Here is a 57,671-nt window from a genome sequence, read left to right as displayed (position 1 = left end):
GGCAGATGGCAATGCTTGGGCGCCTTGCATTGAAGAGAAAAAAGTGGACGGTAAGTATAAATACTTCTTCTATTACAGTGGAAACCCCAAGAATGGCGGCGGCAAGCAGATTGGAGTGGCTACGAGCGATTCTCCGGCCGGCCCTTTCACCGATTTGGGACGCCCTGTCGTTACTGCTTCACCCGTCGGTGGCGGGCAACAGATTGATGTGGATGTGTTTACAGACCCTGTTTCGGGCAAATCCTATCTTTACTGGGGCAACGGCTACATGGCAGGTGCCGAGCTGAACGACGATATGGTGTCCATCAAGGAAAATACCGTTACGGTGATGACGCCGGAGGGAGGCACCTTGCAGGACTATGCTTTCCGCGAAGCAGCCTATGTCTTTTATCGCAACGGGCTCTACTATTTCATGTGGTCGGTAGACGATACCGGTTCGCCCAATTACCATGTGGCATACGGTACGTCCAAGTCGCCGCTCGGTCCTATCGAAGTTGCCAAGCAACCCGTTGTACTGATTCAGAATCCGGAAAAGGAGATTTACGGTCCGGCACACAACGCTGTATTGCAGATTCCCGGTACAGATGAGTGGAGAATCGTTTACCACCGTATCAATAAATGGTACTTGAAAGATGGTCCCGGCGTTCATCGTGAAGTCTGCATAGACCGGATGGAGTTCAATGAAGACGGAACCATCAAGCCGGTGGTGCCTACCCTTTGATTTAATGATGTAACATAATAATTTAATACCATGAAGAATAGATTGAAATTACTGGTTTGGCTGTTTGCCCTCTCAGGTCCGCTGGCAGCACAGAGTGTATCTGTCAATGGTCCGGATGGAAAATTGCAGCTTACGGTATCCTGCCCGTCAGCCAACGGCGAAGTGTCTTACGCCGTCACCTACAATGGAAAGCAAATGCTGGAATCTTCTCCCTTGGGGATGGAGACAAATGTGGGTGATTTCTATAGAGGATTGCAGTTGAAGGAACATAAAGTCACAGCTCTCGATACGGTTTATGAACAATCCCGGATCAAAGCTTCGCGCATCCATTACTGGGCAAACGAATTGCTTTGTTCATTCGTCAACGGTGAGGGGAAGAATGTGCAGATAACTTTCCGCGTCAGCAACAATGACGTGGCTTTCCGTTACACCCTGCCGAGGGAGCAGGGAAAAGGAAGCGTCACGGTGAACAGCGAACGGACCGGCTTCCGCTTCCCGTCGCAGACCACCACTTTCCTTTGTCCGCAGAGCGACGCCATGATAGGGTGGAAGCGTACCAAACCCAGTTACGAAGAAGAATATAAGGCAGATGCCCCGATGAACGAACGTTCGGGTTATGGACATGGATATACATTTCCCTGCTTGTTCAAGGTGGGGGATGACGGCTGGGTACTGCTCAGTGAAACCGGAGTGGACAGCCGTTATTGTGGCTCGCGTTTGAGTGATTGGGATAACGGCGTGTATCGCATTGCTTTCCCCATGCCGGAAGAGAACAACGGCAATGGAACGGTGTCACCTGCCTTTTCCCTGCCGGGCTCCACGCCGTGGCGTACTGTGACGGTGGGGGAAACCTTGAAGCCGATTGTGGAAACCACCGTCCCCTGGGATGTAGTGGAACCACGCTATACCACCACCCATGATTACAAGCCGGGCCGTGGCACATGGAGCTGGATTCTCTGGCAGGACGGCAGCATCAACTACGACGACCAGGTGCGCTATGTTGACTTGGCAGCCGCCATGGGATACGAATATGTATTGATTGACAACTGGTGGGACAACAACATCGGTCGCGACCGCATGGAACAGTTTATCAAGTATGCCCGTAGCAAGGGTGTGGAGGTATTCTTGTGGTATAGCTCCAGTGGTTACTGGAACGATATAGAGCAGAGTCCCGTCAACCGGATGGATAACTCCATTGCCCGCAAGCAAGAGATGCGCTGGTTGCAAAGTCTGGGTGTGAAGGGTATCAAAGTAGACTTCTTCGGCGGTGACAAGCAGGAGACCCTGCGTTTGTACGAGGAGATTCTGAGCGATGCCGACGACCACGGTCTGATGGTTATCTTCCACGGCTGTACCTTGCCTCGCGGCTGGGAACGGATGTATCCCAATTACGTAGGCAGCGAGGCGGTGCTGGCTTCCGAGAATCTGGTATTTAGCCAGCATTTCTGTGATAACGAGGCCTTCAATGCCACGCTGCACCCTTTCATCCGCAATGCTGTGGGATGCATGGAGTTTGGCGGTGTGTTCCTGAACAAGCGTTTGAACCGCAGCAACGATGGCGGAACTATTCGCCGCACCACGGACATCTTTCAGCTGGCAACGGCAGTGCTGTTCCAAAATCCTATCCAGAACTTCGCCTTGGCACCTAATAACTTGACGGATGCTCCGCAAATCTGCCTCGACTTTATGAAACAAGTGCCCACTACTTGGGACGAGACCCGTTTCATTGACGGCTATCCGGGGAGATATATTGTTCTTGCCCGTCGTCATGGCAACACGTGGTACATAGCCGCTGTCAATGCAACGGCGGAACCATTGAAACTGAAGCTTGACCTTCCTGTGCTGGCAGGACAAGAGGTGTCTCTGTATAGTGATGACAAGAAGATGCAGCCTCAATTAAAGCTGCAGAGGATAAAGGCTGACGGCTCTCTGCAACTCACGGTTCAGCCGCAGGGAGGGGCGGTAATCGTGGAATAAAGAAGGTATGGAGCAATCTTTGTTTTGTAATGATATATCATAACGGATTACTCCTTTTGCAAATCTTTGATTATCAGAGGTCTATAATTGTCCTGATTCAGTCGTATACTGAATGGCATTCACTATACGACTGAACCCTATTCACTATACGACTGAATGGCATTCAGAATACGGCTGATTGTGACTATCGAACTAAATGTAAATGATTAATACCGACTTAATACCATGAATGGATTCTTGAAATTATTGTCCTTGTGTCTGTTCTTGACACTGACCGTTCCTTTGCAGGCTATAACGAATGGAGTGGCGAATGAACCCGATTCAGTCTATCTCTTTTCCTACTCCCATGCCGACGGCAGTGGCGGTCTGAAACTAGCCTGGAGTCCCAATGGCAACCGATGGTTCAGCGTGGCAGAGGGCAGCTCCTTTGTCAACTCGGACTTCGGCCCCTGGGGGCAAATGAAGCGGATGCTGAAACCGCACTTGATGCAGACCCGTGCCGACGACCGTTGGCACTGTATCTGGGAACTGACGGAAAGCGGAAACTCCCTTGCATACGTCGAGTCTCCCGACTTGCTGCAATGGAAAGCGCAGAAATACTTTGACCGTTCTCGCCTTGCCGAATACCGGCCGGCGGAGGTCTATCCTAACGTGCGGAAGGAGGTTCTGCTGAACGGTACCGTACAGCAGGGTTGGATGCAGCGTGTACCGTATGCCACGGTGCAGCGTGTCATCTCCTTTGCAGAGCATAAGAAGTACCGCCAGGCACTCCATGCCGAACGTACCGAGCAAGACCCCGTACGTTTTGCCGGACTGAAACCGGTGGAGGCGACTATCGAAGTGGAGACGGAATGTGCAAAACCCATCAGCAAGCATCTGATAGGTATTTTCTTCGAAGACATCAACTATGCTGCGGATGGAGGACTGTATGCCGAGCTGGTACAGAACCGCGACTTCGAGTATTCGTCTAAGGACGGTTCACACCAAGGTTGGGACGGCACATATGCCTGGGCGGTGAAAGAGGGGAATACTTCGGCTGCCGTTACCATTGCCGCTGCCGACCCCATTCATCCCAATAACCCTCATTATGCCGTATTGGAGGCGCGTCCCGGAGTGACATTGCAGAACGACGGTTTCGACGGCATCAGCTTGAAGAAAGGGGAGAAGTACGATTTCTCTCTCTTCGCCCGCGTGGCACCGGGCAGCAAGGGAGGTAAGGTGGTTGTTTGCCTGCTCGACCAGACGGGCCGTGAGATTGCCCGCTCTTCCGTCAATGTGTCCTCCAAAGAGTGGAAGAAACAGCAGACGGTGCTGACGGCGAATGCCGACGTGCGTGCCGCCGTCCTCTCGCTCCAGCCGCAGACGGTGGGGACACTGCATCTCGATATGATTTCCCTTTTTCCGCAAAATACATTCAAGGGCCATAAGAACGGCTTGCGTGCCGACCTGGCGCAGACGCTTGCCGACCTGCATCCACGCTTCGTCCGCTTCCCCGGCGGCTGCGTGGCTCATGGCGACGGCATTGATAATATCTATGACTGGAAAGGCTCTATCGGACCGCTCGAAGCGCGTAAGCCGTTGCGCAATCTGTGGGGGTATCATCAGACACGCGGACTGGGCTACTTCGAGTACTTCCGCTTCTGCGAAGATATAGGTGCCGAACCTCTGCCGGTATTGGCAGCGGGCGTGCCGTGCCAGAATTCGGGCACACACTCGCACTATGCCGACAACTGTCCGCAGGGGGCCAACAAGGAACTGATGCGCTACGGCCAGCAGGGTGGCATCCCGATGGAAGAGATGCCTGCCTATATCCAGGATGTGCTCGACCTGATAGAGTATGCCAACGGCGATGCACGCCGCACCGTGTGGGGCAGGAAGCGTGCTGAGGCAGGCCATCCCAAGCCTTTCAATCTGAAGTATATCGGCATCGGCAACGAGGATATGATTACCGAAGTGTTTGAGGAGCGCTTTGCCATGATATACAAGGCTGTCAGGGAGAAGCATCCCGAAATTACGGTTGTCGGCACTGTAGGTCCCTTCTACGAAGGCGCGGACTATGCGGAGGGCTGGCGCCTTGCCACGGAACTGGGCGTGCCCATGGTGGACGAACACTATTACGTGGATCCGGGCTGGATGATTCACAACCAGGACTACTACGACCGTTATGACCGCACCAAGTCCAAGGTCTATCTGGGCGAATATGCCGCCCACCTGCCCGGACGTCCCAACAACATAGAGACAGCGTTGGCAGAAGCTCTCTATCTGACTTCGGTGGAACGTAATGCCGATGTGGTGGAGATGACCTCGTACGCCCCGTTGCTGGCGAAGGAAGGCCATACGCAGTGGAATCCCGACTTGATTTATTTCAATAACACGGAAGTGAAGCCTACCGTGGGCTACTACACACAGCAGATGTACGGACAGAATGCGGGTACGCAGTACATCACCTCGCACATCACACTGAGTAATGGGCAAGAGGCTGTCCGCAAGCGCGTCGGCATTTCGGTGGTAAAGGATGAGGCCACGGGTGACCATATCGTAAAGCTGGTGAACCTGCTTCCGGTAGAGGTTTCCTCTACAGTGAAGCTGAAGGGCATCGACTTGCAGAATCCCTCGGCAGTGAAGACGCTCCTGACGGGTGACCCGAAAGACAAGCAGGCACGTTCCGTGACTTCCACCTTCGACATCGGCGGTACGGAGTTTCCTTATACCTTGCCTGCCTATTCGTTTACGGTGATACGTATCCATGAGAATAAGGGGAAATAAGGATAAATCCGTGTAATTCCGTGCGTGGGAACTTAAAAACTTAAAAGATATGAAACGATTATTGACTTTGGCACTTGTTGCAGCCATGACCGGCAGTGTGTCGGCACAAAAGCAACAGACTTTGCATTCCGGTTATCCCATCGACCCGGTTCCTTTCACTTCAGTGAAGGTGACGGACAGTTTCTGGGGACAACGCTTGAAGGCAAGCCGCGAGGTAACCATCCCGTTGGCTTTCAGTAAGTGTGAGGAAACGGGACGTTATGAAAACTTTGTGAAAGCTACTCATCCCAGTGATGAGTATAAGGTGGGAGGCTTCTCCTTTGACGATACGGATGTCTATAAGACGATTGAAGGTGCAAGTTACTCCTTGCAGACTTACCCGGACAAGAAACTGGAAGAATATATCGACAGCGTATTGGTCATAGTGGCCGCCGCCCAAGAACCGGACGGGTATCTTTACACCGCACGTACCATGAATCCCAAGCATCCGCACGATTGGTCGGGGCCGGACCGCTGGTCGGAGGTGGAGAATTTGAGCCACGAGTTCTATAATCTGGGTCACATGGTGGAAGGGGCTGTGGCTTATTATCAAGCTACAGGCAAGCGGAACTTCCTGGATATAGCTATCCGTTATGCCGACTGCGTATGCAAGAATATCGGTGAAGGCCCCGGACAGAAGCGTGTGATTCCCGGACATCAGATTGCCGAAATGGCATTGGTACGCCTCTATACCGTGACAGGAGATAAGAAATATCTCGACCAGGCCAAGTTCTTCCTCGACGCGCGCGGCACTACGGCACGCAAGGACATCTATTTGCAGTCGCACAAGCCTGTACTGGAGCAGGAAGAGGCAGTGGGACATGCCGTACGTGCCGGTTACATGTATTCCGGTATGGCTGATGTGGCTGCCATTACGGGTGACAGCTCCTACATCAAGGCTATCGACAAGATATGGGAGAATATCGTCGGCAAGAAGATATATATTACCGGCGGTATCGGTGCGCGTCATGCGGGCGAAGCTTTCGGTGATAACTATGAATTGCCGAATCTGACTGCCTACAATGAGACCTGTGCCGCCATCGGCAATGTTTACATGAATTACCGCCTCTTTCTGCTGCATGGCGATTCCAAGTATTTCGACGTGCTGGAACGTACGCTTTACAACGGATTAATCTCCGGCGTTTCATTGGACGGAGGCAAGTTCTTCTATCCCAATCCGTTGTCTTGCGATGGTAAGTATCACTTTAATGCCGACCATACGATTACACGCCAGCCGTGGTTTGGTTGTGCCTGCTGTCCTAGCAACATCAGCCGGTTCATTCCTTCTTTGCCGGGATATGTGTATGCCGTGAAAGACAATCAGGTGTACGTCAACCTTTTCTTGTCCAACCGTGCCGAGCTGAAGTTGAATGAAAAGAAAGTGGTGCTGGAGCAGGAAACCGGATACCCCTGGAACGGAGATATTCGTGTGAAGGTGGCTCAGGGCAACCTGCCGTTTACGATGAATATCCGTATTCCGGGTTGGGTGCGCGGCAGTGTACTTCCGAGTGACCTTTATTCGTATGCCGACGACCTGAAGTTGGGCTATCGTGTATTGGTGAATGGCGAGGAGGTAACCGGTGAACTTCGTAAAGGCTATCTCCGGATAGACCGGAAGTGGAAGAAAGGGGATGTGGTAGAGGTGCATTTCGACATGCAACCCCGTGTGGTGAAAGCCAATGAAAAAGTGGTTGCCGACCGTGGACGGGTGGCCGTTGAGCGTGGTCCTATCGTTTATTGTGCCGAGTGGGCCGATAATGATTTTAATATACAGAATATCATCCTGAACCGTCATCCGAAATTCCAGGTGACGGAGAAGCCCGAACTGCTGTATGGCATCAACGAAATTACCACAGAAGTGCAGGCTCTTGGTTTTGATGCTGCCGGAAAGTTGGCAACCAGAGATGTGACGCTGACCCTGATACCTTATTATGCATGGGCACACCGGGGTGAGGGCAAGATGGATGTATGGTTGCCGGTAAATAGGATTGATGTAGAATAGGTAAGTATGTCGTCATAATTTAGCTTATGCTATCGTTATAAACAGATTAAAACCATGAAAAGACTTTTATTTCTATTGACATTGTTCGTTGTTCTTGGCATGCAGGCGCAACAGCATGTGATGACTGTTGATGTATCAAAACCGACGGCTCGGATAAATCCTGCCATGTATGGAATCTTCTTCGAAGACATTAATTTCGGTGCGGACGGTGGTTTGTATGCCGAACTGGTAAAGAACCGCTCTTTTGAGTTCCCGCAGCCGCTGGTGGGGTGGATACCTTTTGGCGAGGTGACGGTACAGGACGAGCGGCCCTGCTTCGACCGCAATCCGCATTATGTGCGCATTACCAATGACGGCTGTCTTTTGCGTGCCGGACTGGATAATGAAGGTTATCGTGGCATCGGCCTGAAAAAAGGAGAAGATTACCGTTTCTCCGCCTATGTCCGTACGCCGGATACCAAACCAATGAAGCTTTCCGTCGAACTGGTGAATTCCAACGGAGAGAATCTCCTGAAGAAGGAACTGGAAGTGAAAGGCAGTGAATGGCAGAAGCTGACGGCTGTGCTGAAAGCTCCTTTTACCGATGTTCGCTCGCGTCTGCGTGTTGTGTTGCAGACGGAGGGTACGGTAGATATGGACCACATCTCTCTCTTCCCGGTGAACACTTGGAAGAAGCGTGAGAATGGATTGCGTGCCGACTTGGTACAAGCCCTCTATGACCTCAATCCCGGAGTATTCCGTTTTCCCGGCGGTTGTATCATCGAAGGCAACAGCCTTGCCACCCGTTATCAATGGAAGAATTCCGTGGGTCCGGTAGAGAACCGTCCTTTGAACGAAAATCGCTGGAACTATACATTCAAGCATAAAGCTTTCCCGGATTATTTCCAGAGTTACGGACTTGGCTTTTACGAATATTTCCTGCTGAGTGAAGACCTCGGTGCAGAGCCTCTGCCGGTACTGAGCTGCGGGCTGTCCTGCCAATACGAAAGCAACGAAGTGGTTCCCCTTGGAGAACTCGGCCCGTACGTGCAGGATGCCCTCGACCTCATCGAGTTTGCCAACGGTGCTGCAACCTCCAAGTGGGGAAAGGTGCGTGCCGATATGGGACATCCCGAACCGTTCGGTCTGAAAATGATTGCCATCGGCAATGAACAGTGGGGGGAAGTCTATCCCGAGCGTCTGGAAGTGTTCACGAAAGCCATCCGTGCGGAATATCCCGATATGCAGATTGTAGGTTCTTCCGGTCCGAGTGCAGATGGGGACAAGTTCGATTACCTCTGGCCCGAAATGAAACGCATCGGGGTGGATTTGGTGGACGAGCATTATTATATGGCTCCCGACTGGTTCTTTGCCAATGCTGCCCGCTATGATGACTATGACCGTAAAGGACCGAAAGTCTTTGCCGGTGAATATGCATCGCATGACCACCCCACCGGGAAAGCCAATAATTTCTTGGCGGCACTGTCCGAAGCAGCTTTTATGACGGGACTGGAACGTAATGCTGATGTGGTGCGCCTGGCTACCTATGCTCCGTTGTTTGCCCATGTGGATGCCTGGCAGTGGAATCCCGATTTGATTTGGTTCGACAATCTCCGTATGATGCGGACTCCCAACTATTACGTACAGCAGATGTACGGTATGAATGCCGGAACAGATGTGCTGAACCTGCAAATGGACGGAAAACCCGTGACGGGGCAGGACAGCCTTTATGCATCGGCAGTGCTGGATGCTCCTACGGGAGAAGTAATTCTGAAGCTTGTCAATGCGGGCAGCAGATCGGAGAAGGTACAGATAGAGTTCAGCGGATTGAAGAAGCGGCAGCTTGTCTCGGGTTCCTGCACCTATTTGCAAAGTGATGACTGGAAAGCCAAGAATACACTGGAGCAGGAGGCTATTGTTCCACGTATTCGTCCGGTGGAGGTGGCTTCCCGTTCTCTGAGCCTGGAGCTTCAGCCCCGTTCGTTCGGAGTCTATCGTTTGCGGATAAGTACTCAATCAAAATAAATTCCCATTTAGTCACCTAATTTAATTATGTGAACTAGTTATGAACACTTATTTAAAGAATTAAATTCAGCCTTTTTTGAACGATTATTCTTCCTTTTAATTATAGGATAGGCGTATCTTTGTGACGGCATACCGGTTCTGCTTGTATGCCGTTGCTAATTTTTATAAACTATTTACCATGAAGAAACATTTCATTACCGGACTGCTTGCGACTTTTGCCATTGCCGCAAGCGCACAGTCCTTCACTGAATGGCAAAACCCTGAAGTGAATGCCGTGAACCGTGCTCCGATGCACACCAACTATTTTGCCTATGAGTCGGCAGATGCTGCGGCTCGTGGAGCAAAAGAACATTCTTCCAATTACATGACTCTGAACGGTATCTGGAAATTCTTCTGGGTGAAGAATGCCGATGCCCGTCCCACGGATTTCTGGAAAGTGGGGTTCAACGACAAGGGATGGAGCGATATGGCCGTTCCCGGTATGTGGGAACTGAACGGTTTCGGCGACCCTATCTACGTGAATACCGGATATGCCTGGCGCAATCAGTTCAAGAACAATCCACCGCAGGTGCCAACGGAGAATAACAATGTAGGTTCCTACCGTCGTGAGATTGTAATACCTGCCGACTGGAAGAGTAAGGACATCATGGCTCATTTCGGTTCCGTGACTTCCAATATGTATTTGTGGGTAAACGGCAAGTACGTAGGTTATAGTGAGGACAGCAAACTGGAGGCTGAATTCAACCTGACACCCTACTTGAAGCCGGGACAAAAGAATCTGATAGCCTTTCAGGTATTCCGCTGGTGTGACGGGACGTATCTGGAAGACCAGGACTTCTTCCGTTATAGCGGTGTAGGGCGCGATTGCTACTTGTATGCCCGTGACAAGAAGCGCATTCAGGACATCCGTGTCACTCCCGATTTGGATACTGCTTATAAGAACGGTTCCCTGAAAGTACAGCTTGATGTGAAGGGTGGCGGCAATATCAGTCTTGAACTGCTGGACGCTGCCGGAAAACAGGTGGCTACAGCTGTCGCCAAAGGTAACGCTACTGCCTTGATAAATGTGGAGAATCCTCATAAGTGGACGGCGGAAACGCCCTACTTGTATACCCTACGTGCCACTTTGCAAGGCAGCAGTGAGGTGATTCCCGTAAAGGTGGGCTTCCGAAAGATAGAGCTGAAAGGAAGTCAGATACTTGTCAACGGCCAGCCCGTTCTCTTCAAGGGAGCCAACCGCCACGAGATGGATCCGGACGGTGGTTACGTCATTTCTCGCGAACGCATGATTCAGGATATTCAGGTGATGAAGCAGTTCAACCTGAATGCCGTGCGCACCTGCCACTATCCCGACAATAATCTCTGGTACGACCTCTGCGACCAATATGGTATTTACGTAGTGGCCGAAGCCAATATCGAATCCCACGGAATGGGTTATGGGGAAGAGACACTTGCCAAACGTGAGGACTATAGGAAAGCACATATGGAGCGTAACCAGCGCAATGTGCAGCGTAGCTTCAATCATCCCAGCATCATTTTCTGGTCTTTGGGCAACGAAGCCGGCTATGGCGCTAATTTCGAAGCTGCCTACGATTGGATAAAGGCTGAAGACCCGAGCCGTGCCGTACAATATGAACAAGCCGGTAAAACAGGCAAGACAGACATCTATTGCCCGATGTATTATGGCTATGACGGATGTAAGAAATACAGTGAGGATGATTCTATGACAAAGCCCCTGATTCAGTGCGAATATGCTCATGCGATGGGAAACTCGCAAGGAGGTTTTAAAGAATATTGGGATTTGGTGCGTAAATATTCCAAATTCCAAGGTGGCTTTATTTGGGATTTTGTTGATCAGTCTGTACGTTGGACAGGAAAAAACGGTAAGATGATTTATGCCTACGGCGGTGACTTTAACCGTTTTGATGCCAGCGACGGTAACTTCTGCGATAACGGTCTTATCAGCCCCGACCGTGTGCCCAATCCCCACATGTATGAGGTAGGCCGTATCTATCAGGACATCTGGACTACTCCGGCCGACTTGAAGAACGGCGAAATCAATGTGTTCAATGAATACTTCTTCCGTGATCTTTCTGCCTATTATATGGAGTGGGAGGTACTGAAAGGCGGTAAGGTGATACGGACCGGTCGTGTGGATAATCTGAATGTAGCTCCCCAACAGACAGCCAAAATCAAGTTGGACTTGGGCAAGACTTGCCAATGCACCGAGTGGTTGCTGAATGTTTCCTATAAGCTGAAGAACCGTGAAGGATTGCTTTCCGCCGGACATGTAGTGGCAAAAGACCAGTTGACGCTCAATCCTTACCAAGCTCCTTCCATGGAATTGAAGAACTGCGAACAGAGCAATATCGAGATGACGGCTCCCCAAGTACAGGATAACGATTGGAACTACCTCATCGTCTCCGGTGATGCTTTCCGTGTAGAAATCAACAAGCACAACGGTTATCTGACTAAGTACGAAGTGAATGGCCGGGATATGATTAAAGACGGCGAGGCTTTAAAACCAAACTTCTGGCGTGCGCCTGTTGACAACGACTACGGTGCCAATCTGCAACGCAAATATATCGCTTGGAAGAATCCGGAAATCAAACTGACCTCTTTCAAACAGCGCACGGAGAACAATCAGGTGATTGTAGAATCTGCTTACGACATGCCGGGTGTTTCAGCTAAGCTGAACCTTGTTTATGTCATCAACAATGCCGGTGCCGTCAAGGTGACCCAGAAGCTGACTGCCGACAAGAATGCCAAAGTATCGAACATGTTCCGTTTCGGTCTGCAGATGCCTATGCCGCGCAGCTTTGAAACCGTTGAATACTATGGACGCGGTCCGGTTGAAAACTATATTGACCGTAATCATTGCGCCGACTTAGGCATTTATCGCCAAAGTGTGGCCGAGCAGTTCTATCCCTACATCCGTCCGCAGGAAAACGGAACAAAGACCGATATTCGTTGGTGGAAGATGTTGGATCAGTCTGGTAATGGCATCAAGATTGTGGCAGCCGCTCCCTTCTCCGCATCTGCCTTGCACTATACCATCGAGTCTTTAGATGAAGGCTGGAGCAAAGAGCAAGGACACTCGCAAGAGGTGGATGAAGCTGATTTGACTAATCTCTGTATCGACAAGGTGCAAGCCGGTCTGGGTTGCGAAGACAGTTGGGGACGTATAGCCCGTCCGGAATACCTGGTGCCATACGCTGATTATGAGTTTACGTTCATCCTTTTTCCCGTATGCCATAGTATCGGAATAGAATAATATTTCTTCTCAGTGTATTACATACTGAGAAACAGATTTTATAACACTGAAGCGGTCGCCTTTCCGATGGGGGAGGGTGACCGCTTTGTGTTGATGTTTTGCTTGCTTCTGTATATTTCTTTGTTTTATTGTTTCTGATTTCGGCAAATGCAATCCGTCAGATGGTCGTTGATAAACCCCGAAGCTTGCAGATGGGCATAGCAAATGGTAGAGCCGAAGAACTTGAATCCCCGTTTTTTCATGTCTTTGCTCATGGCATCTGATTCGGGAGATGATACCGGAATCTCACTCAATGACTGAAAATGATTGATAATGGGGTTCCGGTCGGGGAAGAAGGATAGCGTATAGTTGTAAAAGCTGCCGAATTCTTTCTGTATGACAAGAAACTGCTTTGCATTGGTGATGGTCGACTTGATTTTCAGACGGTTTTTCACGATGCCGTCAAAGTGCATCAGCCGTTCCACGTCTTCGTCGGTCATTTGCGCCACTTGCGCGGCATCGAAATTGCAAAAGGCTTTGCGGTAGCCTTCCCGCTTTTTGAGGATGGTTATCCAGCTCAGTCCCGCCTGGGCACTTTCCAATACAAGAAACTCGAATAGTGTCTTGTCGTCTGTTACCGTTTTTCCCCACTCTTCATCGTGGTATTTCACATACAGCTCGTCGGTTCCGCACCAGCCGCAACGTCCGTTTATAATGTCTTGCATAAGCGTTATTTTTGTAATGAGGTGCTAAGGTAGTGCTTTCATTCCGAATAAACAAATCTATCTATTCTAAATGGATAGATTTGTTTATTCAGAATGGAATGTTTATATTTGTATCTGAATATAAATGACATAGCCCTATGATAAGCAAATCGGATATAGTAGAAGCCATACGTGTGCAACGTGAACGGTTGAGGAAATTTCAAAGTTTCCGACGTGACCTATTGTTGTCTTTACCTCCCTTGGTAGCAGACTATGCACTGATTATATCTGGTATTCGCCGTTGTGGTAAGAGTACATTGCTGGCACAATTATCGGTGGATAGATACAAGCCGGAAGAGGTGCTCTCCTTGAATTTTGATACCCCTTTACTGTATGGATTTGAATTCAGTGATTTCCGTATAGTGGATGAAGTTATTAAGGAACATGAAGGGTGTATCGCTCTTCTTTTTGACGAAATACAGATTGTTGATGGTTGGGAGGTGTATATTCGGGGCAAGTTGGATGAAGGGTTTTATGTGGGAATCACCGGCTCCAATGCTTCGATGTTGAGTCGTGAATTGGGCACGAAGTTGACAGGAAGACATATTACGAAAGAACTGTTCCCTTTTTCGTATGCTGAATATTGCGGTTTTACGGGTAAGACTATCGGTGACAGTTCCTTGTACGACTATCTGCATCGGGGTGGCTTCCCTCAATACTTGCAACTGGATGATCAGGATGTTCTGACGGATTTAGTCAATGATATAGTATATCGTGATATTGCCGTGAGATATAATATACGTGATGACCACTCTTTGAAAAGTCTCTTGGCCTATTTGATGGGGAATGTGGGCAATCTGGTGTCTGCTACAAAACTGAAACAGATACTGGGAATGAAAAGTACTTCTACTGTGTCTGATTATTTCTCTTATTTCGAACAGACTTACTTGATAAACTTTGTTCCGAAATTTTCATATTCATATAAAGCGCAACTGTTGAACCCGAAGAAAGTGTATTGTGTGGACAATGGTGTTGTATTTGTCACCTCTTCATCTTTCACCCGTGATGAGGGGCGGAGGCTGGAGAACATGGTTTTTGCGGAATTGCGTCGCCGTTATTCTGAGATATTCTATTATAATGAGAACCGGAAGGAATGCGACTTTATAGTTGTACGCAATTCTGTGCCCCAGCTTGCCATCCAGGTATGCTATGCCTTGACCGCAGAAAACCGGAAAAGGGAAGTAGATGGCTTACTGGATGCCTTGTCTTTCTTCAAGATGGGGCATGGACTGATACTCACTTATAACCAACATGACAAATTTTCCGTAGGAGATAAAACGATAGAAGCATTGCCGGTGTCTGAATATTTTAAAGACTAATCTTCTTGTCTCTTGCACTCCACCACATGATACAGCGTGCCGAACCGTGTTCTGCGGGACGGCACTTCATGTTTCTGCAGTATCCTTCCGAATACATTCACTCTCTTGGTGGACAGCGGGATGGCGCTGTACCGGCGCAGGCGGTTCAGTATTTCGGCAGACGACAGCCATTCTCCCTCCTCGTCATTTCCGGCAACGCGGAAATAGTGGTAGAACAGTTGCTCTTCGGGCGGTATCTGTTCGAAATCGTGGTTGTTTTCCGTCATAATCCGTTCGTCCGACTGGTCGAACCAATAGCGTTCGCCGTGGTCCAGTTCGTGCATGGCCTGGGCATAAAGCTGGTTGTAGTCTATCGGGCGGTTGGTGTCTATTGCTTCCGTCACTTCTATGCAGATGAACCGGCGACTGCCGCTGGGGTCGGTCAGCAAGTCCTTCTGGTTGCTGGTGGCGATGAACGAGGCATATCGGCGCATCTCGAGCACGGCATTGGCGTATGGCTTGCGCACGTTGACCACCGGCTTCTGGAGGATATGTTTCAGGAATCCTTGCTGGGTGCTGCTTATCTGGTCGAATTCATCGATGTTGATGAGCGCAAAACGGTTGAGGTAAAGTTCGGCGTCGCGCTTGCGCGAGAAGTCGATGCTGTCCGTATAATAGGCACGCAGCTCGGGCGGGACGATGCTTCGGCAAAAGGTGCTTTTGCGGGTGCCTTGTGCACCTACCAATAAGGGGGAGACGCTGTTGGCATATTTCTTGTCGGTATTGCCGCGCCAGTGTGCCACCATGTTGAGAAACCAGCGGTGGAACAGTTCGGCCCAGTACGGGTTGTTGCAGGGTACTGTCCGGGCGAGTGCCAGGATACGGTCTTTCCCGTCCCAGTGCGGAAGGTCGTACAGATAATCTTCCAGCGGATTGAATACCGGGATGCGGTTGGAGTAGATGTACCGGCTGATGTCTCTGTCCCACAAGGGAATGCCTTCCGACTGTGCATCCAGTGCAATGCTGTTCAGCGTGCGCTTGTCGATGGGGGAGAAGCGGAAACGGAACGAGTGGCGTTCACGGTATTCCACTTCGCCCACCTGGGTATTGTAGCGGAAGTCGTAGCGGCGTTTCATGAACTCGTCCGTCTGTATGGCAAGTCTTTGCTCTTTGCTGAGGCTGCTTTGGGTATTGAAGCCTTTGTTCTCTTGGTAAACGCTTCTTACAATCTGCCGGATGACAGTCTCTTTTTGGCGCAGATAATAATGGAAATAGGTACGCTTCACGGTCTCTTCTTCGGGGATGCCCGAACGGAAACAGTTCTCGGCAAGGCGTACGGTCAGGGAGTGCAGGCTGTTGTCGGCACCGGCACCCGTCGCTTCGGCGAAAGTCTTCTGCAAGGCGGCTTCAAACAGCATGATGATGGCTTCTTCGGCTTCATATCCCGGCACGGCGCGCGTCAGGGGTGACTTCTCGTCTTGCAGGGCTTCCCGATAGGTGGTTTCGTCGGGCATGGAGACGGGCTGTGCAAGATAGAACTGTATGGAGTCCGGGCGGTACATGGCTTCGGGGTCGAAGGAGAGGCGGGAGTACTGTTCCAGCTTGGGCTCTTTCAGCAGAATGTCGAAAGGCAGTTGGGGCTGGTAGCATTTCACGGCAAGGCGGTAGGCATGGGCGTGGAATACTTCGGCTTCTTCCCGTTTGCCCGGCAGCGAATTGTTCGGACGGGTGAAGGTAGTCCAAATCTTTACAGTCCGTCCGCTGGAACCGGTGAATACGAGCCGCGTCTGGGGCTGTTCCCAGGCAAGACGTTTCACAAGGGCTATTTCGGACTTGCCGGAAAGCGGGCCTACGGTCAGTTCCACGATGCCGTTGTAGGTTTTCATCTGGCAGACACCGTTCGTCTTGCGGAATTCGGCTGCCGGGAGTACTTTGGGCAGTCGGTCTGCCTCGTTGCAGCGCTTGCCGGGCAAGCAGTATCGCAGTTGCTGGCGGAAAGTGGATACGGGCTGGGTTTTGGTCTCCGTTTTGATTTTCTGTAGGAAGGTGTCCAAGTCTGTCGTGCTCAGTGTCAGATTCCCGTCTTTTTCTCTCAGTTGGGTGATTTTCATTTCTATTTTTTGTTTTGTCACATGCAGGCAAAATGGTTTGCTTACAGTGTACTAAGGTACGACAATTAGGCTCTTTTTGCAAGTGATTCCATGCTTTTTTAGGTCGATTCCAGCGTTTTTCTGTGGAAAATCTGATGTTTTGAGTCGAAAAAGCTGGTGATTTGGGATGCTTTGTGCAGACTTCCACGCTGGTTTTGCTTGTCGGAACAATAGTTTCCGGCTATTGAAACAAAAGGTTTTACTTGTTGAAACCAATGGTTTTCCTAAGGGAAACTCTCAGTTTCTCTTGTTGAAACTTTTGTTTTAGAAGGTTAAAACCAATAGTATTTGCTTAAGAAACTAAAAGTTTCATACTGAGAACTAGGTATATAGCACTATTCTGTGGTGAATGAAGTAAGTATCGGATACTGCTTTTGTTATGGCGTGATGGATGGTTGTGAAGATTTTTATCTATCACGGGTATCTTTCACGCTTTAATCGGTTTATAATCAAAAGGATATCCCCCTCTGCGTGATAGCATGACAGATGTTTTTCAAAAATAAACTTTGTAAGAGCTGAGCTGTCCGGATGCTTCAATCGTTGTAGCTGTATTCTTCGCTGTATCTCTCGAATTTCGGTTCTTCGGCAATTCCGTATTGTTTGAAAACCTGACGGATATATGCTTGTGCCTTTGGAAACAAGCCTTGTTCCTGGCGGTAAAAGCGATAATAGGTGGTCTTGCCAAAGTGTCCTACAAGCTGGTTCCTCATCGGGGCTGCACATTTGTGGGGTACATTGTCCAGCAGATGCCGGATGCCCCATGCTACTCGGTACTTTTGGGCTTTCCGAAAATAAGGGCAGTCGGTGGTATCGGCAGGGATACGGTTCGGGTTGATGATACTTAAGGTGGGATATTGCGAGGTACAATTGATAGCGGCCAGATGGTGCAGGCATTCTTCCTTATGGATGCACTGGCTGTGGAAGCAATGCGCAAAGCCATAAGGCACAGACTGGTAGTCGAATTTATTTTTCATATGTTGTTTGCTTGTCTACGGTTAGGGTGTAGAACACGGCTGTAAAGGTAAGGAATAAAGTTGTTATAACAAGGCTTTTCTTGAAGGAGTTAGAGGGGGAGCACGGCTCTTTCATTTAAGGGAGTTATCGGGAGTTAGAAGGAGTTATCGCCCTCTAACTCCTTCAAGAAAAGCCTCGTTTGAAGTATTTGCAGACAAAAAAAGAGTATAATTCTTCTTTAAAGTGAGCTGAACTTGCTATATTTGTCATAATTCCTAATATCTGGTATATGAAAAATAGAGTAAGTTTTTTTTGTCTGCATACGTGTCTTCTCCTGTTCAGCTGTTGGACAATGTATCCTGCCTTGGGGCATGCGGCTGATGGGGATGTTATTTCCCGTTTGAAGTTCAAGCAGATTTCTACATTAGACGGATTACCGACGGATGAGGTCCAGAAAATATATCAGGATAAGGAAGGGTTTTTGTGGTTTGCCACCCGGTATGGTTTCTGTAAATACGACGGTTACCAGATTACTGTCTATAAATCGAGCTTGAATACTCCCGGTTTGTTGACCAGTAACAACATTTATTGTTTTGCCGATGACAATGACGGCTTCTTGTGGATTGGTACACAAGAGGGGTTGAACACACTCAATAAGAAAACCGGAGAAATCCGTCAATATACTGCGCCTGCCATTCCCAACAATGCGGTCTCATGCCTGTTGGTCACCCGGGAAAATGAGGTATGGATTGGTACGGATTCTGGCTTATGCCGGTATGTGGCAGAGAAGGACTCCTTCGTGATGTATGACGGCAAGTCCACCGATGGTATATTTCCCGCAGCTTCCATTAAATCGTTGTTCGAGGACTCGGATGGGGATTTGTGGGTCGGTACCTGGTCCAGTGGTCTTTTTCGTTATTCCCGGAAGGAGGATAAATTCTATGCATATCCCAAAATCAATGAACGGAACTCGGCACATGTTATCTATCAGGATTCAAACCGGAAAATGTGGGTCGGTGGCTGGGATTGCGGATTATTTCTCTTGAATCACCCAAAGGATATGGCAAACGTGTCTTATACGCATTATTCGCATAGGATAGGGGATGATGCCAGCTTGTCGGACAATATTGTTTATGATATTGTGGAGGATGTACACACCCATACCTTGTGGATAGGGACCCGGGTGGGGCTGAGCATTATGAAGCAGGAGAATCCCGGTACATTCATTAATTACAAGTCGTTGCATTCGGCATATCATATACCTTGTGATGAAATAAATTCACTGTTGCGCGACCGCTTCAATAATATCTGGCTGGGTTCCATTGGCGGCGGTGTCCTGATGATAGACACGAAACAATCTCCGTTTGCTTTCTATTCTTTGAATCTGGCAGAGGATGACGTGCCTACTACTGCCGTCCGCGCTTTGTTTGCCGATGCAGATAAAGACCTTTGGCTGGGTACCGGAAGTTATGGGCTGGCACGCAAGGATTATGAAACCGGTGTGTTGTCGTTCTTTTCCCATATCCCGGAATTCTCGGATATTCCCAGTGTACCCACGGTCAATTACATTATTCAGCGTAAGAATGGAGAAGTATGGTTCGCTACCTATGACGGTGGTATCTTGATTTATGAGAAAGGAGAGAAAGTGAAGGTGCTGACTGAATCCGACACGCCTTATCTCTATTCGGATTGCGTTTCGGCCTTGTGTGAGGACAGTAAGGGGAATTGTTGGGTAGGCTGTCGCGGCGGTATGGGAATCAGTTTGGCCGATGGAGGGCATTATAGGTTCGGAACACTTTCTTTTGCCGGAGGCGGGTTGGCGGATTGGTATCATGTGAAGGACATTGTGGAGGATGCGGATGGCAGCTTCTGGATTGCGACAGCCAACTATGGAATTATACATATTATGGGGGATGTGCAGCATCCCGAAACGCTGAAATATAGTAACTATAGTTATAACAACGGCCAGCTGGCAACGAACTCGGTGTTGTGTTTGCATGTGGATAAATCGGGAAGGCTATGGGCCGGAACTGAGGGAGGAGGGTTGTATCTATATGATTATAAGGAAAATGTATTTACGGAAAAGAATCAGGAATATCAGCTGTCTGCCGACATGATAGGGTCTATAGAGGAAGACAGGCAAGGGTGTCTATGGATGGGGACTAATATGGGGCTGGTACAGCTTTTTGTACCGATGGACGAGAATTTGGCTACGGTCCGTGTCTATACGACAGCAGACGGTCTGCAGGATAACTTTTTCATATCACAGTCTTCTTGCAGTAGGGAGGGCGAGTTATTCTTTGGAGGAAATAAGGGTTATAACAGTTTCCTTCCTGCATCTCTGGAGAAAGACAATGAAGCTGTGCCTTATCTGATTACGGATATAAAAATCTTCAACCGTTCTTTTGCGGTATTGGAACCGGAGGTCAGAGAACGGATTTCTTCTGTCATGCCTTCGTTTACGCGGAAGTTAGATCTGCCTTACGGATATAATAATTTCAGTATTGAATTCGCATCCCTTACTTATAAGAATCCCGGTTTAAATCGGTATGCTTATCAGCTTGTAGGTTTTGACAAGGATTGGCAATATACGGATGCCAACCGCCGTTTTGCCTATTATAATAATTTGAAGAGCGGTACTTATCGGTTCCGTCTGAAAGCCACCAATGAAAATGGCATTTGGAGTCAGGAAATCCGTGAACTTGAGGTGGTGGTATTGCCACCGTTCTGGGCTACATGGTGGGCTTATATCATTTATGCACTGATAGGGGCAGCTATTGTCTGCTTCATTCTCCGGACAGCAAAGAACAGGATGCAGCTGCGTAATGAGCTGCATCTTCGGGAGATGGAGAAGTCCAAACTGGAAGAACTGAATCATGCCAAATTGCAGTTCTTTACAAATATCACGCATGAACTGCTGACTCCGCTGACCATTATCTCGGCTACCGTCGATGAGTTGAAGATGCGGTTTCCCGGGCATGACGACCTTTATACGGTAATGGGTAGCAATATCAGCAGGCTCATCCGTCTGTTGCAGCAGATTCTTGAATTTCGTAAAGCAGAAACCGGCAATCTGAAGTTGCGTGTCTCTCCAGGAGATGTGGCGGCGTTTGTGAAAAATGAAGCCGAATCTTTCCTGCCGCTTGTCAAAAAGCGCAAGATACATTTCTCCGTACTCTGTAATCCGGAGTCGATTATCGGTTATTTTGATACGGACAAGCTGGACAAGATTCTCTACAACCTGCTTTCCAATGCCGCCAAATATAATAAGGAGGGTGGCTATATACAAGTCACGCTGATGTATGCCGAAGACAGGGACTTCGTCCGGTTGCATGTAAAGGATAATGGCAGTGGCATTTCAAAGGACAAGCAGAAGAGCCTCTTCAAGCGGTTCTACGAGGGGGATTACCGGAAGTTCAACACCATTGGTACGGGCATCGGCCTTTCTTTGGTAAAGGACTTGGTGGAGCTGCATGGAGGAAGCATTGAAGTGGAGAGCGAGGAAGGCCGGGGAACGGAATTCATCGTGACCTTGCCCGTAGACCGCTCTTACTTTAAGGAAGAACAGATTGATGAGGAAGCTGTACTTCCGGTACAGAAAACCGTTACCTATCTTGAAGAGGAGAATGCGGAGAATGTGGTTGCTGAAAAGCCCAAAGCGCATACCATACTGGTGGTGGAGGACAATGAGGAGCTTTTGCAGTTAATGGTCCGGCTGCTGAAACGTGAATACAATGTCCATACGGCCGAAAACGGTCAGGAGGCTGTGACTGTGCTTGACAATGAGGATATTGACCTGATTGTTTCGGACGTGATGATGCCCGTAATGGACGGCATCGAGTTTTGCAGGTATGTGAAGAACAAGTTGGAACTCAGTCATATTCCCGTGATTCTTCTGACAGCCAAGAACAAGGAGGAAGACCGTGCCGAAGCTTATGAAGTGGGGGCGGATGCCTTTATCAGTAAACCGTTCAACCTGGCCGTGCTGCATGCACGCATCCGCAATCTGCTGAAATACAAAGAACGCAAGGCGCATGACTTTAAGAACCAACTGGTGTTCGAAATCAAGGAACTGGACTATACTAGCATTGATGAGGACTTCATGCAGCGTGCCATTGACTGCGTAAACCGCCATCTGGAAGATTCAGACTTCGACCAGCCCCAGTTTGTGGAGGAGATGGGCACCAGCAAGTCCACCCTTTACAAGAAACTGAAATCCCTGACGGGACTGAATACTTCTGCCTTTATCCGTAACATCCGTCTGAAAGCGGCCTGCCGCATTATGGAGGAGAAGGGGAGTTCTGTGCGTGTTTCCGATCTGGCGTATGCCGTCGGTTTTAATGACCCGAAATATTTCAGTTCTTGTTTCAAAAAGGAATTCGGCATGTTGCCGACGGAATATCAGGAACGCTTCATACAGTCATAGATCAAGTCAAATTATGCTTCAATTAGGTCGAATAACTAAAATTCTACCTCGTAGAAGCATTATTGGAGGTCTTCCTATCAGCATTCGCCTACATTTGCCATTGTTTTCACGGTTAAAATGAAGAGTGAAAGTGAAACAATTAATGTTTAATCTTAAAGTTTATACAATGAAAAGACAGAGATTCTTTGAAGGACTCGGGCTGAAAGTGTATGTCACTTTGGCCATTTGTATGGCCCTTCTGTTGAATGTTCAGTTCTTGAACGCACAGAGTTCGACAATCAATGTAAAAGGTGTGGTTAATGATGCGATGGGACCGGTGATTGGCGCCAGTGTAGTGGAGAAAGGGAATGCGACGAATGGAACAATTACCGACATTGACGGTAATTTCTCTTTGAAAGTCCCTTCGGATGCCACTTTGACAATCAGCTTTATCGGTTATAAGACGGTAGAGCTGCCGGTGGCTGGAAAAACATCCTTTACTGTGACTCTGAAAGAAGACAGCGAAATGCTGGACGAGGTGGTAGTGGTAGGTTTCGGCACGCAGAAGAAGGTGAACCTGACAGGTTCTGTGGGGCTGGCTACGGCGAAGGAAATTGAAGCACGTCCGGTAGCGAATGCCACGCAGGCATTGCAGGGCTTGGTACCGGGCTTGCAGATTACGACCAATACCGGTGAACTGGACAAGAATATGTCCATCAATATCCGTGGCAACGGTACCATCGGTGACGGCTCAAGCGGAAGTCCGCTGATTTTGATTGACGGTATGGAAGGTGACATCAATACGGTGAATCCGCAGGACATCGAGAATATTTCTGTATTGAAGGATGCTGCCGCTTCCTCTATTTATGGGTCGCGTGCACCGTTCGGTGTTATCTTGGTGACTACCAAGAAAGGCAAATCGGGCAAGCCGACTATCAACTACAACAACAGCTTCCGCTTCAACAGTCCGGTGAATCTGCCGGAGATGATGGACTCCTATACCTTTGCCAACTACTTCAATGAGGCTGCACGCAACGGTCAGGACAATGCCCAGTTCTCTGATACAGTGATGCAGCAGATGCTTGACTTCCAGGCTGCGGGAGGTACTAATCGTGGCGGTTTGCCTACTGATGGCAATGTATGGGGTAAACCGGCAGGCGACCCGTTTACTACGGCGTATGCCAATACTGACTGGTTTTCCGAAATCTACAAGGGCTCTTCCTTCTCGCAAGAACATAATTTCAGTGTAAGCGGTGGTGGTGACAAGTTCAATTATTATGCTTCATTGGGCTATCTGGATCAGAATGGTTTGCTCCGTCATGGTTCCGATGACTTGAAGCGCTATAATGCTACTGCCAAATTTGGTGCCGAGCTGACCAAATGGTTGAAGTTCAATTACAGCTTGCGTTATGTCCGTCAAGACCTTGGCCGTCCTACCAATTTTGGTGGCGGTTTGTATGAGAGAATCGGCCGTCAGACTTGGCCTAATCTTCCGGTTTATGATGAAAACGGCTATTATTTTAATGGTAATGCCGATACGCCGGCGATGTCACTTGCATTGGGTGGTGAGCGCGATGTGCAGACAGATAAGGTTTATCATCAAGCAAGCTTGGTATTCGAACCCGTGAAGAATTGGATTACCAATGTTGAGTTCAACTATAGTACCAATTCTATAGATACACGTGAAACCGGACTTCCTTACTATAACCACGATGTGAGTGGAAATATTGTGGATACGCAAGGAACCTCAAGTCTCTATCAAGACTACAAGAAAGAGAGCTACATGAACTGGAATATTTACTCCACTTATTCTCTTGCTATCAATGATGATCATAATTTTAAGGTAATGGGTGGTTTTCAGTCCGAAGAAATGCGCCAGAAGTTTTTTAGTGCCAAAGGATATGGTTTGCAGGTGGAAGACCTTCCGGAACTGGACTTGATTTCGAATATTGACGGCGCCGGTAAGGATAAGGTGCCCGAGGTGGGTGGCTATCGTAATGAGTGGGCCACAGCGGGTTTCTTTGGCCGCTTGAACTATGATTATAAAGGTCGTTATCTGGCAGAGGCCAATTTGCGCTATGATGGTACCTCCCGCTTCCGCCGTGGCAATCGTTGGCAGTTGTCTCCCTCCTTCTCTTTGGGTTGGAACATTGCCCAGGAAAACTTCTGGGAAGATTTTGCGGATGTTTGCAATCAGTTGAAGTTCCGTTTCTCTTATGGTGAACTGGGGAATATGAATACAAACGGCTGGTATCCTACTTATCGTGCCATGACATTGAAGCAGGCAAACGGAAGCTGGCTGCAGAATGGACTGAAACCAAACACTGCTTATGTAGGCGACCTTATCAGTACAGCCTTGACTTGGGAGAAAGTGCGTACCTGGAATATCGGTCTTGACTGGGGGCTGTTCAACAACCGTCTGACCGGGTCATTCGATGCTTATATCCGTTATACGGACAATATGGTAGGTCCGTCTGTAGAGTTGCCCGCTACATTGGGTATTGCGACTCCCAAGACCAATAACTGTGACTTGAAGACGAAGGGTTGGGAACTTACCATCGGATGGCAGGACCGCACCAACTTCGGTATGGGCTATGGCATTAAGTTCAATGTTTCTGATGCACGTACTTATATAGACAGATACCCGGGTAACCCGACAAACTCAATCAATACTTATATCGCAGGCCGCGAGATTGGTGAAATCTGGGGCTTTGAAACCGTGGGAATTGCCAAGACAGATGATGAGATGCAGGCGCATCTGAATAAAGTGGGCGGACAAAGTGCCATCGGTTCCGGCGTTTGGACTGCCGGTGACATCATGTATGCCGACCAGGATGGAAAACCGGGCATCACCAAAGGTGCACAGACTTTGGAGGACCACGGTGATTTGAAGGTGATAGGCAACAATACTCCCCGTTATCATTTCGGTCTTGACTTGAATGCCAATTACAAGGGATTTGATGTTCGCCTCTTCTTCCAGGGAGTGATGAAGCGTGACTACTGGCAGGGTTCCAATATCTTCTGGGGCGTTGGCCAATGGGGTATGTGGTGGTCAACCGGTTTGAAGGAACACGAAGATTACTTCCGTGATGAACCCGTCGGGCTGGCCGGTCATGAGATTGCCGCCAATGTCAATTCATACTATGCGCGTCCGAGATTTGACAGTACCCAGAACCAGGAAACCCAAACCCGCTATCTGCAGGATGCGTCTTATATCCGTTTGAAGAACTTCCAGCTTGGCTACACATTGCCTGCTTCCATGATTCGCAAAATCGGTATCACCAACTGCCGCATCTTCGTATCGGGCGAGAATCTGTGGACGGGAACCAAACTGAGCAAGTTGTTCGATCCCGAAACCATCAGCGGTGGTAACACGGACAGCAATGCTTCTGCACCTATCAAGAGTGCCGGTAATGCATACCCGCTTTCAAGAACTTGGTCTTTTGGACTTAGCGTATCACTTTAATCCCATAAATAATGAAGAATATTATGAAATCGAATTATAGATATATTGTAAAAGCGTTCATGGCAATGGCAGTGATTGCCGGAACGACTTCCTGCGATGATTTTCTGGACAGAGAGCCGATGTCAAGCATTTCTCCCGAAACCTATTACTCCACTGCGGCCCAGTTGGAAGCCAATCTGAATGATGAATATCCCAATGTCCTTCCGTCATTCGGCCAGTGGACTTATGGCATCTTCGGTGAAGACAAAGGAACCGATAACCAGATAGAGGTGAATGCCAATGACCGCTATACCCAGGATCGCTGGAAAGTACCTCATAGCGAAAGTGACAATTGGAAGTTCGAACGCATCTATCGTATTAATTTCTTTTTGTCTGAAGCACTTCCCAAATTCGGTGAGGACATGAGCGGTTCACAAAATACAATTTCCGGGAGTGTAGCCACCATCAAGCACTATATCGGAGAAATGTACTTCCTGCGTGCTTACGAGTACTTTAAGAAGCTCCAGTTGTTCGGCGACTTCCCGATTATCAACCAACCGCTTGCCGATGAGATGGAAGCTCTCCGTGAAGCCAGCAAACGTTTTCCGCGTAATGAAGTGGCACGTTTCATCATTTCCGATCTTGACAAGGCTTATGCCTATATGAGTGATGTCGATATGGCGACGACCCGTATCAATAAGGATGTTGCGATGCTGGTTAAGTCACGTGTGGCACTGTTCGAGGCTACTTGGTTGCAGAATTTCAAGGGTACGGCATTCGTACCTGGTGGAGAAGGCTGGCCGGGGGCATCTCTTCACAACAATTATCAGTATCCGAGCGGAAACATTGATAATGAAGTGAAGTACTTCTTGGAACAGGCCGTAGAGGCTTCCAAACTTGTAGCAGATAAATACAAAGGGAGTTTGACGGAGAATACCGGTGTGTTGCAACAATCAGCTGATGACCCGTCAAATCCTTACTTTGATATGTTTGCACAAGAAGACCTTTCGGATGTGAAGGAAGTACTGTTGTGGCGCCAGTATGCCCGCGGACTCTCTACTCATAACATCAATGCCGCTGCCGGACGTGGTAATTACCGTATCGGTCTGACCCGTGGATTCGTACAGAATTTCCTGATGAAGGATGGTACTCCGGTTTATGCTCACGGTTCTTATGCGGATGGTGACGGCTATTATATGGGCGACAAGACGGTTGCTGATGTACGTGTAAACCGTGACCCGCGTCTCAGTATCTTCCTGAAAGAACCGGGACAGAAGAACATCCTTTTTGAAGTTGATAATAATGAAGGTACGGAAGTTGTGATGGAAGAGCCCTATCCGGCCATTACGAGTGGTGACGGTGAGCGTGGCTATGCTACCGGCTATGCATTGCGCAAGGGTGGTTCATTCAACCGTAAGTATTATGCCAATGGCGGTGGTTATACGGCAGCTGTATGTTTCCGTGCGGCTGAGGCTCTGCTGAATTATATGGAAGCAAGTTATCTGCTCAATGGAACGCTGGATGCTACGGCTCGTGAATATTGGACTGTACTTCGTCAACGTGCCGGCATCAGTACTGATTTTGACAAGACTATCGCTGCAACGGACATGAGCAAGGAGGCTGAAAATGATTGGGGAGCCTATACGGGTGGAAGTGTCATCTCTGACAAGACTCTGTATAATATCCGTCGTGAACGTCGTTGCGAGTTCCTGGCTGAAGGTCTTCGCTACATGGACTTGTGCCGTTGGCGTTCTATGGACCAACTGATGACTGCTCCCAGCCATCTGGAAGGTATGCATTTGTGGAATACTCCGATGGAGGACTGGTATCTGGATGATAATGGAAAATCCATTTTGGTTGCTGACGGGACAGACAAGGCTAATGTCTCATCGAAAGACAAGAGTGAGTATCTCCGTCCGTTCGAGAGAAGCAGCAACCAGTCTGCCTATAACGGCTGTACTTGGAAGATGGCACACTATTTGAATCCTATCATGATCAAGCAATTCCAGTTGACAGCCACTTCGGGAGCGGATGTATCGACTTCCATTCTTTACCAGAATCCTTATTGGCCGGTGGTAGCTGACCAGCCGGCTGAGAAATAAAGGCATTTTTTAATAGGTATTTGATTTAGGGGGTAGGATACACTTTCCGGTGAGAAGGCGTCCTGCTCCCTTCTTTATAAATAGAAACAAGACAGAGTATGACTAATTTTAATTTCAAGTTTTTAGGGGCATGGTTGGTTATCGTAGCGTCAATCACCGGCCTACAGGCACAAAATGATTTCACCTTAAAGGGAAAGGACGAAATGGTTCCGGCCGGAGTGTGGAACGATGTAAACGGGGAGTATATTAATGCACACGGTGGTGGTATACTGTTATTTGACAGTAAATATTATTGGTTCGGTGAACACCGTCCGGCAAAGGGATTCTCTACGGAAGTGGGAGTAACTTGCTACTCTTCTACCGATTTATGTAACTGGAGATACGAGGGGGTGGCCTTGTCTGTATCGGAAGAAGCGGGCAATGAAATAGAGAAAGGCTGTATTATGGAACGTCCCAAGGTGATTTACAACAAAAGGACGAAGAAATTTGTCATGTGGTTTCATTTGGAGCTGAAGGGTAAAGGCTATGAGGCTGCCCGTGCGGGAGTGGCTGTCAGTGATTCTCCGACGGGACCTTATCGTTTTGTTTCTTCGAGTCGTGTCTGCCCTGGAATATTTCCGCTGAATATGACGGAGGAAGAACGGGACATGCAGTGGAATATGGAACAGTTTGAAGAATGGTGGACACCCGAGTGGAGAGAGGCTGTAAATAAGGGGTTGTTCGTGAAGCGTGACTTGGAGGGCGGACAGATGTCCCGTGACATGACATTGTATGTTGACGATGATGGGATAGCTTATCATATCTACTCTTCGGAAGAGAATCTGACCTTGCAAATAGCCGAACTGACAGATGACTATCAAGGACATTCCGGAAAATATGTCCGTCTCTTTCCGGGGGGACACAATGAGGCACCGGCTATCTTCAAGAAAGACGGCACTTACTGGATGATAACTTCCGGTTGTACCGGCTGGGCGCCCAATGCGGCGCGTCTGTTCTCGGCTCCTTCCATCTGGGGACCGTGGAAACAGCATCCCAATCCCTGCCAGGGCGAGGGAAGTGAGCGGACTTTCGGCGGTCAAAGCACTTACATTTTGCAGCTTCCCGGCAACCGCTACCTTTTCATGGCCGATATTTGGCGGCCCAAGAGCCTAATGTATTCGGGATATCTCTGGATTCCGGTCCGGTTTGATGAAGAGGGGATGCCTTATCTTACCCTTTCCGGCAAATGCAATCCGTCAGATGGTCGTTGATAAACCCCGAAGCTTGCAGATGGGCATAGCAGATAGTAGAGCCGAAGAACTTGAATCCCCGTTTTTTCATGTCTTTGCTCATGGCATCTGATTCGGGAGATGATACCGGAATCTCACTCAATGACTGAAAATGATTGATAATGGGGTTCCGGTTGGGGAAGAAGGATAGCGTATAGTTGTAAAAGCTGCCGAATTCTTTCTGTATGGCAAGAAACAGCTTTGCATTGGTGATGGTCGACTTGATTTTCAGACGGTTTTTCACGATGCCGTCAAAGTGCATCAGCCGTTCCACGTCTTCGTCGGTCATTTGCGCCACTTGCGTGGCATCGAAATTGCAAAAGGCTTTGCGGTAGCCTTCCCGCTTTTTGAGGATGGTTATCCAGCTCAGTCCCGCCTGGGCACTTTCCAATACAAGAAACTCGAATAGTGTCTTGTCGTCTGTTACCGTTTTTCCCCACTCTTCATCGTGGTATTTCATATACAGCTCGTCGGTTCCGCACCAGCCGCAACGTCCGTTTGTTATGTCTTGCATAAGCGTAATTAATATATGTAATGAAGTGCTAAGATATTGTTTTCATTGCGAACAAACAAATCTATCCATTCAGAATGGACAGTTCTCATATTCTTTCTTACTTTTGCAAAAAGGTAACGGGTCGTTTGAACGCCTGAAAAACAAGAAAATTAATAATAAAGAATGGAAAAGACTTGGAGATGGTTTGGCAAGAAAGACAAGATAACCCTTGCCATGTTGCAACAGATAGGAGTGGAAGGCGTTGTCACTGCCTTGCATGAAGTTCCCAACGGTGAAATATGGACGTTGGAAGCCATTGAAGATTTGAGGGATTATATTGAATCCTTCGGATTGCGCTGGTCTGTAGTAGAAAGTCTGCCGGTGTGCGAGGCTGTCAAATATGCGGGGAGTGAGCGTGACCGATTGATAGAGAACTATAAGATAAGCCTTGCCAATCTCGGCAAGGCAGGCATCCGGACGGTATGCTACAACTTCATGCCGGTGATTGACTGGATTCGCACGGACTTGCAACATCCCTGGGAAGACGGGACATCTTCTCTTTATTTCGACAGAATCCGTTTTGCCTACTTCGACCTGATGATATTGGAACGGGAGAATGCGGAAGCCGATTATTCTCCGGAAGAGCTGGACAAGGTGGCAGAACTGGATAAGGTGATTACGGAGTTTGAAAAGGCAGAGCTGGTAGATACGATTATCGTAAAGACACAAGGATTCGTAAATGGCAACATCAAGGAAGGTGACAAGGAGCCGGTAACCCTGTTCAAGCGTTTGCTGGCGCTATACAAAGGGATAGACCGGGAGGCTCTGCGCGAGAATATGCGTTATTTCTTGTCTGCCATCATGCCGGTATGCGAGGAATATGGGGTGAATATGTGTGTACACCCCGATGACCCTCCTTTTCAGGTATTGGGGTTGCCGCGCATTGTGACAGACGAGGCAGATATTGCCTGGATACTGAGTGCAGTGGACAATCCCCATAATGGCCTGACTTTTTGCGCCGGTTCATTGAGTGCGGGTGAACAGAATGATACCCGTGAACTGGCAAGGAAGTTTGCCAGGCGTACCCACTTTGTGCATTTGCGCAGTACGAAGGCAATACCGGGTGGAAACTTTATCGAAAGTTCCCATCTGGAGGGAAGGGGACACCTCATTGATTTGATTCGTATCTTTGAGAAAGAAAATCCGGGATTGCCGATGCGTGTGGACCACGGTCGCATGATGTTGGGCGACGAGGATAAAGGGTACAATACAGGTTATTCTTTTCATGGCCGTATGCTGGCATTGGCTCAAGTGGAGGGAATGCTGGCTGTGGTAGACGATGAATTGTACGGAAAATCTGTTTGATTGATTTTAAGTTAGGCACGGATTACGCGAAAAATCATGGATATTCTTCATTTATTATCCATGATTTTTCATGTAATCCGTGTCTAAAGAATCTATTAGTGTTGTAAATCCGGCTTAATAGTTGAAAGCCCTGGATTTTACGTAAACCTTGAAGTCTTTGATTCCACCCGGTACCTCGCTTTCCATTCTGGGTAGATATTGTATGCCGGTCAGGGTGCGGGTACTACCCAAGTCAATCACGACAGAATGCGGGTATGGAGTGTCTTTTGTTGTGCTCCAATAGGTTGATTCCTGGAGGTCGAAGATTTTGTCCGCAGAACAGTTGACGTGGGATACGTCTTCGCTGTCGGCATAATTGACAATCCAGGGTTCGCGTGACAGACGTTCCCCATTCTCATCCAGCAGATACATTTCGGCAATGCAAGCCAGGTCTTTTCCATCTTGTGCACTCAAGGCTTCCAGGCAGACATAACGTCCGGTGACGGGTTGGTCGAATTTGCGTTCCTGCCAACCGTTGCCGGGATTGAAGCTGCCGGAGAGGACGGGCTGCTCACCGGACAAGTCGAGATTTTCACCCTCATTGCGGTGCGTCAGCGGTTTGGTGACGAGCAACTGGTCCAGTAATGGCTCGCTCAGTCCTTCGGACTTAACTTCTTTGGGACCGATGATGTCGAAGACAATCACTTCATTCTCACCTTTCTTCAACCAGCATCCCGGGATGTAGAGGGTCTGTTGCGGGCCGATTTCCCAAATGCGTCCCATGGCGTGCCCGTTGACGTAGACAAGTCCCTTGCCCCAAGTCTCGAAGTTTAGGAATGTGTCGCTGGGCTTGTTCACCTTAAAGGTGGCACGGTAGCAACCCGGAATGCGTTGTCCTAACTCATCTTTCAGTGAGCCGATGGGCTGGAACTTCATGTTCTTATAGAAATCGTATGTATCTTCGAGATTATAGACTTCCCAATCCTTCAGGTTGCAGGTGAAAGGACGGCCGTCGATGTCTACGGTAAGTTCTACGCTTTGGGTGATACCCTTGAAGTCCTTGATGGCACGTCCAAAGTTGATGCGGCCCATGGCTTCTACCAGAATGTCGAGGCGTGCACCTTTGGGGCAGGCGGGGAATTCCAGTTGCTTTTCACCGTTGCGGCGGTCCAGTTTGCCGATGTATTTGCCATCCAGGAAAACTTGGGCATAATCGTGCGCATCGTTCACAGTGAGCAGGGACGGGGTTTTCATCTCGGGCAGTGTGGTGCGGTAGAGAATACTTCCGAATCCCTGGTTATATTCCTCCATGGTACGGATATTGCGGTCTTTCTTGGCAGCAGGAAGATTGTCGAACAAAGGAGCCATCTCTGTAAATTGGAAAGACGGAATACGGATGGGCTTGATTAAAGCGGGAACTTTAGCCTGCTTCTCGCCGTTCATGTATTTGGACAATGCTTTTCGCAATTCCCAGTATTTGGGAGTGGTCTGTCCCGATTCGCTGATGGGGGCGTCGTAGTCGTAAGAGGTTACGTCAGGGGCGAATCCGGGTGAGTTGGCTCCTGCCCAGTGTCCCCAGTTGGTCCCTCCGTGGGTCATGTAGAGGCTGAAGGAGATGCCTTTGGACAACATCTCGTCAATGCCGGCAATCATGTCGGCAGCCGGACGGGTTTCGTGGTTGGCTCCCCACTTGTCGAACCAGCCGCTCCAGAATTCGGAGCACATCAGCGGGCTATCAGGACGGAGTTTCTTCAGCGGTGCAAATTGTTGGTCGATGTTGGCTCCTGTACCGAAGTTCATGGTCCATACCAGGTCGTGGAGTCCGTTCTTGGTGAAGTTGGACGCCCAGTCGCATTGGAACAGTGCTACGCCGGGGTAGTTGGCGCGTACGATGTCGCGGATTTGCGATACGTAGCCTTTGTCTTCCCCGTAGGAGCCGTATTCGTTCTCTACTTGTACCATGATGATGGGACCTCCGTTCTGTATGGTCATACCAGCTACCTGCTCGGCAACGGCTTTTTCGAAGATACCTACACGCTCCATAAAGTAGGGGTCGGATTCGCGCAGGCGGATATCTTTTTTCTTGAGTAACCACCAGGGCAGTCCGCCCATTTCCCATTCGGCACAGACATACGGTCCCGGGCGCAGGATGACATACATGTCATTCTGCTGGCATAGGCGGCAGAATTCCGCCAGGTCATTCTGTCCGGTGAAGTCGAACACTCCCGGCTGAGACTCGTGGGAGTTCCAGAATACATAAAGGCAGATGGTGTTCATGCCCAGTGCCTTGCATAGCTTGATGCGTTGGTCCCAATAGGCTTTGGGGATACGTGGATAGTGCAGCTCTGCGGCTTTGATGACAAACGGCTTGCCATTCAATAGGAATGTTCCTTTGCCGGCAGAGAAGTCGCCTTGTTCTTCCCATTGGGTACGCGGGTCCCAGCTGTCGCGCCAGGGTATCGTGATTGTGCCGTCCTTGCCGAATTCAAGCGGGAGCCATACGTAGCGTGAGTCCTCAAGGTTTTTCTTTTTCCAGCGGTCGAACATGGCAATGTAGGCATTTCCTTTTCCGTATACTTGCTGCACGTAAGTGCTTTGTGCATAGAAGGTCTTATCTGCATCAGGACCGGTACACGGATTGCCGATGGTAGTCCATTGCCCCATGATGGAGTCGGCCACAGCCAGTTCGGCAACATTGGGATCCCAGCCGGTACAACCGGAAGAGAGCATATAGTACTTGCCGTTATACTTGAATACGGCGGGTGCTTCGCGGCTTTGCTTCACGAAATTGCGTGTATAGCGACCAGTGGGCTTCAGGTAGTCATCCGTTAGTTCGCTTATATATAAGGTAGCGTTGTTTTCCGACGAGTAGAACTGATATGCCTTGCCGTTATCATCAACGAACACTGTTTGGTCGCGGCTCATCGCACCGTTGGGACGGAAGCTGCCTACATAGGTGAATGTCCCGGTAGGAGAATCGCTGACCGCTACGCCGGCACATGCCTTACTGTAGTCGGCGCTTTCCACATGCGCCCACATGACGAATTTCTTTGTCTTTTCGTTGTAAATCACTTTGGGACGTTCCAACACCTTGCTGGGGTGCAGGTCGTGTTTCTCGTCATCTTTCACGGCAGGAAGTACAATACCCTCGAACTTCCAGTTCAGCAGGTCTTTTGAAGAGTAGCAGCTGACACCGGTTACGTCGGTGCGGTAGCATTCCCACGTAGCCCATTCGGGCAGGATGGTTCCCCCTTTTTTGTATTCGCCATACCAATAGTAGGTCCCTTCGTGGTAAAGAAGGCCGCCGCCATGGGCGTTGATGGGATTGCCGTCGGTGTCTTTCCATACTTCCCCGGGTATGATTGCGGCATTTTTCGTTTGTGCTTTTGTTTTTGCAGATGGCAGGCAGCAAAGGCAGGCCAGCAATGCAAAACTCCAAATAATTTTCCTTTTCATTTAAGAATTCGGTATTAGATAATTAATAAATCGTTTATGTTTTGGGCAAAGATATGCGAAAGTTGAGAAATGGAGGGTATGTAAATGTGTCAAAAAGGAGAGATTATAGCTCTAATCTCTCCTTTTTGTGATGTTTTTCGGTCTTTTCTATTTGGTTTGTACTTGTTTCATCACCCGGAGGAAATTTCCACCCCATATCTTGGCGATGTCTGTTTCTGTAAATCCATGTTCCAGCAGACGGACGGTGATATTGATGAAATCATTGTCCCCATTGCATCCTTTGACCCCGCCTCCACCGTCGAAGTCCGAGCCAATGCCCACGTGGTCTATGCCTGCCACTTCAACCATGTGCAGCAGGTGTTTCATGAAGTCCGTAAGGTTGGTTTTCTTGGCATCCGGGTTCAGGAACTCGTCTACCAGGCAGGCTTGAGCCACACCGCCATGTGCGGCAAGGGCGCGTAGCTGTTCGTCGGTCAGATTGCGGTCGTGTCTGTAGATGGCGCTTGCAGAGGAGTGGGAGACTATGACCGGTGCTTTTGAATATTTCAGTACATCCCAGAAGGTGCTTTCGGCTGCATGGGAAAGGTCTATCATTATTCCCAGCCGGTTCATTTCTTTCACCACTTTTCTACCGTAAGGACTTAAGCCGTTCCAACGGGCAGTCGTGTCCGAAGAACTGTCGCAGATGTCATTGTTGCGGGTGTGGCAAAGGGTGATGTAGGTAACGCCTGCATCATGGAAACGGGTGATATTCTTCAAATCCTTGCCGATGCCGTATCCGTTTTCGATGCCAATATAAAAAGCTTTCTTTCCTTCGGTCTTGAGCCTGGACAAATCATCGGGCGTGCGGGCTATGGCACATTGCTCCCCGTTCATCTCCACTTGTCGGTAGATGTGGCGTATCAACTCATCCACTCGGTCAATGGCTTTCAGACTGTTCTCTTCATCGCACGGGCCTTGGCGCACCCAGCATGCCAGGTATTGTCCATCCAATTTTCCTTCTCGCATCTTGGGCAGGCAAACCTGCGTTTTTTCGCGCGTACCTATATTATAGGAAACGTCAAAATCAAGTGGGGTGTCTGTATGCGTGTCGAGGGAGAGGATGCGGCGGTGAATCTCTTTGGCATGCCGGTAGGTAGCTGCCTTTTGAACCAGAAAATAGAAGAATCTGGCAGAGATGCTGTCGCCTGCCGTAGCCAGAGCTTCGGGATGGAATTGCACACCCCATATCGGATATTCGTGGGAAGACTCTATAGCTTCGGGAATACTGTCTGACGACCAACCCGTTACGCTGAATCCCGGGGCAACTTGCTTGACCGCCTGGTGATGGTGAGTATTGGTGAAAAGTTGTGTCTGTCCGGTTATGGATGCCATGGCAGAACCGGGAGTGAGGTGGACGGTATGAGTTGGTATACTGCTCGGTTCCTGCTGCTGGTGGCAGACAGTGGTGTCGGGATGCTGGGTAGGGATATCCTGATAAAGGGTTCCACCGAAAGCTACATTGATTAACTGTTCTCCCCGGCAGATGCCAAACATCGGAATGTTACGCCGGGTAGCCAGGCGGATGAGTGCCATGTCGTATACATCACGCAGGGAGTCCACCTCTCCCAGCTGTTCGATGGGCGATTCATTGAAATAGGAAGGGTGGATGTCTCCTCCTCCTATCAGAATGATACCGTCCAGCCGGTTGGCAATGTCTGTCAAGACAAGGCTATCGGTAGTGATGGAAATCAGTATAGGTGTTCCACCTGCCTGGATTACAGACTCGGTATACGTCATCTGTGTAGATGAGCTTCGGCCCGGATGTGAGCAGGAAATGCCGATGAGAGGGGCTTTCCTGGTTGTTTTTTGGTTGGACTGTCCCATTGCCCAATATGGACATAGAACGAGCAGTGCTGTTAACAGTAGTTTGTTCATGGTTTTCGGGGGGGATTCTTTTTCCTGCAAAGTTATAAGAAATATTTAAGCCGTCCAAGAAGTTGGATGACTTGTGAATTCGGGCAGTTTATTGGCAGAAGAACATTATATTCTTTGTTGGTGGAGGAAGTGTGTTATATAACATGCTTCCCGATGTTGCTTTTCTTTGAATTAATGCCTAATTTGCGCCTCACAAAAAGTTAACGGCATCATCGTATGTCAGGTTATTCACTTAAAATCTTAATATATCATGAAAGTATATCAGACGAATGAAATTAAGAACATTGCCCTCCTTGGCAATGACGGCTCGGGTAAAACCACTCTCACGGAAGCGCTGCTCTTTGAGAGTGGTATTATAAAACGTCGCGGCAGGATTACTGCCAAGAATACAGTCAGCGATTACTTCCCGGTGGAGCAGGAATACGGCTATTCTGTGTTTTCCACCGTTTTCCATGTGGAGTGGAACGGCAAGAAACTGAATATCATTGACTGCCCGGGTAGTGATGACTTTGTAGGGGCTGCCATGACGGCGCTCAACGTTACAGATACTGCCATTCTGCTGCTGAACGGGCAATACGGTCCCGAGGTAGGTACGCAGAACCATTTCCGCTACACCGAGAAACTGGGCAAACCGGTTATTTTCCTGGTAAACCAGCTCGATAATGAAAAGTGCGATTATGATATGGTGCTTGAGCAGTTGCAAACCATATACGGTCCGAAGGTGGTGCCCGTGCAATATCCGCTGGCTACCGGACCGAACTTCAATTCGTTGATCGATGTACTTTTGATGAAAAAATATTCGTGGGGACCCGAAGGTGGCGCTCCCATTATTGAAGAAATTCCGGCCGAAGAAATGGAAAAGGCTACAGAACTGCACAAGGCTTTGGTAGAAGCTGCAGCCGAACATGACGAAGGCCTGATGGAAAAATTCTTTGAGCAGGACTCTTTGACAGAAGACGAAATGCGCGAAGGTATCCGCAAGGGACTGGCTTCACGAGGTATGTTCCCGGTATTCTGCGTCTGTGCCGGCAAGGATATGGGTGTACGCCGTCTGATGGAGTTCCTGGGTAATGTGGTGCCGTTTGTGGACGAAATGCCACCGGTGCACAATACACGCGGTGAGGTGGTGAAGCCGGATTCTAACGGACCGACTTCCTTGTATTTCTTCAAGACTGCCGTTGAGCCGCATATCGGTGATGTTCAATACTTCAAGGTTATGAGTGGTAAAGTGCACGAAGGTGATGATTTTACCAATGCAGACCGCGGTTCCAAGGAACGCATCGCGCAGATTTATGCTTGTGCCGGTGCCAACCGTATCAAGGTAGAGGAAATGGTAGCCGGTGACATCGGCTGTACAGTGAAACTGAAGGATGTACATACCGGCAATACATTGAACGGTAAGGGCTCTGAAAACCGTTTCAACTTCATTAAATATCCGAACTCCAAATACTCACGTGCTATCAAGCCGTTGAACGAGTCGGATACAGAAAAGATGATGGTTGCTTTGAACCGTATGCGAGAGGAAGACCCGACGTGGGTGATAGACCAGTCTAAAGAATTGCGTCAGACTATTGTACACGGACAAGGTGAATTCCATTTGCGTACCTTGAAGTGGCGTCTGGAAAACAATGAAAAACTGCAAATCAAGTTTGAAGAACCGAGAATACCGTATCGCGAAACGATTACCAAAGCTGCCCGTGCGGATTATCGCCATAAGAAGCAGTCGGGTGGTGCAGGCCAGTTCGGTGAAGTTCATCTGATTGTTGAGCCTTACTACGAAGGCATGCCGTTGCCCGAAACCTATAAATTCAATGGTCAGGAGTTCAAGATGAACGTCAAGGGTACCGAAGAAGTTCCATTGGAATGGGGTGGCAAGCTGGTATTCGTCAATAGTATTGTGGGTGGTTCCATTGATGCACGTTTCATGCCGGCCATCTTGAAGGGTATCATGTCACGTATGGAGCAGGGACCGTTGACTGGTTCGTATGCTCGCGATGTACGTGTCATCGTATATGACGGAAAAATGCATCCGGTTGACTCCAATGAAATCTCCTTTATGCTGGCGGGACGGAATGCGTTCAGCGAAGCGTTCAAGAATGCAGGCCCGAAGATTCTAGAACCCATTTATGACGTGGAAGTATTTGTTCCGTCGGACAAGATGGGTGATGTGATGGGGGACTTGCAGGGACGCCGTGCCATGATTATGGGTATGAGCAGCGAGGCCGGTTACGAAAAACTGAGTGCTAAGGTGCCTTTGAAGGAAATGTCATCCTACTCTACGGCACTTAGCTCACTGACCGGTGGACGTGCTTCGTTCATCATGAAGTTTGCCAGCTATGAACTCGTTCCGAGTGATGTGCAGGATAAACTGATTAAGGAATTTGAGGCAAAGCAAGCTGAAGAATGATTTTCAGGGGTTGGTAGTTTGGCTGTTGTAACTACCGGTTGCTAATATAACAATTGTTAAAGCCGTTGTTACTTCATGGCAAGTAATAACGGCTTTTTTCATTAACGTAGATTAAGAACATGCAGAATTGTGAATTGAATGATTAATTTTTTATTAAATTTGCAAACCAAAGGCTTGTGTTTTTGTTATAATGCTCATAATACAACCTAAAAAATGGTCTTCGGTTAATTTACGAGAACGTCCGGTTAAATCAGGTTAATTGGTTAGGAGTGTTAATTAGGGAGTGTTAATTTTGTGACTATGAAAAAGTCAACTATATGGATATTAGGTGTTGTTATGGGGCTTTCCTTCCTTAGTTTGCTGTATCTGCAGATAAGCTATATTGAGGAAATGGTGAAGATGCGTAACGGACAATTTGATGAATCGGTGAAGCGTGCGTTGATGGCTGCTTCGAAAGAGGCAGAGTCCGCAGAGGTTGTGCGTTGGCTGAATGAGGATATCTCCGAGGCAGAAAAGAAGGCGTGGGAACAATCGCAGAGCAGTAGCGGAGTGATGCGTACCCAGCGGTTTGTGATGACAGCTCCGGATGGCAGTGTCCGTTCTTCGGTGGAATTGAAAACTTTCAGTAACGAGCCTTCTGAATTGCCAAGAGCAATGATTTCACGCAAACATGGAGCAAAAACCATTCCTCAGACTTCACGCTCGCAGATAGAGATGCTTAAAAACCGCTATCTTTACCAGCGTGCATTGGTAGACGAGGTGGTGTTGCAGATGGTATACAATGCCAGCGACAAGCCGATTGAGGAGCGTGTTAATTTCAAAAGTCTGGACCAGTATCTAAAAGCAGGTCTGATAGAGAATGGTCTCGGTGATATGGATTATCACTTCAAGGTGATAGACCGGGAAGGTCGGGAGGTATACCGTTGTGCGGATTATAGCGATGCAGGGAGTGAAAGCTCTTATTCGCAGCCATTGTTTTTGAATGACCCACCAGCCCGTATGAGTATCGTCAAGATACATTTTCCGGGAAAGAAGGATTATATCTTCGATTCGGTCAGGTTTATGATACCGTCGATGATATTTACTTTTGTACTGCTGGTGACGTTCATCTTTACGATTTACATCGTATTCCGCCAGAAGAAGCTGACGGAGATGAAGAATGATTTCATCAACAATATGACGCACGAGTTCAAGACGCCGATATCGACGATTTCTCTGGCGGCACAGATGTTGAAAGACCCGGCTGTGGGCAAGTCTCCGACTATGTTCCAGCATATATCGGGTGTCATCAACGATGAAACGAAGCGCTTGAGGTTCCAGGTAGAAAAAGTGCTTCAGATGTCGATGTTTGACCGTCAGAAGGCTACTTTGAAGAATAAGGAACTGGATGCCAACGAGCTGATAGCGGGTGTTATCAACACGTTTACACTGAAAGTGGAGCGTTATAATGGAAAGATTGAATCGGAGCTTAAAGCTACCAACTCTGCCATTTTTGCCGATGAGATGCATATCACCAATGTGATTTTCAATCTCATGGATAATGCAGTGAAGTATAAACGTCCGGATGCGGATCTGCAACTGACGGTGAAGACTTGGAATGAGCCTGGCAAACTGATGATTTCCATCCAAGATAACGGCATCGGCATCAAGAAGGAGAATTTGAAAAAGATATTCGAGAAGTTCTATCGCGTGCATACAGGTAATCTGCACGATGTGAAAGGCTTCGGCTTGGGACTGGCTTATGTGAAGAAGATTATCATGGATCATAAGGGAACTATCCGGGCAGAAAGTGAACTGAACGTAGGAACTAAATTTATTATTGCATTACCTTTATTAAAAAATTGATTGATATGGACGAGAAACTGCGTATTTTATTGTGCGAAGATGATGAAAATCTTGGCATGCTTTTAAGAGAATATTTACAGGCAAAAGGTTACGCTGCCGAGTTATATCCCGATGGAGAAGCAGGATACAAGGCTTTCCTGAAGAATAAATATGACTTGTGTGTGTTTGATGTGATGATGCCGAAGAAAGACGGATTCACACTGGCACAAGAAGTGCGTGCGGCCAATGCCGAAATACCTATTATCTTCTTGACGGCAAAAACATTGAAGGAAGATATTCTGGAAGGTTTCAAGATTGGTGCCGATGACTACATCACCAAGCCCTTCAGTATGGAAGAGCTGACTTTCAGAATTGAAGCTATCCTGAGACGTGTTCGCGGAAAGAAGAACAAGGAGAGCAACATCTATAAGATTGGTAAGTTTACATTCGACACGCAGAAACAGATTCTGGCGACTGCCGAGAAGCAGACTAAACTGACCACCAAAGAATCCGAACTGCTGGGCTTGCTTTGTGCACATGCCAACGAAATTCTGCAGCGTGACTTTGCGTTGAAGACTATTTGGATTGATGACAACTATTTCAATGCACGTAGTATGGATGTATATATCACAAAGCTGCGTAAGCACCTGAAAGAAGATGATTCGATTGAAATCATCAACATTCACGGAAAAGGATATAAACTGATTACTCCGGAAGCTGAGTCTTGATGAGACTCGGCTCCTCTGGGGGAGAGAAAATAAAAAAGGCGGTTTGCATGTATATGCTAACCGCCTTCTTTATTTCTTTTCTTTTGATATTAGTCGACAATTCTCTTGTTGATGACAATGTAGGAAATCAATCCCACTACAACCAAAACGGCAGAACTGCCCAAGATGGCATTGTTGTTAACATTGCCGGTAAAAGAACATGCAACCAGGATTACAGCTCCTATTACGACTAATATCAATCCCAGATTTTTTAATAAGCCTTTCATGTGTGTGTATTTTAATTAGATTATTATATTCTTTCGTATTCTTGTCACAAAGAAAAGCATAATTCTTTAACAAGCGAAATTATTTTTGCAAAAAATCCATATTTTAATAAAGAATGGAAGATGAGGAATGAAAAATGACGCTTCATCCCCTTGTTTTCTCCTCCCTTAATCTCTAATCCTTAACCCCTAATCCCTATATCTTAGTCCTTCGTATTGAAGAAAATCTTCCTCAGCACCTCCTGGCTCACACTGAGCTCTTCGATGGTGATGCCTTTCAAGGCTTCTTTGAGGGTCTGGTTGGCAATGACGCGCGCGCGTTCTTCCAGCTCCTTGCCGTCCTTGGTCAGATGTATCAGATTGGTTCGGCGGTCTTTCTTGTCCGATATGCGCACGACGAGATGCTGACGCTCCATATTGTCTATCAAGCGCGTCATGCTGGGCTTGTCTTTGAAAGTTGCATTACACAACTCTTGTTGCGTCACCCCGTCCTTTTCCCATAAGAAGATGAGGACGGTCCACTGTTCCGGAGTAATCTCCAAACCGTTCTGGCGGAAGTTGCGGGACAGCTTTCGGTTAATGGCAGCCGACACTTTACCGTTCAGTATGGCAAAGATAAGGCGGATATCAAAGTTGAATTGCTCTATCATGAAATTATTGTTTAAACAACTTTGCAAAGATAGTGCAAGCCGAAGACAATTCCTATATCCCTACACAAAAAAACATTAAATGTTTGTAGTTCAAAATAAAATGTCTACCTTTGCACCGCATTTTTAAAACGAATAATTTATTTATTTAATTAAACGAGTATGAATCAATACGAAACCGTTTTCATTTTGACTCCCGTTTTGTCTGATGTTCAGATGAAGGAAGCGGTAGAAAAATTCAAAGGCATCCTTACTGCTGAAGGTGCTGAGATTGTAAATGAAGAAAACTGGGGACTGAAGAAGCTGGCATATCCTATCCAGAAGAAGTCAACCGGTTTCTATCAGCTGATTGAGTTCAATGCAGAACCTACTGTCATTGAGAAACTGGAAATAAACTTCCGTCGTGACGAGCGCGTTATCCGTTTCTTGACTTTCAAGCAAGACAAGTACGCTGCTGAATATGCTGCGAAGAGAAGAAGTGTTAAATCAACTAAAAAGGAGGATTAATCATGGCACAACAAGTTCAATCAGAAATCAGATATTTAACTCCGCCCTCAGTAGACGTTAAGAAGAAAAAATACTGCCGTTTCAAAAAGAGCGGTATTAAGTACATCGACTACAAAGATCCCGAATTCTTGAAGAAATTCTTGAATGAGCAAGGTAAAATCCTTCCGCGTCGTATTACCGGTACTTCTTTGAAGTTCCAACGTCGTGTAGCTCAAGCTGTGAAGAGAGCACGTCACTTGGCGTTGCTGCCCTATGTAACTGACATGATGAAATAATAGGAGGAGGAAAGTATGGAAATTATATTGAAAGAAGACATTGTAAACTTGGGTTATAAGAACGACATCGTAACAGTAAAGTCTGGTTACGGTCGTAACTACCTCATCCCGACTGGTAAAGCTGTCATCGCTTCACCGGCTGCAAAGAAAATGTTGGCTGAAGAGCTGAAACAACGTGCTCACAAGCTGGAGAAAATCAAAAAGGATGCTGAAGAACTGGCTGCTAAGCTGGAAGGCGTATCATTGAAGATTGCTACTAAGGTTAGCTCTACTGGTACTATCTTCGGTTCTGTTGGTAACATCCAGATTGCTGAAGAGTTGGCTAAATTGGGTCACAACATCGATCGTAAGATTATCGTTGTTAAGGACGCAGTGAAAGAAGTTGGTAACTACAAGGCTATCGTTAAGCTGCACAAGGAAGTTTCTGTAGAAATTCCTTTCGAAGTAGTTGCTGAAGAAGCATAAGAAAAGACTTCATAATGATAAGGAAGCCCGGTTCTGATAAAGGACCGGGCTTTTCTATGTTCGGAGCGTATGTGTGTGAGCTTATTGAGGGATACGTAAAGCTGCGGTTATAGAGGTTTACGAATCTGAAGTAGAGGTTTACGCGCGTGGTATAGAGGTTTGGCAAGAATACTCTTGTGTCTCTTTACGAGGTTACTAATGCAAAAAAAAAGAGCATATCCACTCAGGGGTATGCTCTTTGCCTTATTGTCAGCCAATAATTCTTTTAGTTTCTTGGCAATGCTTCTTTCACTACCATTTGGCGGCCTACATATTCTGCTCCATTCAGTTTGTTGATTGCTTGTTGGGCTTCAGCAGCTTCGGGCATCTCTACGAAGGCAAAACCTTTTGATCTGTTTGTATTACGGTCCATAATCAGTTTTACTGATTCTACTGTTCCATACTCTTCCATTACTTGTCTCAAATCTGATTCCCTAACGTTGTAGCTAAGGTTTCCAATGTACATATTCATAAAATACAAAAATAAAAAATTAATAATTCAATAAAGGAGTCTTAGGAAGTTGTAGTCAGAAATGAAAATTCTCAATGTGGCTAATCGAGGAGAAACATAGTGAAACGTAGATCGTAATAAACCTCTTATTGTTTTGTTGATGCAAAGTAACGGCTTTTATTTGGTATATGCACTATACTTTATCATTTATCTGCCATATAATACCCTTTTTTGTGAAATAAGACCAAGACTTAACAATTGGAAGGGAACAGAAGGAGAGGATAAGACATAAAAAAAGTCTGGTGTGCTTGTATGCACGTCAGACTTTCAATTCTCTCGAGTGTTGTACTGAAATTATTCAGCTACAACAGCTGCGCTATCTACTGCTACAGTGTCAGCTGCTGCGGCTGCTGCGGCGGCTTCAGCTGCTGCTGCTTCTACAGCTGCGATTGAGTCAGCGATACGGATAGAATCTGCAGTTGCTTGTTCAGCGTTAGCTGCTTTGTTGCCACAAGATGCGAAAGATACTGCTACGATAGCTGCAGCCATCAAAACTAATTTTTTCATTTTCTTTACTTTTAAAACGTAATACAATCAATTGCTTTATTAAAACGTTGCAAAGGTATGTACTTTTTGAATATGTTGTTCTCGAAACCCCAACTTTTTTTATATTTTTTTTGGAGCTTCGGCTGTTTTTATCCCTATCTATATGTTTTACAACATATTAATCTTCGGCAATGCTGTTGTATAAGTATCTCTTGATACTTCTTTTGGGCGTTTTCTCAAATTCTGTTGGATAAAGTTGGATTTGGCTTACTTTTTCATAGGCTGCCACACTATTATTCAGATTTTTGAGATTCTCATCCATAATGGTTTTGAGGTTGTCCGGCTGGTTCAACCCTAAAGAATCCAAGGCTTCATAGTCGGCATAAACCAGTGCCACCAGTCTTTTATTCCGTTCGATGACAAGACTTTCCAGGACGAAAGGCATGTTGTTGAGCCGTGCTTCTATCTCTTCGGGGAAGATATTCTGTCCACTGGAACTGAGAATCATGGTTTTGCTGCGTCCGCGTATGTATAGGTTGTTGTCGTCGTCCAGTGTACCCAAGTCGCCGGTGCGAAGCCATCCGTCTTCGGTGAAGACTTCTTTGGTGGCTTCGGGGTTTTTGTAATAACCCGTCATCACGTTCTCGCCACGTACTTGTATTTCGCCGAGTTTGTCGTCCGGGTTTTCCTTGTAGATACGGGCTTCCATGATGTCGAGTACCCGTCCGGAGGAAGTCGGGACGAATTCATTCCAGGGAGCGTAACTGATGAGAGGGGCACATTCAGTCATGCCGTAGCCGATGGTGAAGGGGAACTTGATGCGGTGGAAGAATTCTTCCACTTCCGGGTTCATGGCCGCGCCTCCTATGATGACTTCCTTGAAACGTCCGCCCAGTGCGTCAATCAGTTTCTTGCGGATTTGCCCGTATATCTGTCCGTCGAGCAAGGGAATGCTGAGTGCCCATTTCATGGTCTTTTTGTTGATGATGGGCTGTATGACATTCTTGTATATCTTTTCAATGACAAGGGGTACGGTGATAATCAGGTTGGGTTTCACTTCCTCAAAAGCTTTCATCAGAATCTTTGGGGAAGGTACTTTTCCCAACAGTGTGACGTGTGTGCCGACGGCCGTGGCGGTAAGGAAATCGAATGCGCAGCCGTATGCATGTGCCAAAGGCAGGAAAGAGAGCACTTTGTCCCCTTTCTTCAACAGCTCGGTACGTATGCCGAAGGTGACGTTGCCGGCCAGGTTGTTTCCCGTCAGCATGACGCCCTTACTGAATCCGGTGGTGCCCGAGGTATAATTCAGCAGCATGACCTTGTCGTTGGAAAGGTCCGTGTAAACGATGTCTTCCTTGCGGAACCCGTTCGGGTAGGTCGCTTCCATTTCATCGCCCAGATGCTTGAGGAAACGCTGGATGGTTTCGCCGTCCCGCTGATACAGACAGCGGAAGTCGCTCAGCGAGAACACACCGCGAATTCCGGTAAGCCGTTCTTCTTCCAGATGTTCCCAAATGGCATCGCTGGTGAAGAGGAACGTCGATTCGGAGTGGTTTACGATATGATGGACATCATTGGGGTTGAAGTCTTGCAGAATGGGGACTACGATACCACCGTAGGTGATGGTGGCCATATAGGCGATGCACCAGCGGGCATTGTTCTTGCCGATGACGGCTATCTTGTCGCCGCGGCGCAGTTGGCAGTACTTGAAAATAAGATGCAGTCTGGCTATTTCTTGTGCCACTTCGCCATAAGTATAGCTCTCGTTTTCTCCATAGTTGGTATAGCAGGGGAGGTCCCAATTCTCGCGGAAACTATGCTCGTATAGTTTGATAAAGTTCTCTTGTATCATTGCACAAATTTTAGTTGAGTGTGCAAAAGTAGGAAAAATAGATTAATAATGTATATATTTGCAGCATAAATGTGTTTATAAGCTCATGATAGATACCAATATATTTCAAGATAAGACGGCGGTTTACTATACGTTGGGGTGCAAACTGAACTTCTCGGAGACCTCTACTATCGGTAAAATTTTGCGGGAAGCGGGCGTACGTACGGCGCGCAAGGGTGAGAAAGCGGATATTTGTGTAGTGAATACCTGCTCGGTGACGGAAGTGGCGGACAAGAAGTGCCGCCAGGCCATCCACAAACTGGTGAAGCAACATCCGGGTGCATTTGTCGTGGTGACCGGTTGCTATGCCCAGCTGAAACCGGAGACGGTGGCAAAGATAGAAGGTGTGGACGTCGTGCTGGGAGCCGAGCAGAAGAAGGACTTGCTTCACTACTTGGGCAATCTGCAGAAGCACGAGACCGGTGAGGCCTACACTTCCGCTTTGAAGGATATACGTTCGTTTGCCCCGTCTTGTTCGCGTGGCGACCGGACACGCTTCTTCCTGAAAGTGCAGGACGGCTGCGATTATTATTGTTCCTATTGCACCATTCCCTTTGCCCGCGGACGTAGCCGTAACGGCAGCATTGCTTCTATGGTGGAGCAGGCCAGCCAGGCGGCTGCCGAAGGTGGAAAGGAAATTGTATTGACCGGCGTCAATATCGGAGACTTCGGCAAGTCTACCGGTGAGACTTTCTTCGACTTGGTGAAGGCGCTGGACGAGGTGGAAGGCATTGAGCGTTACCGCATATCCTCCATCGAGCCGAATCTGCTGACAGATGAAATCATAGAATACGTGTCCCGTTCCCGGCGTTTCATGCCTCATTTCCATATACCGCTGCAGTCGGGCAGTGACGAGGTGCTGAAGCTGATGCGACGCCGTTACGATACCGCCTTGTTTGCCTCGAAGATAAAGAAGATAAAGGAAGTGATGCCCGATTCCTTTATAGGGGTAGACGTGATTGTGGGTACCCGTGGAGAGACGGAGGAGTATTTCGGGCAGGCTTATGAGTTTATCAAGAGCCTGGACGTGACGCAGCTCCATGTCTTCAGCTATTCGGAGCGTCCCGGCACGCAGGCCTTGAAGATAGACCACGTGGTGGCACCCGAAGAAAAGCACCGCAGGAGCCAGCAATTGCTGGAGCTTTCGGACGAAAAGACCCGTGCTTTTTATGCGCGCCATATCGGGCAGACGATGCCGGTGTTGCTGGAACGTCCCAAACCCGGACTGCCGATGCACGGCTTCACTCCCAATTATATCCGTGTGGAAGTCCCTCATGATGCTGCCTTGGACAACCAGCTCGTGTCTGTGCGCCTGGGCGATTTCAATGCCGACGGCACCGCACTCTTGGGAGTAATGGAATGAGGAATGCCGCCTTTGCAACAAATAACTCATAACTTATAACTCATAACTGACGAAGTGAAATCAAAAATTGTCTATTGGTTGACTTATGCGGGCATGTGGCTTGTGGCACTTCTGCCTTTCCGGGCGCTTTATGCATTGTCTGACGGGCTGTACTTCCTGATGCGCCACGTCGTGCATTATCGGAAGAAAGTCGTTCGCCGCAACCTTCGCAATTCCTTTCCGGAGAAGTCGGAAACCGAATTGATGGAGATAGAGCGCAAGTTCTACCATTATATCTGCGACTATATGCTGGAAGAGGTGAAGATGCTGCGCATGTCTTTCGAGGAGCTCTGCCGCCGGATGAAGTATGATAATAAGGAAGAATACCTTGCCATGATAGAGAAGCATGGAGGCATTGTACTGTTGATTCCCCATTATGCCAATTTTGAGTGGATTATAGGCATGGGGGCCATCATGCATCCGGGCGACATCCCGGTGCAGGTGTACAAACCGCTAAGCAATAAGTATCTGGACGAGATGTTTAAGCATATCCGCGCCCGGTTCGGAGGATACAATGTGGCGAAACATTCCACGGCACGCGAAGTGATAAAGCTTCGCCGTGAAGGCAGGCGGATAGCCATCGGCCTGATTACAGACCAGTCGCCCAACCGCAGCGAGGCCCATTATTGGACCACTTTCTTGAATCAGGACACCGTGTTCATGGATGGTGCCGAGCGCATTGCCAAGCTGATGGACTTCCCCGTCTTTTATTGTGAATTGGAACGGACATCCAGGGGATATTGCAAAGTGCTCTTCGATTTGGTTACCGAAACTCCCAAGCAGACGGCGGATGGCGAGATAACCGAGTGCTTCGCCCGTCGTCTGGAGCAGACCATCCGGCGCGAACCGGCTTATTGGTTCTGGTCTCATAAACGCTGGAAAAATAAACGAAAAGAATCTGTGCAACATGGATAAGATTGCTGTTGTCATATTGAATTGGAACGGATGTGATATGCTCCGTTCCTTCCTTCCCTCTGTTGTGCGTTTTTCGGAGGTGGATGGTGCTGTGGTGTATGTGGCGGACAATGGCTCTACGGATGCTTCCGTGGCAATGCTCCGTCGCGAGTTTCCTTCTGTGCACTTGATTCTGCTGGAAGAGAACCACGGTTTTGCCGACGGATACAATCTGGCATTGAAGCAGGTGGAGGCAGAATATGTAGTGCTGCTCAACTCCGATGTAGAGGTCACCGAGCACTGGCTTGTCCCGTTGGCAGAGTATATGGATGCCTATCCGGAGACGGCCGCTTGCCAGCCGAAGATACGCAGTTGGCGTAACAAGGGGCAGTTTGAATATGCCGGAGCTGCGGGAGGTTTCATCGACCGCTATGGCTATCCCTTCTGCCGCGGCCGTATTATGGGCGTGGTAGAAGAGGACAAGGGGCAATACGACACGGTGATACCCATTTTCTGGGCTACGGGGGCGGCTCTGTTCATCCGTCTGGCAGACTACCGGGAAGCGGGTGGGCTGGACGGACGTTTTTTTGCCCACATGGAGGAGATAGATTTATGTTGGCGGCTTCGTGCCCGTGGCAGACAGTTGGCATGTATACCGCAGAGTGTGGTATTTCATGTGGGAGGGGCCACTTTGAAGAAGGAGAATCCGCGCAAGACCTTCCTCAATTTTCGTAATAACCTTGTCATGCTTTATAAGAATCTGCCGCAGGAGGACTTGGCGTCCGTGATGCGTGTACGTGCGGTGCTCGATTATGTGGCTGCGTTCAGTTTCATGCTGAAAGGCCAGTTACCCAATGCTTTGGCCGTATTCCGTGCGCGCCGTGCCTACCACTCCCTCCGCACTTCATTAGCAGCGTCCCGCAAAGAGAATCTGAAAAAAACTACGCTTGCCGTAATACCGGAACGGACAAAAAACAGTATATTGGCGCAGTTTTATCTGCATGGAAAGAAATTCTTTTCCCAATTGTAGGAACTGTTGCCTTTTATAATTGTTCAATCTATTAAAGGTTTTGAATTATGGAAAAACTAGTTAGAAAAATCGGATTAGTGGCACACGACGCCATGAAGAAAGACCTCATCGAGTGGGTACTGTGGAACTCGGAATTGCTGATGGGGCATAAATTCTATTGTACGGGCACCACGGGTACCCTTATCCTCGAAGCCCTCCGGGAGAAACATCCTGATGTGGAGTGGGATTTCACTATCCTTAAATCCGGTCCTTTGGGCGGTGACCAGCAGATGGGCTCGCGCATTGTGGACGGAGAGATTGACTATCTTTTCTTTTTCACCGACCCGATGACCCTTCAGCCGCACGATACGGATGTGAAGGCGTTGACCCGCCTTGCCGGTGTGGAGAACATCGTGTTCTGCTGCAACCGCAGTACGGCAGACCATATCATTTCCAGCCCGTTGTTTGTCGACCCGACGTATGAACGCACTGTTCCCGATTACAGCAACTACACCAAGCGGTTTGCAAATAAGCCGGTGGTGGCCGAAGCGGTGGAATCGGCAAAGAAGCGGAAACGGAAAAAATAAGGATGAAACTCGGTTCTACTGGGCATTCTTAATCTATCGCTACCCTTCGTTCATGGACAGCCCACACTGGTGCGATAGCCCACCCTTGCCGTTTGAAGTCATAGAGTTGCACAATAATGGTGTTGGTGAATCTGCCCATTCTATGTCGTTGAGGTATTGGTAGGGGAAGCGGAACTCTGTGAGGTTTATTTTCAATAGTTCATTCCTTCTGAAGTCTGCATAGTTGTATGGGTTTGTAAAGTCGTAAGGGGTGGGCAGGTAGAGGGCATTTCTCCAATGAAACTCGGAGCTGTATTTGATAGCAAGCGGCCGGTAGCAGGAAGAGAGCGACGATGGGGAGTAATGCCAGTCGTTGTATAGCGTTTCTCATTGACTTTTTGTTGATGATGGGGCAAAGGTACGGAATATTGGTATCAATGGTTGTATTCTACGGCCGAAAAGTTGCTGCATGCTCACTGCAGAACTTCTGTATACATTTTGCAGCGCCACTGCAAAAAGCATGCAGTGTCTTTGCAGTGGGAAGTGTCTGTGTATCAATAGTGAATGGGGTGATTCGGCAATCTGTCATTCTCCGCGGCGTTGGCATATTTCCACTCCTGCAGCCTCTATATCCGCGCCCATCGGTGGATTGCGCTTTGCCAGCTTGAGGGTTATTTCTTCTATCTGTGGGAAGTCGTGGAACAATCGGTTTATAATTCGCCCGCATACATGTTCCAATAGTTTGGAAGGAATGTCCATCTCTGCCTTCACAGCTGTATGTACATCGGCATAGCTCACGGTGTCGGCTACGTCGTCCGTTTCTGCCGCACGCCGGATATCAACTTGCAGGCGCAGGCTGACGGTAAACTCATTGCCTACCACGGTTTCTTGTTCGCCCACGCCGTGATGGGCGAAGAAGCGAAGCGTGTCAAGGAAAATATAACTGGTCATTACTTGTAGATTGTTTTCTGCAAACTTACTGATATTTTGTGGTACGGGCAAATCAGTATCCGGTTATTACGATTCAGGTTGCGGATTGTATTCTGTAAAATATAAAAATAGCGCGAAATTGTTTTTTATAGAATACAATTATGTGAGGGTCGGAATAAACTTATCGAACTATTTTAGGCACGGAATTATACGGGTTATCACGGTTGCTTTCAATATTATCCGTGATTGTCCATGTAATCCGTGCCTAAAATAATACTTTGCTAAGAATCCTTTCTTATCTTCCGGTGCTTTCTATCATGCACCTTATTTTCTCGTTCAAGCTTTCTGCCTTCATCAGTTGTTCCAGTGTCAGGTGCATGCGCCAGCGCCAGTAGTGCCGCGGGTTGGCAGGAATATTGATGCGTTCTTCCTGCACGTTCGGGTTGCGCCATTTGCCGTCCATGGACATCCAGTCTTGCAGGGAGAGGATGCAGAGGATGGAGTTGCTATGGAGGTGATTGCGAACCACTTCTTCGCAGAGCTCCGGCGTGGCCGTTGCCGGTGCGGCACCGTAGTGCCCGAGCATGGTGTTGTAGTAACGCTGCGTCTGTTGGAAGTCTTCTTCCCACCAGCCGCGCAGGGTAGACATGTCGTGCGTGGAGATGGTGCAGACCGAACGGTACGGATACCAGTCAGTGTGGCCGAATTCTTGTTTCGGGTCTTTCGGCATACGTTGTATCTCCAGGGAAAGGATACGCAGGTCGTTCATCACCCATGCCACGCAATCGGGAATCATGCCTAAGTCCTCACCGCATACCAGCATGCGCGTGGACTGTGTCAGTTGCGGTAGTTTCTTCATGGCTTGCTGTCCCCAGAAGTCATTGTGGCGGTGATAGTAGTACTGGTCATACAGCCGGTTGAAGGCAGCCTTTTCCCAATCGTTCAGTGCGCGGTAGATGTAGTCGTGCTGCACGCCGATGCGCGGATGGTATTCGTGCGGATTGTTGCGGTCGGGCACGAACAGCACATCGCTGATAAGGGCGTAAAGCCCGTCACGAATCCAGATGCTGTCATCGTCCGTCTTTCCGGCAAAGTAGGCTTCCACTTTGCGCTGGGTGTCGAACTCGGGACGCATGCGGTAAACCTCCCACGTGTCTGTCGGCTCTATGAAGGTCTGCTTCACATAGTCTGTATGCGGGCCGAAGATTTGTCCGAGGAAGTACTCATGGATATAGGGCTTCAGGAAGAAGTCTTCGCGGAATGCCAGCCCGTAGCTTTCTATCTCCTCGCGCGTCATGGGCAGGGCGGGGACGAATTGTCCCAACAGCCCGTGTACGGCGTGCATCGGTATCTCCCAAATGCGGAAGAAGCCGAGGATATGGTCTATGCGGTAGGCATCGAAGTATTCTGCCATTTTGTGGAAACGCTTCATCCACCAGGCATAGCCGTCTTTCTCCATGACATCCCAGTTGTAGGTGGGAAAGCCCCAGTTCTGCCCGTTCACGGAGAAATCATCGGGCGGTGCGCCGGCTTGGCCGTTCAGGTTGAAGTAGTGGGGTTCCTTCCAGGCTTCCACACTGTTGCGGCTGATGCCGATGGGGATGTCGCCTTTCAGCACTACGCCGTTGGCGCGCGCATGCTCGGTGGCGGCAAGCAGTTGCAGGTGCAGATTGAACTGGATGTAGTAGTAGATGGCAATATGCGGATAGTCGGCAGAGTCCGGCCGGCACAATGTCTCTATCTCCTTGGCATCGTAGGTGGCATACTTGGGCCACTCGCGGAAATTCGGGGTCTTGTAGGCATCACGCAGGTAGCTGAAGACGGCATATGGCTGCAACCATTCCTTGTTGGCCTCGTAGAAATTACGGAATGCATCCGAGGCCAGCACCTTTTCCCCTTCCTGCTTGAAGATGAGGTGGAAGTATTCCCACTTTGTTTTGTTCACAGCTTCGTAGTCCACGGCGGGCAGGGCATTCAGTTCTTTCTGGCGTTTGTTGAATTCGGCCATCACCTTCTTGTCCTTCAAGCTGCCCAACTGCTTCAGGTCGGCGTACATGGGATGGAAGGCATAGATGGAGATGCTACTGTAAGGGTAGGAGTCTGTCCAGGTATGCGTCATGGTAGTGTCGTTGATGGGCAGAATCTGCACCGCCTTCTGATTGGTGGCAACTGCCCAGTCAATCATGCGCTTCAAGTCGCCGAAATCGCCTACACCGAAGCTTTTCTCGGAGCGTAGGGAGAATACGGGTACGGCTACTCCGGAACCTTTCCATGCAGGAAGATTGAAGTATACATAACGGTCGCCGACAGCCAGCGTTTCGTTGGCGGCTATCTGCGGGTCGGCCATATAGCGGTTGGGATTGTTCTCCCAGGCCACGGCACGGCGCTCTTTCTTGTTGTAAAGGACGAATTTATACTCCAGCGGGAAGCTGATTTTACCGGCATCCACTTCTACCTGCCATTCGGGGAAGTCGATGTCGCTCATAAGGGCAGCTTTGTCCGGGTTCCAGTCACCCAGCGCCTTCTGGTTTCCGCAGAGTGCCAGGCAATGGTCACTGTCTATGCAGGGGGCGTACGCCTTTATCAGCAACCCCTTTTTGTAGCTTTTCGGGGCGGCACTGCGTTCGCGATGCGCCAGCAGGGATTCTGTGAAAGCGGATGTATAAAAATACTGCTGCTCGGGCAGATTCTTCCAACAATCTTCTATGCGGTAAACTTTCTTCGGATTGTCTGCAACGTGCAGGATGCGTGGCAGGCTGTTCCACTCTGTCCGTATGGTTCTGCCATCTCGATAGATGTGGTAACTGTATTCGACGCTTCCATTACCGGGAATCTGGATATCCACTTCCGCGGTCCAGTGAATGCCGTCTACAGTGTGCAGGGGGGTGGCTTTGTTGGGCTGGTTGTTGCCAAGTTCCGGGATGGAACCCAGGACTCTGACTTCTTCACCCCAGCTGGTGCGATACTCGATATTGAATATTAGTGTCATATTATATTAGATTTAGAAATAGCAATAGCTGCAATGATTATGCAAGTATAGAAATTATTCCTCATAATCATGCAGCTACCGTTATCTAAGTCATTTAAATTCCTATGCAAACGTTTGTGCTTGCCGTGGGATTATCCACAGCGAGAAGCTCCGCACGTCTTGCAGATGAGGCAACCTTCTTGGTAAACCAGTGTTTCGTTACCGCAGTTGGGGCATTTCTTGCCTTTGGCTTCCGTGCCGTCCTGGATGTATTTCTTCAGGGCGCGTTCCACACCGTTCTTCCAGGTGTTGATGTTTTCGCTGTCCAGTTGCAGTGAACCTACCAGCTTGATGACCTGCTCGATAGGCATGCGGTAGCGCAATACACCGGAAATCAGCTTGGCATAGTTCCAATACTCTTTGTTGAACTTCTCGGACAGACCCTCGATGGTGACTTTGTATCCGCGCTTGTTCTCGAACTGGAAGTCGTAACGCTTGTTTCCGTGCTCATCCACATTCTTGATGATGTGGCCTGACACCACATTCTTCGGCAGGATGATGCCTTCATCATCATCCAGCACACCGGTGAATATTTCGTAGGGATGATTGTCCAGCAAGCCGACGAATGCCACCCATTTCTCCTTGTTGTTCTGGAAGCGGACAACGTCTGCATCCAATATTCTGGGACGTGTTTCAACGACCGTAGGCGGTTTGCACGGGGGAAGTTCGGACTTCTTGTCACTCTTGGTAGAGATGAGCACGCCGGAACGCGAACCGTCGCGGTAAACCGTACAGCCCTTGCAGCCGGATTTCCATGCTTCTACATACAGACGGTTCACGAGGTCTTCGTCTACGTCGTTCGGCAGGTTGATGGTTACGCTGATAGAGTGATCCACCCATTTTTGGATACGTCCCTGCATCTTGACTTTCATCAGCCAGTCCACGTCGTTGGAGGTTGCTTTATAATAAGGTGATTTCTCTACCAGGGCATCCACTTCTTCCTGCGTGTAGCGTTTGGCGGGGTTGTATCCTTGTGCTTCCATCCAAGTCACGAACTTGGGGTGGAACACGATATATTCTTCAAAGGCATCTCCGGTTTCGTCGATGAAGTCCACATGGACGTTCGTATCGTTGGGATTCACTTTGCGGCGGCGCTTGTACACGGGCAGGAATACGGGCTCGATACCGGAGGTGGTTTGAGTCATCAGGCTGGTGGTGCCGGTCGGGGCGATGGTCAGACAGGCAATGTTGCGGCGTCCGTACTTCTTCATCTCCTCGTACATTTCCGGGTCAGCTTCACGCAGGCGGTTGATGAACGGGTTGTTCTTTTCGCGTTCTGTATCGTACACCTCGAATGCGCCGCGTTCTTTGGCCATTTCTATGGAGGAGCGATAGGCGTTGAGTGCCACCGTCTTGTGTACTTGCTCCGAGAATTCGGTTGCCTCTTCAGTGCCATAACGCAATCCCAGGGCGGCAAGCATGTCGCCTTCTGCCGTGATGCCTACACCGGTACGGCGGCCTTGGGCGCTTTTCTTGTAAATCTTCTGCCACAAAACGCGTTCTGTATGTTTCACGTCTTCACTTTCGGGGTCGGCATCTATCTTGCTCATGATGCGCTCTATCTTCTCCAGTTCAAGGTCGATGATATCGTCCATGATGCGTTGGGCCAAAGCTACATGCTTCTTGAATAGCTCAAAGTCAAAGTAGGCGTCCGGCTTGAACGGATTGACCACGTATGAGTAAAGGTTGATGGCGAGCAGACGGCAGGAGTCGTACGGGCACAGTGGAATTTCGCCGCATGGATTGGTGGATACGGTACGGTAGCCCAGGTCTGCATAGCAGTCGGGCACGGATTCCTTTAATATGGTATCCCAGAACAACACACCGGGTTCTGCCGATTTCCATGCATTGTGCACAATCTTTTTCCATAATGCGGATGCGTCAATGTCTTTTTGAAATGCCGGCTCTGTGGCGTCAATCGGATATTGCTGTGTATATGGTTTGCCTTCGATGGCGGCCTGCATGAAGTCGTCGGTCAGTTTTACGGAAACGTTGGCTCCGGTCACTTTGCCCTCAGTCATCTTGGCATCGATGAAGGCTTCCGAGTCGGGGTGTTTGATGGATACGCTGAGCATCAGTGCGCCGCGGCGTCCATCTTGAGCTACTTCGCGTGTAGAGTTTGAATAGCGTTCCATGAAGGGAACCAAGCCGGTGGAGGTCAGTGCCGAGTTCTTTACCGGTGAACCTTTCGGACGGATATGGGATAAGTCGTGTCCCACGCCGCCACGGCGTTTCATCAGCTGTACTTGTTCTTCGTCTATCTTGAAGATGGCACCATAAGAATCCGCTTCGCCGTCCACACCGATAACAAAGCAGTTGGACAGAGAGGCTACCTGATAGTTGTTTCCGATTCCGGTCATCGGGCTTCCTTGCGGAACAATGTACTTGAAGTGGTCGAGTAAGCCGAAAAGTTCCTCTGAACTTAATGGATTGGGGTACTTGGCCTCAATGCGGGCTACCTCATTGGCTATTCGCCAATGCATGTCTTCCGGAGACTTTTCGTAAATATTTCCGAAAGAATCTTTGACTGCATATTTGTTTACCCAAACTCTGGCAGCCAACTCGTCGCCTTGGAAGTATTTTAAAGATTCTCCGTAGGCTTCGTCATAAGAATAATTTTTCTTTTCCACAATGTTGTATCTCTTAGGATTAGTTACAAATAAGTAAAGTTGTAGAAGTTGTACTTATCGTTAACAAATGCATTTGCAAAGCTATGAATGTTTTTCAACTTGGCAAAATTAAAATGAATGTTTTTATCAACCGATGTATAGTTTTCTATTGATTGCTATTAATTTATTGGTTTATAATGTTTTAATGATTTGAGTAAACGAATAAGTTTTCCAAAATGGAATTTATTAACAACTTGTTGGGCTGAAAGGTTCTCGGTTTAGTCGAACATAAGGTTACTTTTATCTGCTCGTAAAGATAATAATTGTTCATTTCTTGTTGAAAAGATGTATTTTATTCCGGATATATGATGATAAAAAAAGTGTGAACTCTTGAATGAATTGTTCGTGGATTACATTATCTTTGCAAAAAAAGAAAGAATGGAAAGCTTGAAACAAAGGAGAACAATCCGAAAATACCAGCAGAAGGATATTTCTGCTGATTTGTTAAATGATTTGCTTGAAACCTCTTTCCGGGCTTCTACAGTCGGGAACATGCAGGTTTATAGTGTGATTGTGACGCGTGATGCAGAGCGTAAAGCCAAACTGGCGCCTGCACATTTCAATCAGCCGATGGTTCGGACGGCGCCGGTAGTGCTTACTTTCTGCATAGATTTGCGCCGCTTCAGCAAGTGGTGTGAGCAACGTAAGGCTGAGCCGGGATACAACAACTTTGAGTGGTTTGTGACGGGGGCTGTCGATACCTTGCTGGTGGCACAGACTTTTTGTGTGGCTGCCGAGGAGAAGGGGTTGGGCATTTGCTATCTGGGAACTA

Annotated in this window: 37 protein-coding genes (2 of these 37 cut by a window edge); 23 read left to right on the top strand and 14 right to left on the bottom strand. The window is 48.4% G+C overall.

Going from position 1 to position 57,671, the window contains the following annotated elements; translation table 11 throughout:
- The 6 genes from CSD97_RS06835 to CSD97_RS06810 all read left to right on the top strand — a co-directional run.
- Window positions 1–721: the final stretch of a family 43 glycosylhydrolase gene (locus CSD97_RS06835; RefSeq protein WP_244284018.1), read on the top strand. It extends 1,208 nt beyond the left edge of the window; the window shows 721 of its 1,929 coding nt (coding positions 1,209–1,929); its start codon lies beyond the left edge, outside the window; its stop codon occupies window positions 719–721.
- A gap of 30 nt (window positions 722–751) precedes the next feature.
- Window positions 752–2,698 (top strand): glycoside hydrolase family 97 protein, encoded by a 1,947-nt coding sequence (locus CSD97_RS06830; RefSeq protein WP_098032141.1) that lies wholly within the window; start codon window positions 752–754, stop codon window positions 2,696–2,698.
- 225 nt (window positions 2,699–2,923) lie between these two features.
- Window positions 2,924–5,464 (top strand): alpha-L-arabinofuranosidase C-terminal domain-containing protein, encoded by a 2,541-nt coding sequence (locus CSD97_RS06825; protein WP_098032140.1) that lies wholly within the window; start codon window positions 2,924–2,926, stop codon window positions 5,462–5,464.
- A gap of 49 nt (window positions 5,465–5,513) precedes the next feature.
- Window positions 5,514–7,505 carry a glycoside hydrolase family 127 protein gene (locus tag CSD97_RS06820; protein WP_098032139.1) on the top strand — a complete coding sequence of 664 codons (1,992 nt, stop codon included), beginning with the start codon at window positions 5,514–5,516 and terminating at the stop codon, window positions 7,503–7,505.
- A gap of 54 nt (window positions 7,506–7,559) precedes the next feature.
- On the top strand, window positions 7,560–9,509 hold the full coding sequence (locus CSD97_RS06815) for an alpha-L-arabinofuranosidase C-terminal domain-containing protein (RefSeq protein WP_005830131.1): 1,950 nt from the start codon (window positions 7,560–7,562) through the stop codon (window positions 9,507–9,509).
- A gap of 178 nt (window positions 9,510–9,687) precedes the next feature.
- Complete coding sequence (locus CSD97_RS06810) at window positions 9,688–12,783, top strand: glycoside hydrolase family 2 TIM barrel-domain containing protein (RefSeq protein ID WP_061411260.1); 3,096 nt, start codon at window positions 9,688–9,690, stop codon at window positions 12,781–12,783.
- A 125-nt stretch (window positions 12,784–12,908) separates the two neighbouring features.
- On the opposite strand, the gene CSD97_RS06805 is transcribed toward CSD97_RS06810, so the two are convergent.
- A complete protein-coding gene (locus CSD97_RS06805; protein ID WP_005830137.1) occupies window positions 12,909–13,487 on the bottom strand; it encodes a DNA-3-methyladenine glycosylase I in 579 nt (192 codons plus the stop codon).
- A 137-nt stretch (window positions 13,488–13,624) separates the two neighbouring features.
- Here CSD97_RS06805 and CSD97_RS06800 point away from each other — a divergent pair, with 137 nt between their 5' ends.
- Window positions 13,625–14,845, top strand: a complete 1,221-nt coding sequence (locus CSD97_RS06800; RefSeq protein ID WP_061411578.1) for an ATP-binding protein — start codon at window positions 13,625–13,627, stop codon at window positions 14,843–14,845.
- On the opposite strand, the gene CSD97_RS06795 is transcribed toward CSD97_RS06800, so the two are convergent.
- Window positions 14,842–16,935 (bottom strand): BT4734/BF3469 family protein, encoded by a 2,094-nt coding sequence (locus CSD97_RS06795; protein WP_005833260.1) that lies wholly within the window; start codon window positions 16,933–16,935, stop codon window positions 14,842–14,844. The genes CSD97_RS06800 and CSD97_RS06795 overlap by 4 nt on opposite strands.
- Window positions 16,936–17,507: 572 nt before the next feature.
- Window positions 17,508–17,948, bottom strand: a complete 441-nt coding sequence (locus tag CSD97_RS06790) for a DUF6078 family protein (protein WP_005833259.1) — start codon at window positions 17,946–17,948, stop codon at window positions 17,508–17,510.
- A gap of 269 nt (window positions 17,949–18,217) precedes the next feature.
- Between CSD97_RS06790 and CSD97_RS06785 the strand changes: the two genes are divergently transcribed.
- From CSD97_RS06785 to CSD97_RS06770, 4 genes are all read left to right on the top strand, one after another.
- A complete protein-coding gene (locus tag CSD97_RS06785; RefSeq protein WP_005833258.1) occupies window positions 18,218–22,354 on the top strand; it encodes a hybrid sensor histidine kinase/response regulator transcription factor in 4,137 nt (1,378 codons plus the stop codon).
- A 166-nt stretch (window positions 22,355–22,520) separates the two neighbouring features.
- On the top strand, window positions 22,521–25,799 hold the full coding sequence (locus tag CSD97_RS06780; protein ID WP_005833257.1) for a TonB-dependent receptor: 3,279 nt from the start codon (window positions 22,521–22,523) through the stop codon (window positions 25,797–25,799).
- Window positions 25,800–25,822: 23 nt separating this feature from the next.
- On the top strand, window positions 25,823–27,880 hold the full coding sequence (locus tag CSD97_RS06775) for a RagB/SusD family nutrient uptake outer membrane protein (RefSeq protein WP_005833256.1): 2,058 nt from the start codon (window positions 25,823–25,825) through the stop codon (window positions 27,878–27,880).
- Window positions 27,881–27,978: 98 nt separating this feature from the next.
- Window positions 27,979–29,130, top strand: a complete 1,152-nt coding sequence (locus tag CSD97_RS06770) for a glycoside hydrolase family 43 protein (RefSeq protein WP_005833255.1) — start codon at window positions 27,979–27,981, stop codon at window positions 29,128–29,130.
- Here the strand turns inward: CSD97_RS06770 and CSD97_RS06765 are convergent.
- Window positions 29,090–29,662: a DNA-3-methyladenine glycosylase I gene (locus CSD97_RS06765; RefSeq protein ID WP_005837491.1), complete on the bottom strand. Its 573-nt coding sequence runs from the start codon at window positions 29,660–29,662 to the stop codon at window positions 29,090–29,092. The genes CSD97_RS06770 and CSD97_RS06765 overlap by 41 nt on opposite strands.
- Window positions 29,663–29,824: 162 nt before the next feature.
- Between CSD97_RS06765 and uxuA the strand changes: the two genes are divergently transcribed.
- Window positions 29,825–31,006 (top strand): mannonate dehydratase, encoded by a 1,182-nt coding sequence (gene uxuA, locus CSD97_RS06760; protein WP_005833251.1) that lies wholly within the window; start codon window positions 29,825–29,827, stop codon window positions 31,004–31,006.
- 114 nt (window positions 31,007–31,120) lie between these two features.
- On the opposite strand, the gene CSD97_RS06755 is transcribed toward uxuA, so the two are convergent.
- Window positions 31,121–34,441 carry a beta-galactosidase gene (locus CSD97_RS06755; RefSeq protein ID WP_005833249.1) on the bottom strand — a complete coding sequence of 1,107 codons (3,321 nt, stop codon included), beginning with the start codon at window positions 34,439–34,441 and terminating at the stop codon, window positions 31,121–31,123.
- A gap of 147 nt (window positions 34,442–34,588) precedes the next feature.
- Window positions 34,589–36,358, bottom strand: a complete 1,770-nt coding sequence (locus tag CSD97_RS06750) for a gamma-glutamyl-gamma-aminobutyrate hydrolase family protein (protein ID WP_098032138.1) — start codon at window positions 36,356–36,358, stop codon at window positions 34,589–34,591.
- Window positions 36,359–36,608: 250 nt separating this feature from the next.
- On the opposite strand from CSD97_RS06750, the gene CSD97_RS06745 reads away from it, so the two are divergent.
- The 3 genes from CSD97_RS06745 (at window position 36,609) to CSD97_RS06735 (ending at window position 41,317) form a co-directional block, all read left to right on the top strand.
- Window positions 36,609–38,765: an elongation factor G gene (locus CSD97_RS06745; protein WP_005830172.1), complete on the top strand. Its 2,157-nt coding sequence runs from the start codon at window positions 36,609–36,611 to the stop codon at window positions 38,763–38,765.
- Between the two features lie 300 nt (window positions 38,766–39,065).
- Entirely contained in the window at window positions 39,066–40,610 is a 1,545-nt protein-coding gene (locus CSD97_RS06740) for a HAMP domain-containing sensor histidine kinase (protein ID WP_005830174.1), read from the top strand.
- A 5-nt stretch (window positions 40,611–40,615) separates the two neighbouring features.
- Window positions 40,616–41,317, top strand: coding sequence for a response regulator transcription factor (locus CSD97_RS06735; protein ID WP_005830176.1), 702 nt, complete (start codon window positions 40,616–40,618; stop codon window positions 41,315–41,317).
- Window positions 41,318–41,406: 89 nt separating this feature from the next.
- Here the strand turns inward: CSD97_RS06735 and CSD97_RS18905 are convergent, their stop codons facing one another.
- Window positions 41,407–41,583 (bottom strand): hypothetical protein, encoded by a 177-nt coding sequence (locus CSD97_RS18905; RefSeq protein WP_005830181.1) that lies wholly within the window; start codon window positions 41,581–41,583, stop codon window positions 41,407–41,409.
- Between the two features lie 200 nt (window positions 41,584–41,783).
- A complete protein-coding gene (locus tag CSD97_RS06730) occupies window positions 41,784–42,230 on the bottom strand; it encodes a MarR family transcriptional regulator (protein WP_005830183.1) in 447 nt (148 codons plus the stop codon).
- A 159-nt stretch (window positions 42,231–42,389) separates the two neighbouring features.
- On the opposite strand from CSD97_RS06730, the gene rpsF reads away from it, so the two are divergent.
- From rpsF to rplI, 3 genes are read left to right on the top strand one after another with little or no spacing between them, the layout of a single operon-like run.
- A complete protein-coding gene (rpsF, locus tag CSD97_RS06725) occupies window positions 42,390–42,734 on the top strand; it encodes a 30S ribosomal protein S6 (protein ID WP_005657357.1) in 345 nt (114 codons plus the stop codon).
- A 2-nt stretch (window positions 42,735–42,736) separates the two neighbouring features.
- Window positions 42,737–43,009, top strand: coding sequence for a 30S ribosomal protein S18 (gene rpsR, locus CSD97_RS06720; protein ID WP_004288442.1), 273 nt, complete (start codon window positions 42,737–42,739; stop codon window positions 43,007–43,009).
- A gap of 15 nt (window positions 43,010–43,024) precedes the next feature.
- On the top strand, window positions 43,025–43,474 hold the full coding sequence (gene rplI, locus CSD97_RS06715; protein WP_005830185.1) for a 50S ribosomal protein L9: 450 nt from the start codon (window positions 43,025–43,027) through the stop codon (window positions 43,472–43,474).
- A gap of 265 nt (window positions 43,475–43,739) precedes the next feature.
- Here rplI and CSD97_RS06705 read toward each other — a convergent pair whose 3' ends face one another.
- From CSD97_RS06705 to CSD97_RS06695, 3 genes are all read right to left on the bottom strand, one after another.
- Window positions 43,740–43,985: an RNA-binding protein gene (locus CSD97_RS06705; protein WP_005830186.1), complete on the bottom strand. Its 246-nt coding sequence runs from the start codon at window positions 43,983–43,985 to the stop codon at window positions 43,740–43,742.
- Window positions 43,986–44,318: 333 nt separating this feature from the next.
- Window positions 44,319–44,531: a hypothetical protein gene (locus CSD97_RS06700; RefSeq protein ID WP_005833237.1), complete on the bottom strand. Its 213-nt coding sequence runs from the start codon at window positions 44,529–44,531 to the stop codon at window positions 44,319–44,321.
- Between the two features lie 157 nt (window positions 44,532–44,688).
- Window positions 44,689–46,362, bottom strand: coding sequence for a long-chain fatty acid--CoA ligase (locus tag CSD97_RS06695; protein ID WP_005833234.1), 1,674 nt, complete (start codon window positions 46,360–46,362; stop codon window positions 44,689–44,691).
- Between the two features lie 85 nt (window positions 46,363–46,447).
- Here CSD97_RS06695 and mtaB point away from each other — a divergent pair, with 85 nt between their 5' ends.
- From mtaB to CSD97_RS06675, 4 genes are read left to right on the top strand one after another with little or no spacing between them, the layout of a single operon-like run.
- Window positions 46,448–47,764: a tRNA (N(6)-L-threonylcarbamoyladenosine(37)-C(2))-methylthiotransferase MtaB gene (mtaB, locus tag CSD97_RS06690; protein ID WP_005830199.1), complete on the top strand. Its 1,317-nt coding sequence runs from the start codon at window positions 46,448–46,450 to the stop codon at window positions 47,762–47,764.
- A gap of 54 nt (window positions 47,765–47,818) precedes the next feature.
- Window positions 47,819–48,718 (top strand): lysophospholipid acyltransferase family protein, encoded by a 900-nt coding sequence (locus CSD97_RS06685; protein WP_005833230.1) that lies wholly within the window; start codon window positions 47,819–47,821, stop codon window positions 48,716–48,718.
- Window positions 48,711–49,727, top strand: a complete 1,017-nt coding sequence (locus CSD97_RS06680) for a glycosyltransferase family 2 protein (protein ID WP_016273034.1) — start codon at window positions 48,711–48,713, stop codon at window positions 49,725–49,727. Before CSD97_RS06685 ends, CSD97_RS06680 begins: the two co-directional genes overlap by 8 nt.
- Before the next feature lie 47 nt (window positions 49,728–49,774).
- Complete coding sequence (locus CSD97_RS06675) at window positions 49,775–50,293, top strand: methylglyoxal synthase (protein WP_005833226.1); 519 nt, start codon at window positions 49,775–49,777, stop codon at window positions 50,291–50,293.
- A 564-nt stretch (window positions 50,294–50,857) separates the two neighbouring features.
- Here the strand turns inward: CSD97_RS06675 and folB are convergent.
- From folB to CSD97_RS06655, 3 genes are all read right to left on the bottom strand, one after another.
- Window positions 50,858–51,223, bottom strand: coding sequence for a dihydroneopterin aldolase (gene folB / locus CSD97_RS06665; RefSeq protein ID WP_005830212.1), 366 nt, complete (start codon window positions 51,221–51,223; stop codon window positions 50,858–50,860).
- 274 nt (window positions 51,224–51,497) lie between these two features.
- On the bottom strand, window positions 51,498–54,191 hold the full coding sequence (locus tag CSD97_RS06660; RefSeq protein WP_098032137.1) for a 4-alpha-glucanotransferase: 2,694 nt from the start codon (window positions 54,189–54,191) through the stop codon (window positions 51,498–51,500).
- A 131-nt stretch (window positions 54,192–54,322) separates the two neighbouring features.
- Entirely contained in the window at window positions 54,323–56,860 is a 2,538-nt protein-coding gene (locus CSD97_RS06655; RefSeq protein ID WP_005827290.1) for an adenosylcobalamin-dependent ribonucleoside-diphosphate reductase, read from the bottom strand.
- Between the two features lie 417 nt (window positions 56,861–57,277).
- On the opposite strand from CSD97_RS06655, the gene CSD97_RS06650 reads away from it, so the two are divergent.
- On the top strand, window positions 57,278–57,671 hold the 5' portion of the coding sequence (locus tag CSD97_RS06650) for an NADPH-dependent oxidoreductase (protein ID WP_051008995.1). Its footprint extends 341 nt past the window's final position; only the first 394 of its 735 coding nucleotides appear in the window; the start codon lies at window positions 57,278–57,280; the stop codon falls past the right edge of the window.

The sequence above is a fragment of the Bacteroides sp. AR29 genome, from assembly GCF_900217715.1.
GTDB lineage: Bacteria > Bacteroidota > Bacteroidia > Bacteroidales > Bacteroidaceae > Bacteroides > Bacteroides uniformis.
This window is presented reverse-complemented; position numbering and strand designations above follow the sequence as displayed.

What these genes read in the sequence shown, in the direction of transcription:
- CSD97_RS06830 (WP_098032141.1), top strand. Translation starts at nt 752, where the DNA reads ATGAAGAATAGATTGAAATTACTGGTTTGGCTGTTTGCCCTCTCAGGT.
- CSD97_RS06825 (WP_098032140.1), top strand. Translation starts at nt 2,924, where the DNA reads ATGAATGGATTCTTGAAATTATTGTCCTTGTGTCTGTTCTTGACACTG.
- CSD97_RS06820 (WP_098032139.1), top strand. Translation starts at nt 5,514, where the DNA reads ATGAAACGATTATTGACTTTGGCACTTGTTGCAGCCATGACCGGCAGT.
- CSD97_RS06815 (WP_005830131.1), top strand. Translation starts at nt 7,560, where the DNA reads ATGAAAAGACTTTTATTTCTATTGACATTGTTCGTTGTTCTTGGCATG.
- CSD97_RS06810 (WP_061411260.1), top strand. Translation starts at nt 9,688, where the DNA reads ATGAAGAAACATTTCATTACCGGACTGCTTGCGACTTTTGCCATTGCC.
- CSD97_RS06805 (WP_005830137.1), bottom strand. Translation starts at nt 13,487, where the DNA reads ATGCAAGACATTATAAACGGACGTTGCGGCTGGTGCGGAACCGACGAG.
- CSD97_RS06800 (WP_061411578.1), top strand. Translation starts at nt 13,625, where the DNA reads ATGATAAGCAAATCGGATATAGTAGAAGCCATACGTGTGCAACGTGAA.
- CSD97_RS06795 (WP_005833260.1), bottom strand. Translation starts at nt 16,935, where the DNA reads ATGAAAATCACCCAACTGAGAGAAAAAGACGGGAATCTGACACTGAGC.
- CSD97_RS06790 (WP_005833259.1), bottom strand. Translation starts at nt 17,948, where the DNA reads ATGAAAAATAAATTCGACTACCAGTCTGTGCCTTATGGCTTTGCGCAT.
- CSD97_RS06785 (WP_005833258.1), top strand. Translation starts at nt 18,218, where the DNA reads ATGAAAAATAGAGTAAGTTTTTTTTGTCTGCATACGTGTCTTCTCCTG.
- CSD97_RS06780 (WP_005833257.1), top strand. Translation starts at nt 22,521, where the DNA reads ATGAAAAGACAGAGATTCTTTGAAGGACTCGGGCTGAAAGTGTATGTC.
- CSD97_RS06775 (WP_005833256.1), top strand. Translation starts at nt 25,823, where the DNA reads ATGAAATCGAATTATAGATATATTGTAAAAGCGTTCATGGCAATGGCA.
- CSD97_RS06770 (WP_005833255.1), top strand. Translation starts at nt 27,979, where the DNA reads ATGACTAATTTTAATTTCAAGTTTTTAGGGGCATGGTTGGTTATCGTA.
- CSD97_RS06765 (WP_005837491.1), bottom strand. Translation starts at nt 29,662, where the DNA reads ATGCAAGACATAACAAACGGACGTTGCGGCTGGTGCGGAACCGACGAG.
- uxuA (WP_005833251.1), top strand. Translation starts at nt 29,825, where the DNA reads ATGGAAAAGACTTGGAGATGGTTTGGCAAGAAAGACAAGATAACCCTT.
- CSD97_RS06755 (WP_005833249.1), bottom strand. Translation starts at nt 34,441, where the DNA reads ATGAAAAGGAAAATTATTTGGAGTTTTGCATTGCTGGCCTGCCTTTGC.
- CSD97_RS06750 (WP_098032138.1), bottom strand. Translation starts at nt 36,358, where the DNA reads ATGAACAAACTACTGTTAACAGCACTGCTCGTTCTATGTCCATATTGG.
- CSD97_RS06745 (WP_005830172.1), top strand. Translation starts at nt 36,609, where the DNA reads ATGAAAGTATATCAGACGAATGAAATTAAGAACATTGCCCTCCTTGGC.
- CSD97_RS06740 (WP_005830174.1), top strand. Translation starts at nt 39,066, where the DNA reads ATGAAAAAGTCAACTATATGGATATTAGGTGTTGTTATGGGGCTTTCC.
- CSD97_RS06735 (WP_005830176.1), top strand. Translation starts at nt 40,616, where the DNA reads ATGGACGAGAAACTGCGTATTTTATTGTGCGAAGATGATGAAAATCTT.
- CSD97_RS18905 (WP_005830181.1), bottom strand. Translation starts at nt 41,583, where the DNA reads ATGAAAGGCTTATTAAAAAATCTGGGATTGATATTAGTCGTAATAGGA.
- CSD97_RS06730 (WP_005830183.1), bottom strand. Translation starts at nt 42,230, where the DNA reads ATGATAGAGCAATTCAACTTTGATATCCGCCTTATCTTTGCCATACTG.
- rpsF (WP_005657357.1), top strand. Translation starts at nt 42,390, where the DNA reads ATGAATCAATACGAAACCGTTTTCATTTTGACTCCCGTTTTGTCTGAT.
- rpsR (WP_004288442.1), top strand. Translation starts at nt 42,737, where the DNA reads ATGGCACAACAAGTTCAATCAGAAATCAGATATTTAACTCCGCCCTCA.
- rplI (WP_005830185.1), top strand. Translation starts at nt 43,025, where the DNA reads ATGGAAATTATATTGAAAGAAGACATTGTAAACTTGGGTTATAAGAAC.
- CSD97_RS06705 (WP_005830186.1), bottom strand. Translation starts at nt 43,985, where the DNA reads ATGAATATGTACATTGGAAACCTTAGCTACAACGTTAGGGAATCAGAT.
- CSD97_RS06700 (WP_005833237.1), bottom strand. Translation starts at nt 44,531, where the DNA reads ATGAAAAAATTAGTTTTGATGGCTGCAGCTATCGTAGCAGTATCTTTC.
- CSD97_RS06695 (WP_005833234.1), bottom strand. Translation starts at nt 46,362, where the DNA reads ATGATACAAGAGAACTTTATCAAACTATACGAGCATAGTTTCCGCGAG.
- mtaB (WP_005830199.1), top strand. Translation starts at nt 46,448, where the DNA reads ATGATAGATACCAATATATTTCAAGATAAGACGGCGGTTTACTATACG.
- CSD97_RS06680 (WP_016273034.1), top strand. Translation starts at nt 48,711, where the DNA reads ATGGATAAGATTGCTGTTGTCATATTGAATTGGAACGGATGTGATATG.
- CSD97_RS06675 (WP_005833226.1), top strand. Translation starts at nt 49,775, where the DNA reads ATGGAAAAACTAGTTAGAAAAATCGGATTAGTGGCACACGACGCCATG.
- folB (WP_005830212.1), bottom strand. Translation starts at nt 51,223, where the DNA reads ATGACCAGTTATATTTTCCTTGACACGCTTCGCTTCTTCGCCCATCAC.
- CSD97_RS06660 (WP_098032137.1), bottom strand. Translation starts at nt 54,191, where the DNA reads ATGACACTAATATTCAATATCGAGTATCGCACCAGCTGGGGTGAAGAA.